General features: G+C 42.9%; 51 protein-coding genes and 1 pseudogene. 44 read left to right on the forward strand and 8 right to left on the reverse strand.

Annotation, left to right across the window (positions count from 1 at the left end):
• The 14 genes and pseudogenes from ACH0BF_RS18250 to paaX form a co-directional block, all read left to right on the forward strand.
• Positions 1–201, forward strand: a pseudogene (locus ACH0BF_RS18250) (ferredoxin--NADP(+) reductase); the annotation flags it as partial.
• A gap of 39 nt (positions 202–240) precedes the next feature.
• Positions 241–480: a ferredoxin gene (locus ACH0BF_RS18255; protein WP_120034952.1), complete on the forward strand. Its 240-nt coding sequence runs from the start codon at positions 241–243 to the stop codon at positions 478–480.
• A 201-nt stretch (positions 481–681) separates the two neighbouring features.
• On the forward strand, positions 682–1,635 hold the full coding sequence (gene paaA / locus ACH0BF_RS18260; RefSeq protein WP_120034950.1) for a 1,2-phenylacetyl-CoA epoxidase subunit PaaA: 954 nt from the start codon (positions 682–684) through the stop codon (positions 1,633–1,635).
• Between the two features lie 25 nt (positions 1,636–1,660).
• Entirely contained in the window at positions 1,661–2,005 is a 345-nt protein-coding gene (gene paaB / locus ACH0BF_RS18265) for a 1,2-phenylacetyl-CoA epoxidase subunit PaaB (RefSeq protein ID WP_120034948.1), read from the forward strand.
• The gene (paaC, locus tag ACH0BF_RS18270; protein WP_120034946.1) at positions 2,002–2,817 is read left to right on the forward strand and encodes a 1,2-phenylacetyl-CoA epoxidase subunit PaaC; all 816 of its coding nucleotides are present in this window, start codon (positions 2,002–2,004) and stop codon (positions 2,815–2,817) included. Before paaB ends, paaC begins: the two co-directional genes overlap by 4 nt.
• A gap of 26 nt (positions 2,818–2,843) precedes the next feature.
• Positions 2,844–3,344, forward strand: coding sequence for a 1,2-phenylacetyl-CoA epoxidase subunit PaaD (paaD, locus tag ACH0BF_RS18275; RefSeq protein WP_340852201.1), 501 nt, complete (start codon positions 2,844–2,846; stop codon positions 3,342–3,344).
• A gap of 17 nt (positions 3,345–3,361) precedes the next feature.
• Positions 3,362–3,670, forward strand: a complete 309-nt coding sequence (locus ACH0BF_RS18280; protein ID WP_120034942.1) for an EthD family reductase — start codon at positions 3,362–3,364, stop codon at positions 3,668–3,670.
• A complete protein-coding gene (locus ACH0BF_RS18285) occupies positions 3,667–4,443 on the forward strand; it encodes an enoyl-CoA hydratase/isomerase family protein (protein ID WP_340852202.1) in 777 nt (258 codons plus the stop codon). The genes ACH0BF_RS18280 and ACH0BF_RS18285 overlap by 4 nt, the downstream gene beginning before the upstream one ends.
• Positions 4,444–4,457: 14 nt before the next feature.
• Positions 4,458–5,231: an enoyl-CoA hydratase-related protein gene (locus ACH0BF_RS18290; protein WP_120034938.1), complete on the forward strand. Its 774-nt coding sequence runs from the start codon at positions 4,458–4,460 to the stop codon at positions 5,229–5,231.
• 14 nt (positions 5,232–5,245) lie between these two features.
• A complete protein-coding gene (locus ACH0BF_RS18295) occupies positions 5,246–6,763 on the forward strand; it encodes an aldehyde dehydrogenase family protein (RefSeq protein ID WP_120034936.1) in 1,518 nt (505 codons plus the stop codon).
• Between the two features lie 70 nt (positions 6,764–6,833).
• Positions 6,834–7,706 carry a 3-hydroxyacyl-CoA dehydrogenase gene (locus ACH0BF_RS18300; protein ID WP_406909970.1) on the forward strand — a complete coding sequence of 291 codons (873 nt, stop codon included), beginning with the start codon at positions 6,834–6,836 and terminating at the stop codon, positions 7,704–7,706.
• Positions 7,703–8,908 carry a 3-oxoadipyl-CoA thiolase gene (gene pcaF / locus ACH0BF_RS18305; protein ID WP_120034934.1) on the forward strand — a complete coding sequence of 402 codons (1,206 nt, stop codon included), beginning with the start codon at positions 7,703–7,705 and terminating at the stop codon, positions 8,906–8,908. The genes ACH0BF_RS18300 and pcaF overlap by 4 nt, the downstream gene beginning before the upstream one ends.
• A 194-nt stretch (positions 8,909–9,102) precedes the next feature.
• Positions 9,103–9,879: an enoyl-CoA hydratase-related protein gene (locus tag ACH0BF_RS18310; RefSeq protein WP_120034932.1), complete on the forward strand. Its 777-nt coding sequence runs from the start codon at positions 9,103–9,105 to the stop codon at positions 9,877–9,879.
• An 82-nt stretch (positions 9,880–9,961) separates the two neighbouring features.
• On the forward strand, positions 9,962–10,840 hold the full coding sequence (paaX, locus tag ACH0BF_RS18315) for a phenylacetic acid degradation operon negative regulatory protein PaaX (RefSeq protein ID WP_120034930.1): 879 nt from the start codon (positions 9,962–9,964) through the stop codon (positions 10,838–10,840).
• A gap of 93 nt (positions 10,841–10,933) precedes the next feature.
• Here the strand turns inward: paaX and ACH0BF_RS18320 are convergent, their stop codons facing one another.
• Complete coding sequence (locus tag ACH0BF_RS18320) at positions 10,934–11,452, reverse strand: gamma carbonic anhydrase family protein (RefSeq protein ID WP_120034928.1); 519 nt, start codon at positions 11,450–11,452, stop codon at positions 10,934–10,936.
• 82 nt (positions 11,453–11,534) lie between these two features.
• On the opposite strand from ACH0BF_RS18320, the gene ACH0BF_RS18325 reads away from it, so the two are divergent.
• The 10 genes from ACH0BF_RS18325 (at position 11,535) to ACH0BF_RS18370 (ending at position 23,071) form a co-directional block, all read left to right on the forward strand.
• Positions 11,535–12,509, forward strand: coding sequence for an NAD(P)H-dependent flavin oxidoreductase (locus ACH0BF_RS18325; protein WP_340852208.1), 975 nt, complete (start codon positions 11,535–11,537; stop codon positions 12,507–12,509).
• Positions 12,510–12,809: 300 nt separating this feature from the next.
• Positions 12,810–14,153 (forward strand): sodium-dependent transporter, encoded by a 1,344-nt coding sequence (locus ACH0BF_RS18330; RefSeq protein WP_340852210.1) that lies wholly within the window; start codon positions 12,810–12,812, stop codon positions 14,151–14,153.
• Between the two features lie 65 nt (positions 14,154–14,218).
• Complete coding sequence (locus tag ACH0BF_RS18335; RefSeq protein ID WP_120034922.1) at positions 14,219–14,674, forward strand: Lrp/AsnC family transcriptional regulator; 456 nt, start codon at positions 14,219–14,221, stop codon at positions 14,672–14,674.
• Positions 14,675–15,039: 365 nt separating this feature from the next.
• Positions 15,040–16,182: a Leu/Phe/Val dehydrogenase gene (locus tag ACH0BF_RS18340; protein WP_340852212.1), complete on the forward strand. Its 1,143-nt coding sequence runs from the start codon at positions 15,040–15,042 to the stop codon at positions 16,180–16,182.
• A gap of 20 nt (positions 16,183–16,202) precedes the next feature.
• Positions 16,203–17,258, forward strand: a complete 1,056-nt coding sequence (pdhA, locus tag ACH0BF_RS18345; RefSeq protein ID WP_340852213.1) for a pyruvate dehydrogenase (acetyl-transferring) E1 component subunit alpha — start codon at positions 16,203–16,205, stop codon at positions 17,256–17,258.
• Between the two features lie 7 nt (positions 17,259–17,265).
• Complete coding sequence (locus ACH0BF_RS18350) at positions 17,266–18,285, forward strand: alpha-ketoacid dehydrogenase subunit beta (protein WP_340856328.1); 1,020 nt, start codon at positions 17,266–17,268, stop codon at positions 18,283–18,285.
• A 312-nt stretch (positions 18,286–18,597) separates the two neighbouring features.
• Positions 18,598–19,812, forward strand: a complete 1,215-nt coding sequence (locus ACH0BF_RS18355; RefSeq protein WP_340852215.1) for a dihydrolipoamide acetyltransferase family protein — start codon at positions 18,598–18,600, stop codon at positions 19,810–19,812.
• Positions 19,813–21,228, forward strand: coding sequence for a dihydrolipoyl dehydrogenase (gene lpdA, locus ACH0BF_RS18360; protein ID WP_406909971.1), 1,416 nt, complete (start codon positions 19,813–19,815; stop codon positions 21,226–21,228).
• Between the two features lie 193 nt (positions 21,229–21,421).
• Entirely contained in the window at positions 21,422–22,273 is an 852-nt protein-coding gene (locus tag ACH0BF_RS18365; protein ID WP_340852218.1) for a DegV family protein, read from the forward strand.
• A 171-nt stretch (positions 22,274–22,444) separates the two neighbouring features.
• Entirely contained in the window at positions 22,445–23,071 is a 627-nt protein-coding gene (locus tag ACH0BF_RS18370) for a LysE family translocator (RefSeq protein ID WP_340852220.1), read from the forward strand.
• Positions 23,072–23,119: 48 nt separating this feature from the next.
• Here the strand turns inward: ACH0BF_RS18370 and ACH0BF_RS18375 are convergent, their stop codons facing one another.
• Positions 23,120–25,411 (reverse strand): S-layer homology domain-containing protein, encoded by a 2,292-nt coding sequence (locus ACH0BF_RS18375; RefSeq protein WP_120034908.1) that lies wholly within the window; start codon positions 25,409–25,411, stop codon positions 23,120–23,122.
• A gap of 192 nt (positions 25,412–25,603) precedes the next feature.
• Here ACH0BF_RS18375 and ACH0BF_RS18380 point away from each other — a divergent pair, with 192 nt between their 5' ends.
• The 12 genes from ACH0BF_RS18380 (at position 25,604) to ACH0BF_RS18435 (ending at position 34,853) form a co-directional block, all read left to right on the forward strand.
• Positions 25,604–26,974, forward strand: coding sequence for an ATP-dependent helicase ComFA (locus tag ACH0BF_RS18380; RefSeq protein ID WP_406909972.1), 1,371 nt, complete (start codon positions 25,604–25,606; stop codon positions 26,972–26,974).
• On the forward strand, positions 26,971–27,684 hold the full coding sequence (locus ACH0BF_RS18385) for a ComF family protein (RefSeq protein ID WP_406909973.1): 714 nt from the start codon (positions 26,971–26,973) through the stop codon (positions 27,682–27,684). Before ACH0BF_RS18380 ends, ACH0BF_RS18385 begins: the two co-directional genes overlap by 4 nt.
• Before the next feature lie 23 nt (positions 27,685–27,707).
• Entirely contained in the window at positions 27,708–28,127 is a 420-nt protein-coding gene (locus ACH0BF_RS18390) for a TIGR03826 family flagellar region protein (protein WP_406909974.1), read from the forward strand.
• A 171-nt stretch (positions 28,128–28,298) separates the two neighbouring features.
• On the forward strand, positions 28,299–28,562 hold the full coding sequence (flgM, locus tag ACH0BF_RS18395; RefSeq protein ID WP_120034901.1) for a flagellar biosynthesis anti-sigma factor FlgM: 264 nt from the start codon (positions 28,299–28,301) through the stop codon (positions 28,560–28,562).
• Between the two features lie 48 nt (positions 28,563–28,610).
• Positions 28,611–29,087, forward strand: coding sequence for a flagellar protein FlgN (locus tag ACH0BF_RS18400; protein ID WP_406909975.1), 477 nt, complete (start codon positions 28,611–28,613; stop codon positions 29,085–29,087).
• A 149-nt stretch (positions 29,088–29,236) separates the two neighbouring features.
• Positions 29,237–30,859, forward strand: coding sequence for a flagellar hook-associated protein FlgK (flgK, locus tag ACH0BF_RS18405; RefSeq protein ID WP_406909976.1), 1,623 nt, complete (start codon positions 29,237–29,239; stop codon positions 30,857–30,859).
• 16 nt (positions 30,860–30,875) lie between these two features.
• Positions 30,876–31,787: a flagellar hook-associated protein FlgL gene (gene flgL / locus ACH0BF_RS18410; protein ID WP_406909977.1), complete on the forward strand. Its 912-nt coding sequence runs from the start codon at positions 30,876–30,878 to the stop codon at positions 31,785–31,787.
• A gap of 94 nt (positions 31,788–31,881) precedes the next feature.
• Complete coding sequence (locus tag ACH0BF_RS18415) at positions 31,882–32,472, forward strand: DUF6470 family protein (protein ID WP_406909978.1); 591 nt, start codon at positions 31,882–31,884, stop codon at positions 32,470–32,472.
• Between the two features lie 19 nt (positions 32,473–32,491).
• Positions 32,492–32,932 (forward strand): flagellar assembly protein FliW, encoded by a 441-nt coding sequence (gene fliW / locus ACH0BF_RS18420; protein WP_406909979.1) that lies wholly within the window; start codon positions 32,492–32,494, stop codon positions 32,930–32,932.
• Positions 32,933–32,939: 7 nt separating this feature from the next.
• The gene (csrA, locus tag ACH0BF_RS18425) at positions 32,940–33,167 is read left to right on the forward strand and encodes a carbon storage regulator CsrA (protein ID WP_406909980.1); all 228 of its coding nucleotides are present in this window, start codon (positions 32,940–32,942) and stop codon (positions 33,165–33,167) included.
• Between the two features lie 227 nt (positions 33,168–33,394).
• Positions 33,395–34,576 carry a flagellin N-terminal helical domain-containing protein gene (locus ACH0BF_RS18430; protein ID WP_406909981.1) on the forward strand — a complete coding sequence of 394 codons (1,182 nt, stop codon included), beginning with the start codon at positions 33,395–33,397 and terminating at the stop codon, positions 34,574–34,576.
• Positions 34,577–34,658: 82 nt separating this feature from the next.
• The gene (locus ACH0BF_RS18435) at positions 34,659–34,853 is read left to right on the forward strand and encodes a hypothetical protein (protein ID WP_406909982.1); all 195 of its coding nucleotides are present in this window, start codon (positions 34,659–34,661) and stop codon (positions 34,851–34,853) included.
• A gap of 362 nt (positions 34,854–35,215) precedes the next feature.
• Here ACH0BF_RS18435 and ACH0BF_RS18440 read toward each other — a convergent pair whose 3' ends face one another.
• Positions 35,216–36,028: a flagellin gene (locus tag ACH0BF_RS18440; RefSeq protein WP_406909983.1), complete on the reverse strand. Its 813-nt coding sequence runs from the start codon at positions 36,026–36,028 to the stop codon at positions 35,216–35,218.
• A gap of 128 nt (positions 36,029–36,156) precedes the next feature.
• Between ACH0BF_RS18440 and fliS the strand changes: the two genes are divergently transcribed.
• Entirely contained in the window at positions 36,157–36,555 is a 399-nt protein-coding gene (fliS, locus tag ACH0BF_RS18445; RefSeq protein WP_406909984.1) for a flagellar export chaperone FliS, read from the forward strand.
• 39 nt (positions 36,556–36,594) lie between these two features.
• Here fliS and ACH0BF_RS18450 read toward each other — a convergent pair whose 3' ends face one another.
• Entirely contained in the window at positions 36,595–36,774 is a 180-nt protein-coding gene (locus ACH0BF_RS18450) for a hypothetical protein (protein WP_406909985.1), read from the reverse strand.
• Positions 36,775–37,619: 845 nt separating this feature from the next.
• Between ACH0BF_RS18450 and ACH0BF_RS18455 the strand changes: the two genes are divergently transcribed.
• From ACH0BF_RS18455 to ACH0BF_RS18465, 3 genes are all read left to right on the forward strand, one after another.
• Positions 37,620–41,093 (forward strand): flagellin N-terminal helical domain-containing protein, encoded by a 3,474-nt coding sequence (locus ACH0BF_RS18455; protein WP_406909986.1) that lies wholly within the window; start codon positions 37,620–37,622, stop codon positions 41,091–41,093.
• Between the two features lie 378 nt (positions 41,094–41,471).
• Positions 41,472–43,550: a flagellar filament capping protein FliD gene (fliD, locus tag ACH0BF_RS18460; RefSeq protein WP_406909987.1), complete on the forward strand. Its 2,079-nt coding sequence runs from the start codon at positions 41,472–41,474 to the stop codon at positions 43,548–43,550.
• An 824-nt stretch (positions 43,551–44,374) separates the two neighbouring features.
• Positions 44,375–45,136 carry an IclR family transcriptional regulator gene (locus ACH0BF_RS18465; RefSeq protein ID WP_406909988.1) on the forward strand — a complete coding sequence of 254 codons (762 nt, stop codon included), beginning with the start codon at positions 44,375–44,377 and terminating at the stop codon, positions 45,134–45,136.
• 44 nt (positions 45,137–45,180) lie between these two features.
• On the opposite strand, the gene ACH0BF_RS18470 is transcribed toward ACH0BF_RS18465, so the two are convergent.
• The 3 genes from ACH0BF_RS18470 to ACH0BF_RS18480 form a co-directional block, all read right to left on the reverse strand.
• Positions 45,181–46,455 (reverse strand): dicarboxylate/amino acid:cation symporter, encoded by a 1,275-nt coding sequence (locus ACH0BF_RS18470; protein ID WP_406909989.1) that lies wholly within the window; start codon positions 46,453–46,455, stop codon positions 45,181–45,183.
• 326 nt (positions 46,456–46,781) lie between these two features.
• The gene (locus ACH0BF_RS18475) at positions 46,782–48,464 is read right to left on the reverse strand and encodes a thiamine pyrophosphate-dependent enzyme (RefSeq protein WP_406909990.1); all 1,683 of its coding nucleotides are present in this window, start codon (positions 48,462–48,464) and stop codon (positions 46,782–46,784) included.
• The gene (locus tag ACH0BF_RS18480) at positions 48,464–49,636 is read right to left on the reverse strand and encodes an LL-diaminopimelate aminotransferase (RefSeq protein ID WP_406909991.1); all 1,173 of its coding nucleotides are present in this window, start codon (positions 49,634–49,636) and stop codon (positions 48,464–48,466) included. The genes ACH0BF_RS18475 and ACH0BF_RS18480 overlap by 1 nt, the downstream gene beginning before the upstream one ends.
• 485 nt (positions 49,637–50,121) lie before the next feature.
• On the opposite strand from ACH0BF_RS18480, the gene ACH0BF_RS18485 reads away from it, so the two are divergent.
• The 3 genes from ACH0BF_RS18485 (at position 50,122) to ACH0BF_RS18495 (ending at position 53,061) form a co-directional block, all read left to right on the forward strand.
• Complete coding sequence (locus ACH0BF_RS18485) at positions 50,122–51,306, forward strand: S-layer homology domain-containing protein (protein WP_406909992.1); 1,185 nt, start codon at positions 50,122–50,124, stop codon at positions 51,304–51,306.
• 415 nt (positions 51,307–51,721) lie between these two features.
• On the forward strand, positions 51,722–51,922 hold the full coding sequence (locus ACH0BF_RS18490; protein ID WP_406909993.1) for a YjfB family protein: 201 nt from the start codon (positions 51,722–51,724) through the stop codon (positions 51,920–51,922).
• A 518-nt stretch (positions 51,923–52,440) separates the two neighbouring features.
• Positions 52,441–53,061, forward strand: a complete 621-nt coding sequence (locus tag ACH0BF_RS18495; RefSeq protein WP_406909994.1) for a DUF3298 and DUF4163 domain-containing protein — start codon at positions 52,441–52,443, stop codon at positions 53,059–53,061.
• A gap of 314 nt (positions 53,062–53,375) precedes the next feature.
• Here ACH0BF_RS18495 and ACH0BF_RS18500 read toward each other — a convergent pair whose 3' ends face one another.
• Positions 53,376–54,323, reverse strand: a complete 948-nt coding sequence (locus ACH0BF_RS18500; RefSeq protein WP_340852267.1) for a hypothetical protein — start codon at positions 54,321–54,323, stop codon at positions 53,376–53,378.
• A gap of 121 nt (positions 54,324–54,444) precedes the next feature.
• Between ACH0BF_RS18500 and ACH0BF_RS18505 the strand changes: the two genes are divergently transcribed.
• Positions 54,445–54,657: a hypothetical protein gene (locus tag ACH0BF_RS18505; protein WP_120034850.1), complete on the forward strand. Its 213-nt coding sequence runs from the start codon at positions 54,445–54,447 to the stop codon at positions 54,655–54,657.
• Positions 54,658–54,814: the final 157 nt, after the last annotated feature.

Consider the following 54,814-nt stretch of genomic DNA (forward strand, 5'->3'; position numbering starts at 1 on the left):
GTTGTCAATTCTCGGATGGAAACGAACATCCCGGGGATTTACGCAGCGGGAGATATTTGTACGTATGAAGGAAAGGTAAAGCTGATTGCGAGCGGCTTCGGTGAAGCGCCGACGGCTGTCAGCAACGCGAAAGTATACATTGATCCAAAAGCGAAAGTACAGCCGTTACATAGTACGTCTGTAATGGGAGATGCAAAATAATCGAGAGATTGCTTATCAACAAAGGAGGAACACTACATCATGCCGACATATACTATTGTCGATAAAGACACTTGTATAGCCTGCGGAGCTTGCGGAGCGAGCGCGCCGGATATCTTTGACTATGATGACGAGGGGATTTCCTACGTTATTTTGGATGACAACGAAGGAACAGCTGAAGTGCCAGATGATTTGTTGGATGATTTAGAGGATGCAGCAGAGGGCTGTCCGACAGAATCTATTAAAATCGCTGGTCAGCCATTTTGTGCAGAAAGAGTCTAAAGTCAATATTCCTTTCATAAGATATACATAGAAACGCCGGTCTATAAGACCGGCGTTTCTATGTATATGGGCAATTAAGAAAATTTCATTAAAAATTATCAGAATATATTTGCATTGTGTATAACAATAATTTATAATTACGTTATAAAAATGTTATATATAAGTTTTAGGACTGCGATAGAATTAAAGGAGGAGCAGACAATGTCTAATCTGACAATGATGACAGAAGAAGAAAAGTTAGCACAATTTATGCAGCGGATTGAAGCCGGGGATAAAATTGAAGCGGATGACTGGATGCCTGAAGAATACCGCATGGCGCTTGTTAAGTTAATTTCTATGCATGGGATCAGCGAAATAATGGGAGCGCTTCCAGAGAAAGAGTGGGTGCCGAAAGCTCCTTCCCTTCATAGAAAGCTCGGCATTATGGCGAAAGTGCAGGATGAAATGGGACACGGACAGCTTCTTCTTCGCGTAGCAGAAGACTTGTTGAAACCATACGGCAAAAACCGCGGTGACTTAATGCAGGATTTATTCAACGGTGACTTGAAGTTCCATAACGTTTTTCACATGGATACAAGAACATGGGGAGATGCAGGGTTAATCGGATGGCTTGTTGACGGTGCAGCGATTATTACGCAAACAAATATGCTTGGTTCTTCCTACGGACCGTATGCAAGAGCACTGCAGCGCATTTGTGCAGAGGAAGTGTTTCATGCACAGCACGGTGAAGCGATCATCATGGCGCTTGCAGAAGGAACAGAAGAACAAAGAGCGATGATCCAGGACGCATTAAATCGCTGGTGGGATGCACTGCTTATGTTCTTCGGGCCAGCAAGTAAAGACACAACTGGTTCTTCTAAACAGGACGTGACCATTAAATATAAGATCCGCACAAAAACAAACGAGCAATTGAGACAGGATTTCTTTGATAAATATATTCCGCGCATTCTATCACTGGGATTAAAGCTTCCAGACTCCACTATGCATTATGACGAGGAAAATAAAGTGTGGGTTTACCAGCAGCCAGATTGGTCAGAATTCAAGAAAATTATTAAAAATCAAGGTCCGCGTTCTCAAGCACGCTTGAACTTGCGCAGAACTTCTTATGAAAATAATGCCTGGGTGCGCGATGCCCTTGCAGCTACAGTAAGCTAAGCGAATCGAGAGGAGCAGAAGGAAAATGGCAGAAAAAACATTTTACCAAGAATATGAAGTATTCAGCAAGCGGACGCCGAGCTCTGCATTTCAGCATCAGTTCAGCCTGCTTGCCCCGAACGAAGACATGGCGCTTATCATGGCTCAAGAGAACTTTATGCGTCGCGAGCCGGTTGCCGACATTTGGATCGTCAATAGAAAACATATTCGGTCAATGGATGCAGAGGAAAAATTAACACTTGGCCGGTTAGATAATAAGCAGTACCGCACGACAAAAGGGTATGGTTACTTAAAGAAAAAGTGGCGTCATTATGAACAGCAAATGCTTGATGAAAAAGAAATCTTGTCATGGGGAGGAGACGGCAAATGAGCAGCACAGAAAACAACGTATTAAGCCCGGAATATAAAGAAGCAGTAACGAATCTGTTATTTCAACTGGCAGATGACGACTTCTTAATTTCCTTCCGCGGCTCTGAATGGCTCGGGCTCGCTCCTCATATCGAGGAAGACGTTGCTTCCTCATCTATCAGCCAAGATACAATGGGGCATGCGGCAATGTATTACTCTCTCCTTGAGGAACTAGAGGCAGGAAAAGCGGATGACCTTGCTCATCTGCGTCCGGCTCAGGAAAGAAAAAACAGCGTGCTTGCTGAACGTGTGAACGGTGAAGGTTATTACATGGAGACACCTCAGTACGATTGGGCGTATGCTGTCGTTAGAAATTTCTTTTATGCTCAAGCAAAAAAAGTGAAAATTGACTCTTTGCGTCAAAGCTCTTACCAACCGCTTGCGGAAACAGCCGTGAAAGTGAACATGGAACTTTACTATCACTTGCTGCACTGGAAAACATGGTTTGTTCAATTGTTAAGCTCAACGGATGAAGCGAAACAAAAAATGAACGACGCTATTGAAATGGTAATGAAGGATTTTGGAGATGTTTTCTCGTATGGTAATAAGAAAGCGGCTATTGAAAGCAACAATCTGATGGCTAGCGAAGAAGAATTGAAAGATAAATGGAAAGCGAACATGGCACCAGTCTTTGAATCTCTTGGAATGGCAGTGCCTGTAATTCCTGAAACACCAGCTAAAAATGGCCGGAATGGCGAACATACAGAAGACTTAACAGCAGCACTGGCGACTCTTTCTGAAGTATACAGACTAGACCCTGCAGCTGCTTGGTAATTTAATACCGAAAAGAGGTGGCCTTAATGAATACACCTATAGAATCTGCTGATCAGCAAGTATATGAGGCACTAACAAATGTGAAAGATCCAGAGATCGACACAGTTAGCATTATTGATCTCGGTATGGTAAAGGAAGTCAGCGCTGAAGGAAGTCACGTAAAAGTGGTTCTTCTACCAACATTCTTAGGATGTCCAGCACTTGAAATTATTAAAAAGAACACAGTCAGCGCTGTGAAAGAACTTTCTTTCGTTGAAGAAGTAGACGTAGAATTTGTTTTTCATCCGCCATGGACGTCGGATCGTATTACAGAAGAAGGTCATAAAGGCCTGCGTGCGTTCGGGATTGCCCCGCCGCCCAAGCACTTTGAAGAAGATGGTTCGTGGCATGTAGATTGCCCGTATTGCGGGTCTACTTATGTCACAATGGAGAACATTTTCGGACCGACGGCCTGCAGAAGCATCTTATATTGTAAGAGCTGTAAAAATCCGTTTGAGGCAATGAAGCCTGTTTCAACAATGATGTAAAAGTGGAGGGATGCACAGTGGCAAAAGTAGTAGCTTTATATAAGCAACCAAAAGATAAAGAAACATTCGACGAGCATTATTTTAATGTTCATGGACCGATTACAGCAAAAATTCCGGGCCTTCGTGAAATGAAAGTAACAAAATTTAATAAATCCGTTATGACAGGCGGAGAAGCAGAATATTATCTGATGTGCGAAATGATTTACGATAGCATGGAAGATTTAAAGAATGGCATGCGCTCAGATGAAGGAAAAGCTTCTGGAAAAGATTTAATGGGATTTGCAGGTGATCTCGTTACATTAATGATCGGTGAGGAAGTAGAATGAGCCGTTTTGAATTCATCGAAACATCTGTAAAGGGCGGCACGGCGGTTATTGAATTAAACCGCCCCCGCCAACTGAATGCGCTGAATCGTAAAATGGTCGGTGAGATCGTAGAAGCGATCGAGACATTCGACCGTGACGAAGAAGTTCTTGCCATCTTGTTGACGGGAAAAGGACATTCTTTCTCAGCTGGTGCGGACATTGATGAAATGGCAGAAGATGATCCGATCCGCCTTGAGCTTTTAAATCAGTTTGCCGATTGGGACAGGCTATCATTAGTGAAAAAGCCGATTATCGGCGCTGTTAAAGGGTTTGTCTTTGGCGGCGGATTCGAGCTAGCGCTCAGCTGTGACATATTGATCGCGGCAGCCGGCACGGAGTTTTCCTTTCCTGAAGTGTCGATCGGTGTCATGCCGGGGGCAGGCGGTACACAAAGACTGACAAAGCTCGTTGGCCGCACGAAAGCGCTGGAATGGCTATGGACAGGTGAACGGATTCCAGCAGAGGCTGCTCTTGCTCACGGGGTCATTAATAAAATTGTCGCGCCGGAGCTACTAATGGAAGAAGCGATGAAGTTTGCAGGCAGAATTGCGAAACAGCCGCCTCTTTCCGTACGGCTCATCAAAGATTCGGTCAATAAGGCAGTCGATTACTCGCTGTATGAAGGCATGCAGTATGAACGAAAAAATTTCTATTTGTTGTTTGCCTCGCAGGATCAAAAAGAAGGCATGAATGCGTTTGTCGAAAAAAGGAAACCGAATTATAGAGGAAGGTAAGGGGGCTTTGTCGAATGTTTGAAACGATCCGTTATGACGTGAAAGACGGAGTCGCCTGGCTCTTTTTAAACAGGCCTGACAAGCTGAATGCGTTTACAGCGCAAATGAACCGCGAGATTAAAGACGCAGTCAAAGCTGCCTCACAGGATGATGAGGTGCGCTGTATCGTGATTACAGGAGAAGGACGGGCATTTTGCTCCGGCCAGGACTTGTCGGAAGTGGATGAAAATATGGACCATGGTGACATTTTAAGAAAACATTATGGGCCAATGGTTAAACAAATCAGACAATGTGAAAAGCCGATTGTGGCTGCTGTTAATGGGGTAGCTGCCGGTGCAGGATTTTCCTTGGCGCTGGCTTGTGATTTCAGACTGGTTTCGGAGAAAGCTAGCTTTGTCAATGCCTTTGTTCATGTAGGACTCATTCCTGACTCAGGCAATCTTTATTTCCTCACGCAGCTTGTCGGCCAGGCAAAAGCAGCAGAATTATCGATTTTGGGAGAGAAAGTGCCAGCAGAAAAAGCGGTGGCGCTCGGCCTTGCCAACCAGATGATTTCCGCAGAAACATTCACAGACGAAGTGAGCGCATTTGCGGCTCGCCTTGCCGCTATGCCAACAAAAGCAATTGGCTTAATTAAACGCTCATTGAAAGCCGCTTCTGTGCTTTCTTTTGAAGACTACCTTGAGCAAGAAGCACAAGGACAGCGGACAGCAGGATTAACGGCTGATCACCGCGAGGGTGTCGAAGCATTCATGCAAAAAAGAAAACCTGTTTTCTCAGGGAAATAAAGGGAGTGGAACCTATGTCAACAACTCAAGAAACAAAAGTAGAACAAGAAGCAATTAAACGCGATTTTTATCATTTAATCATCAATGGCGAGAAAGTAAAAAGCAGCACAGGTGAAACGATCAAGACATACAATCCGGCAACGGGTGAGCTGGTGGCTGAAGTAGCAAAGGCATCAAAGGAAGATACAGAAAAAGCAGTTGCAGCAGCACGTGAAGCATTCGATAATGGTAAATGGAAGAAGTATCCTGTAGGTCGTCGTGCACAGGTGCTAAATAAAATTGCTGCGATTATGCGTTCTCGTTTTAATGAACTTGTTGAGCTTGAAATTCTTGACACAGGCAAGACGATCCACGCTGCTCAAGGACAGATCACGCAAGCGATTGAAGACTTTGAATTTTATGCTGGAGCGATCGTGGGTCACCGCGGCACAGTTAACAATGTTCCTGGACAATTCCATAACTATACTGAAAAAGAACCGGTTGGTGTTTGTGCGCAAATTACTCCATGGAACTATCCAATGATGATGGCTGCTTGGAAAATTGCCCCTGCTATTGCTGTTGGCTGTTCTGTTATTGTTAAGCCGGCATCCCTTACTCCGCTGACAACGATTGTCCTCGGTGAAATCTGTCAGGAAGCAGGCGTTCCAGCAGGCGTTGTAAATATCGTTCCGGGATCAGGAGCGGAAGTAGGCGATTATTTAGTAGGACACCCACAAGTAGACAAAGTAGCCTTCACTGGCTCTACACCAATTGGGAAAGACATTATGGCCAAAGCTTCTCAAACATTAAAACGCGTAACACTTGAACTTGGCGGTAAATCTCCTAATCTTGTATTTGCCGATGCGGACATTGATGCAGCAGTAGATGGTTCATTATTCGGGATCTTCTATAATAGCGGACAATCTTGTGAAGCACGTTCTCGCCTGTATGTTCATGAAGATATCTATGATGAGTTCGTTAGCAAATTTGTTGAAAAAGCAAAAAGTATTAAACTCGGTGATCCATTTGATAAAGGAACACACATGGGTGCCATCATTGACCAAGGTCAGCTTGACACAATTGACGGCTATGTGAAGTCTGCGATCGAAGACGGCGCTGAAATTCTTGCCGGCGGAAATGTAGCACAGCCTGAAGGCTATGAGAATGGCTTCTGGTATGAGCCGACTGTCATTGCAAATGTGAACCATGACATGAAAGTCGTTAAAGAAGAAATCTTTGGTCCAGTTGTTGTCGTAATGAAATTCAAGGATGAAAAAGAAGCGATCAGACTGGCGAATGATACAGAGTTCGGCCTTGGCTCTGCAATCTGGACAAAAGACGGTGCCCGTGCAACTCGGGTAGCCAATCAAATCCAAGCAGGAATCGTTATGGTCAACTGTCCATTCTCTGCATTCCCGGGCACACCATTCGGCGGATACAAACAATCCGGCTTTGGCCGTGAGCTAAGCATTGAGTCACTGGATCTCTACACAGAAACGAAGAGCATCCTGTCTTACTATGGCAGCCGTCCGATCAATCCATTAGGAGTTTAATTTATTGATGAAGACGGACAGGTGGCATTCAGGCCTCTTGTCCGTTTTCACGCATAAGGGGGAGAACAACATGATCAACCGCATTGGAGTCGTCGGTTCCGGTGTGATGGGCAGAGGAATTGCCTATGTGGGAGCCGTTGGCGGTTACTCAGTGACAGTAGTAGATATTAATGAAGCGGCCTTGCAAAATGCGAAACAGGAGATTGATTCGATTTTTGAAAAAGGCCTATCGCGCGGCAAGATTACAGCAGAAGCCGCTGAGCAAGCGCGCAAGAATTTAAGCTATGAAAGCGACCTGGCACAAGTGGCAGCTGCCGCTGACTTAATTATCGAAGCTGTTCCTGAAAAAGCGGAAATTAAGAAGCAAGTGTTTGAGACGATTGAAGAGCATGCTCCGGAGCATTGCTTCTTTGCAACGAATACTTCTACAATGAGCCCGACAGAGATTGCTTCATACGCGAAGCGCCCGGAAAAAACTATCGCGATGCATTTTTTTAATCCGGTACATAAAATGCCTCTCGTTGAAATTATCCGCGGCTTGGAAACAAGTGATGAAACAGCAGCCGTGATTAGAGAAGTAGCCGAGAAAATGGGCAAGGAAACAGTCGTTATTAACGAGTTTCCTGGATTCGTAACCAGTCGGATCAGTGCTTTAGTCGGCAACGAGGCGTTTTACATGCTACAGGAAGGCCTCGGTACCCCGGAAGAGATCGACAAAGCGATCAAGCTCGGCTTAAATTATCCAATGGGTCCATTTGAATTGGTTGACCTTGTTGGTTTGGATGCCCGCTTGAACAACTTAAAATATTTGCATGAAAAGCTTGGCGAGAAGTACCGTCCGGCACCGCTTCTTGAACAATATGTGAAAGCGGGAAGACTTGGCCGTAAAAGTGGAAAAGGCGTTTACGATTATACGAACAAGGAAGAGTTGGTAAAAAAATGAGAGAAGTAGTCATTGTTGATGCAGTCCGCACACCGATTGGTAGATATAAAGGAGCTTTAAAAGACGTTAGACCGGATGATCTTGGCGCCGTTGTTATTAAAGCGCTGCTTGAAAGAAATCCGAGTCTTCCGCCTGAACAAATTGAAGAAGTCATTTTTGGCAATGCCAATCAGGCGGGTGAAGACAACCGTAACGTAGCGAGAATGTCCGCTTTGCTTGCGGGACTTCCAGTGGAAGTCGGCGGCACGACAGTGAACCGTCTGTGCGGTTCAGGGCTTGATGCTGTGATGTATGCAGCGAGAGCGATTGCCGTTGGCGAAGGGGACATCTTTATTGCCGGGGGAACAGAAAGCATGACACGCGCACCGCTCGTTATGGCAAAGCCGGATAAGGACTTCCCGCGTGGAAACATGGAATTGCAAGATACGACGATTGGCTGGCGCTTTACGAATCCAAAGCTTCACGAAATGTACGGAACAGATTCTATGCCGCAAACGGCAGAAAATGTAGCGCAGCGTTATAACATTTCCCGTGAGGATCAGGACAAATTTGCGTTTGAAAGCCAGCAGCGCGCAAAAAAAGCCATGGAAGAAAACCGTTTTGCGGAAGAGATTGTGCCAGTCGTATATAAAGACCGCAAAGGGAATGAAATTGTCATCGATACGGATGAGCATCCGCGACCAGATACAACTATTGAAAAGCTTGGCAAGCTAAGACCACTGTTTGCAGATGGAACAGTGACAGCTGGAAATGCCTCAGGTGTAAATGATGGAGCTTCTGCTTTGCTAATTATGAGCGCCGAAAAAGCGAAGGAATTGGACTTGAAGCCGCTTGCCAAATACGTTACAGGAGCGACAGCGGGACTAGAGCCTGCTGTAATGGGGCTTGGACCGATCTACGCATCAAGAAAAGCACTCGGACGCGCTGGCTTGACAGTGGACGACCTGGGACTTATTGAGTTGAATGAAGCGTTTGCTTCTCAATCGCTTGAATGTATCCGCCAGTTAGAGCTGGACCAAAGCAAAGTAAATGTCAACGGCGGGGCGATTGCTTTTGGCCATCCGCTTGGCGCAAGCGGCGCTCGTATTTTAACAACGCTTCTTTATGAAATGAAAAAACGCGATGAAAAATATGGATTGGCAACGATGTGTATTGGCGTCGGCCAAGGGATTGCTGCAATCGTAGAAAATATAAACGAATAATAAAGATTGTAGGAAAAGTCGATTTTCTAAGCTTTTAGGCTGATTGAAATCGTTTCGTTTGTCTACGATCTGGGATAAATAGGATCACTCGATAAACAGGCTGTCCTTCAGGCGCCAGAGCTCTTTTCTGCTAAGGGAAAGGAAGAGCAGCGGCAGGCGTTGGACAGCTTTTTTGATAGAAAGGGAGAAGAAACATGTCGACTGTTTTATATACAAAGGAAAACAACATTGCCTATGTAACGATTAACCGTGAAAAAGCTCTCAACTGTTTTAACTACGAGACACTTAAACGCCTGCAAGAAGTAACCGATGAAATCTCCATTGACCCGGAAGTAAAGGTCGTAATTTTTACCGGTGCCGGTGAAAAAGCATTCAGTGCCGGTGCGGATTTAAAAGAGCGTAAAACATTGACAGAAACAGAAGTCCGCCGAAATGTTAAAGCGATTCGTGATGTTTTTAACAGCATTGCTGCCCTTCCACAGCCGACAATTGCTGCTGTAAATGGCTACGCGCTTGGTGGCGGGTTTGAATTGATGATCGCCTGCGACTTCCCAATCGCGGCAGCGGGGGTCCAGATGGGGCTTACAGAAACAAGCTGGGCGATCATCCCGGGAGCTGGCGGCACACAGCGTTTGCCAAGATTGGTAGGAGAAATGAAAGCGAAAGAACTTATTTTTACCGCCAAGAAATTTACGGCTGAAGAAGGCTTAGCACTCGGTGTAGTATTAAAAGTTGTGCAGAAGGAAGAATTAATGACTGCCTGTGAACAGCTTGCCGCCGATATGATGAAAAATGGACCTGTTGCCTTAAAGCAAGCCAAATATGCCATTATCCAAGGAATGAATACCGATTTGCAAACAGGACTTGCTATTGAGTCGAAAGCGTACGAACTCACGATTCCGACAGAAGATCGCTTAGAGGCGCTTCAGGCATTCAGTGAAAAAAGAGCACCAAAATTTATTGGAAAGTAAGTAATTTTTCCAATATCACGTTATAATAAGAGAATCAAAGGAAAGTGATGCAACGACGATCAAAGAAGAAAGAGTGGGAGAGATGGCGAATACACAATCAATGATCTTCACGATTTATGGCGATTACATTCGCCATTACGGCAATAAGATATGGATCGGCAGCTTAATCCGTGTATTGAAAGAATTTGGCCATAATGAGCAGTCCGTTCGTGTGGCCGTTTCACGAATGGTGAAGCAGGGGTGGATCCAATCGGAGAAGAAAGGAAATAAAAGCTATTATTTTCTGACACCACGTGGAGAAGTGCGCATGGAAGAAGCCGCCCGCCGGATTTTTAAATTAAAGGCGCACGAGTGGGATGGCAAATGGCGCATGCTGATGTATACCATTCCTGAGGAGAAGCGGCAAATTCGCGATGAATTGCGCAAAGAGCTCTTGTGGAGCGGTTTCGGCAGCTTTTCCAACGGATGTTGGATTTCACCAAATGACCTTGAAAAAGAAGTGAAAATGCTTGTAGAGAAATACGATATTAGTTCCTATGTCGATTTCTTTGTCGCAGATTATAAAGGACCGCAGGAAGACCGTGCGCTTGTTGAAAAAAGCTGGCCGCTTGATGAAATTGAAGGTAAGTATGAAGAATTTATTTCTACATACAGCAAAAGATATATTGTTCATCAAAGTGCCATGGCAAGTGGACAAATGACCGATGCTGAGTGTTTTGTTGAGCGGACGAATCTTGTGCATGAATACCGCAAGTTTCTTTTTACCGATCCTGGGCTTCCGAAAGAACTGCTGCCGTCTATGTGGAATGGCGATCATGCGGCTCTTTTATTCGCTCAGTATTATAAATTGCTTGCTGAACCAGCCAGCCGGTTTTTCGAGGAAGTATTCCGTGAAGACAATGATATGCGCCGCAAGGACAAGTCGTATGACGCTGCTGATCATCCATATATCGTGAATTAAATGAAAAAGAAAGGTGCAGAGCACCTTTCTTTTTTACGGATAAAATGTCAGAAAAGATGCTTTTAATGATGTCTCGGCGCGTGAGAAGATCCATTACTTTTCTTTAAAAGTTTCTCGGAATTCATAGCCTTTTTGGACGTAAGTATCAATGGATAGCTGAATGAGCTCGAAATCCTTGTCGCTTAGTTCGCGAACGACCTTTCCGGGTGAACCGACGACGAGCGAGCGGGGAGGAATCTTTTTGCCACTTGGAACTAAAGTGTTGGCGCCAATGATGCACTCTTCTCCAATTTCTGCATGGTCAAGAATGGTTGAGCCCATGCCGACAATGGAGCGTTTTCCTATCTTGCAGCCGTGTAAAATAACATTATGGCCGACCGTTACTTCATCCTCAACGACTACCGGCGCTCCTTCATACAAGTGAATCGTTGAGTTATCCTGAACGCTGCACCGCTTGCCGATCGTGATGGTGCCCTCATCCCCCCGCAGTACAGCATTAAACCAAATGGTTGATTCCGAACCGATATGCACATCTCCGATAAGATAAGCACCAGGTGCAATAAATACGTTTTCTTCGAGCTGCGGATTTTTTCCGTTATATGTAACAATCATGGCATACCCTCCAAATATGAATTTACGCAATTGTTTTTCTTTTTTATTTATTATAACATTTCTTTTAAGAGGAGGAGAAAAAATGATAGACGTTTGTGAATTGCTCCAGATTGACTATCCCATTATTCAAGGGGGAATGGGCAATATTAGCAATGCTCAGTTGACGGCTGCTGTCTCAGAAGCGGGCGGGCTGGGCACGATTGGCTGTGGTACAATGCCCCCTGACGAAGTGGAAAAAATTATTCTAGAAACAAAGCAGCGCACGAATAAAAATTTTGCGGTGAATATCGCGATTAGCGTGTCGCCTTATACAAAGGAACTGATTGACCTGGTTATCCAGCATAACGTACCCGTTGTATCGTTGTCAGCTGGCAATCCGGCTCCGCTTATCCCGGTGCTGCATGACCATGGGATAAAAGTGATTGCGCTTGTTGCATCTGTGAAGCATGCGCAAAAAGCAGAAGCGGCGGGAGCGGACATTCTTGTGGCAGAAGGCTTTGAAGCGGCAGGAATCAACTCTAGCCTCGAATTGACAACCTTTGCGCTCATTCCGCAAATTGTGAAGCATGTGAACGTGCCGGTGCTTGCGGCAGGAGGAATTGGCGACGGCAAAGGATTGGCGGCGGCTCTTATGCTTGGCGCGAGTGGTGTGCAAATGGGGACACGGCTTATTGCAACGAAGGAAGCGCCCTTTCATGAAGTATACAAGAACAATCTGGTGCAAGCAGGCGATACAGAGACAACGATTTTTGGACGCAGCGTAGGGCGGGTAAGACGGATTTTGAAAACACCTTATGCCAAGCAATTAACTGATCAGGAGCAGGCGGGAATGACGCTTGAACAATACGCGGAATGGACGTCTGAAGAAAAGCATGTCAAAGGGGCGATGGAAGGCGATATGGAAAACGGCTTTATTAATAGCGGCCAAATTGCAGGTCTGATTGAAGATGTTCCGACTGTAAAAGAATTGCTTGAAAGAATGGTGGAAGAGGCGGATGAACAGTTGAATCGCTCGGCGCAGGAACTAAGAGAAGTGAGGTCACGAGCGGGAAAATAAACAGCACCTCCTATTGCCGGCAAGGGTCATCCGTGGTAATATGTTCAGGTGCACGACTGTGAGAAGTGAAATCATTTTCTTAAAAAAGCTTTTCATTGGAGAGGGGATTAGCCGCTCTCTTTTTTTATCGAGAAAATGCTGTAATTTTGGAAGAGAAAGACTTTTCTAAAAACATTGTTGACTCATCTATTACCGATTGGTAAAATGACGTTGGAATAACGTTATACATAAAAAGGGTAATATTAAAGAAAAAATAATGTAAGCGTTTTCTGATTTCAACAACTTTTATGGGGTGAAAAAATGGAACAAAAAGAACAATGGTCGTCTAAGCTAGGGTTCATTTTGGCAGCCGCAGGTTCAGCTATTGGGCTTGGTGCCATCTGGAAATTCCCTTATGTAGCTGGAACGAGTGGGGGAGGAATTTTTCTTTTAATTTTTATCCTCTTTACGCTTCTTGTCGGACTGCCGCTTTTAATCGGGGAATTTATTGTCGGTAGAAGTACGCAAAAAGATGCAATTGAATCATATAAGGAGCTGGCGCCGAATTCGTCCTGGCATTTTATTGGCAGACTCGGCATCTTCACATGCTTCGTTTTATTATCGTTTTATAGCGTGGTAGGCGGCTGGATATTAATTTATATTTTTAAAGGATTGACTGGAGATTTAAGTGGATTGACAGAAGCCCAGTATGGTTCTTTATTTGGAGAAACGATTTCCAGTCCATTCTTGTCTGTCTTTGCTCAGTTTCTCTTTATGGTCATTACCATTTATGTTGTCTCTAAAGGAGTAACAGCAGGAATTGAAAAGGCCAGCCAGTTTATGATGCCTGCTTTATTTATTTTATTCTTGCTTATCATTATACGCTCTGTCACACTAGACGGATCGATGGAAGGCATTGAGTTTTTCTTGAAGCCTGATCTATCAAAGATTACATCGGAAACGATTTTGTTTGCGATGGGACAGTCTTTCTTTGCGCTAAGTGTTGGGGTATCAGTCATGGTCACATACAGCTCCTACTTATCTAAAAAAGAAAGCATCCCGCAGTCGGCTATTTCCATCGTTGTATTGAACCTGCTCGTCGCTATTTTAGCGGGACTGGCTATTTTCCCAGCTGTTTTCTCATTCGGATTAAAGCCGGATGCAGGTCCAGTTTTACTGTTTAACGTATTGCCGACGGTCTTTAACCAAATTCCATTTGGCGTAGTCTTTCTAATTGCCTTTTTAGTTCTATTTTTATTTGCAACATTAACATCGGCCTTTTCCATGCTGGAAATTATCGTCGCTGTGTTGGCAAAAGGGAATGACAGCAAGCGTATGAAATTTTCTTGGATTATTGGAATGCTTATTTTTATCGTCGGTGTTCCGTCCGCTTTGTCTTTTGGCGTGTGGAGTGATGTATTAATTTTTAATAAATCAATTTTTGATGCAGCCGACTTTCTCGTCAGCAACTTGCTAATGCCGCTCGGCGCTTTGTTAATTGCTATTTTTGTTCCGTTAAAGATTCCGAAGCAAAGATTGTTGGAAGAGATTTCTTCGGGGTCATCTATCGGAAAGAAGATTTTCTCAGCTTGGTTCTTATTAATTAAATATTTAGCGCCAATTGCTATTATCATTGTTTACTTGGATGTGCTCGGCATCATTTAATATAAGCAGTAAAGGCCGGAAAAAGCAGAAGAATAGAGTGAAATCAAACGTTTGAAGGTGAAAGCATGGATGAGACAGATATTCAACTTTTGAAAATTCTTCAAGAGGACGGAAGAATTACATTAAGCGATCTATCGAAGAAGTTATCCCTTAGTCGGCCAAGCGTAGCCGAACGATTTACGAGGCTAATGGAAAAAGGGGTGATAGACAAGATAAGCGCAAGAGTATCTCCCAATGCTGTCGGCCGCAACATTCTTTTATTTATCCAGGTGAGTGAGGTAAGAGTTCCTTATGATGAATTTGAACAAATGACGCTTGAACACCCGGACATTATCGAGTGTCACCGTTTGACCGGCACAGTCAATTACTTATTAAAAGCAGCGGTCAACGATATGGAGCATTTGAATAAGCTGATTGATTATTTAATCCGATACGGCATTATTCATACGTCCATCGTACTGAAGTCCCCGGTTCCTGAAAAGATTATTTTGCCCTCGGACGACGAACAGGAATGGCCGTAAATAAGACTGTGGATAAACTAGCAGGTAAGAAGTAAAAAGTTGTTTGCGTGTTGAAGCCTCTTTCATATACAGAAAGAGGTTTTTTTATAGCTGTCATTTCTGGAAATGAAAGCGTTTTACAAAATGAATAGGAATAATAAAAAATACATTCGAAAAGTAAATGAAGGTCTGAAAATTCAATCACATTGATATATATATATGTAATTTAACCTTTTATAATTAAAGTAAATAATATGTTTATAAATCAGCTGTTTGACGCCTTTGTGAAAGGGCTTACAAAAAATAAAAAATGACAACGAGGCTAGCGTTTTTTTCGCGGCCGCATAAGAAGATGTAACTATTCATAATGAAAGCAGGGATTGAATATGAGTCTAGTAAAAAAAACCTCCATTACAGAAGATTTCACACTTTTTGACAAAATGTCTGAGCACGAACAAGTTGTTTTCTGCAACGACCCGGCAACAGGGTTAAAGGCCATTATCGCGATTCACGACACGACACTCGGGCCGGCGCTTGGCGGTTGCCGCATGCAGCCGTACAACAGTGTAGAGGATGCTCTGGAAGATGCTCTTCGTCTCTCCAAAGGAATGAGTTATAAATGTGCGGCTTCTGATGTAGATTTCGGCGGAGGAAAAGCAGTGATTATCGGCGATCCGCAAAAGGATAAATCCCCTGAATTATTCCGGGCTTTTGGACAGTTCGTCGATTCTCTTGGCGGCCGCTTTTACACAGGAACGGATATGGGAACGAACATGGAGGACTTCATTCACGCGATGAAAGAAACCAATTGCATCGTCGGTGTGCCGGAAGCTTATGGCGGTGGCGGCGATTCTTCGATTCCAACGGCGATGGGTGTTCTGTACGGAATTAAAGCAACGAACAAAATGCTGTTTGGCAAAGATGATCTCGGTGGCATCACTTATGCCATTCAAGGGCTTGGCAAAGTGGGCTACAAAGTAGCAGAAGGCTTGCTGGAGGAAGGGGCTGATTTGTTTGTGACAGACATTAATGAACAAAGCCTGCGGGCGATCCAGGAAAAAGCAAAATCAACACCGGGTTCTGTCACTGTAGTAGCCAGCGATGACATTTACTCTCAGGAAGCGGATGTGTTTGTTCCTTGTGCTTTTGGTGGAGTCGTCAATGATGAAACGATGAAGCAGTTCAAAGTGAAAGCCATCGCTGGTTCAGCTAACAATCAATTGCTGACGGAAGATCATGGCAGACAGCTTGCAGACAAAGGGATCCTTTACGCTCCAGACTACATCATTAACTCCGGCGGTCTTATTCAAGTAGCAGATGAATTATATGGGGTGAATAAAGAGCGTGTACTTGCTAAAACGAAGCACATTTATGATGCCATTCTAGAAGTATATCAGCAAGCTGAACTAGATCGGGTAACAACAATGGAAGCCGCCAACAGAATGTGTGAGCAGAGAATGGCAGCAAGAGGCAGACGAAACAGCTTTTTCACTTCTTCTGTTAAGCCAAAATGGGATATTCGCAACTAATATTGTTCGGGGAGGCTATCATGGAGACTCAATATCCAATCAAAAGAATCATTGATGATGAAGGAAATTTGGTAGATGCTTCTTATCAGGAGCAACTGGATGAGCAGCTCGTAAAGCAGCTTTATTACCATATGCATAGAATTAGAACGTTTGATAGAAAAGCGATTAGCTTACAGCGTCAGGGGCGCCTCGGCACTTATGCACCATTTGAAGGACAGGAAGCTTCTCAGGTTGGCAGTGCGCTGGCACTTGGCGAAGACGACTGGATGTTTCCAACTTATCGTGACCATGGAGCAAAGCTTACTTTTGGCGCTGATATGGCTAAAACTTATCTTTATTGGAATGGACGGGTAGAAGGCTGCGTGCCGCCGGAAGGGAAAAACATTTTTCCACCGGCTGTACCGATTGCGACACAGCTGCCGCATGCAACAGGCGCGGCTTGGGCTGAAAAGCGCAAAGGAACGAAAAATGCAGCTATCGCCTACTTTGGTGACGGAGCTACGTCAGAGGGAGATTTCCATGAAGGGCTGAATTTTGCCAGCGTCTTTAAAGTGCCGGTTATCTTTTTTAACCAAAACAACCGTTATGCGATCTCTGTGCCAATTGAAAAGCAGATGAATTCCGAAACGATCGCTCAAAAAGCCGTCGCATATGGAATGCCGGGGGTACGCATTGATGGCAATGACTGTTTCTCTGTTTACTTTGAAGTGAAGAAGGCACTCGATCATGCCCGTAGCGGCAACGGCCCGACATTAATTGAAGCGGTAACTTGGCGCACAGGCGCGCACACCACGGCTGATGACCCGACAAAATACCGTCCGGAAGACCAGGGCAAGCATATCGTAGAACCGCTCTTACGCATGGAGCGCTTCATGAAAAATCACGGTTACTGGGATGAAGCATGGATCGCTGAAATAGACGAAAAGATTAAAGCAGAAGTAGAAGCGGCTGTTGAAGCAATGGAGAGTTATCCGAAGGCCAATGTCGAAGATTTGTTTGATCATGTATATGCGGAAATGCCAGCTCAGCTCGCTGACCAGAAAGAATCCTATCTCGCGCATTTGAGGAGGGGGTAAAATGGCAATGGAAATGGAAGTAAGAGATATACCGCAAAAGAAAGAGACTACTCAGTTTTTGACCATCGTGCAGGCTGTAAATGATGGCATGAACACATTGCTTGAAACAGATGACAGCGTCATGATTCTTGGGGAAGATATCGGGAAAAACGGCGGAGTATTCCGGGCGACAGAAGGACTTCAGGAAAAATTCGGTGCTGATCGTGTGATTGATACACCGCTGGCAGAAGCGGGTATTATCGGAACGTCCATTGGTCTCGCGGTAAATGGATTTAAACCAATCGCTGAAATTCAGTTTCTCGGCTTTATTTATCCGGCTTACGAACAAATTATGACACATGTATCCCGGATTCGAATGAGAACGATGGGCCACTTTACCGTGCCAATGGTCATTCGTGCGCCATATGGAGCCGGCATCCGCTCGCCGGAGATCCATTCTGATAGCACAGAAACACTGTTTACCCATATGCCGGGAATTAAAGTTGTTTGTCCGTCCACTCCTTACGATGCAAAAGGATTGCTCATCGCAGCGATGGAAGATCCGGACCCTGTGCTCATGCTGGAGCCGATGAAGAGCTATCGTGCTAAGAGGGAAGAAGTGCCGACTGGCAAATACACAGTTGAAATCGGCAAAGGGAAAAAGGTAAAAGAAGGAACAGATGTAACATTAATTGCTTGGGGAGCGATGATGACAGTCGTCGAAAAAGCAGCTGAACAAGCAGAGAAAAAAGGCATCAGCTGTGAAATCATTGACTTGCGTACACTCTATCCAATCGACAGTGACATTATTGCCGAGTCTGTACAAAAAACAGGCAGGGCCGTGATCGTACATGAAGCTCACTCAACAGGCGGGCTGGGCAATGACATTGCTTCCATTATTAATGATACCTCTTTCTTATATCTACGGGCACCGATTGAGCGTGTTACTGGCTTTGATGTGCCTGTTCCATTCTTCGCTCTTGAAGAGGATTTTCTTCCAACGCCGGCACGTGTCTTGGAAGGTATTGAAAAAGTTGTTCATTTTTAATTGTCCGGCTTAAGGCGCCACGAACCGGGCGCCTTCTGTTTTTCTATTATTTAACTTCAGGCGTCAGCGGCTCGAGGTCATAAGCCAATCTGTTCAGAAGGCAAAAAAGCAGCCTTCCAGTCAGCTTGCTTTGTGCTTGTCGGGCCAATACAGGCGCTCACACTTTTATAACTATCCAGCTTCAGGCGTCAGCGGCTCGAGGTCATAAGCCAATCTGTCCAGAAGGCAAAAAAGCAGCCTTCTAGCCAGCTTGTCTTATGCTTGTCGCCGCTAAGCGGACGCCTTACACTTTTAAATAAAGGGGGAAACGATGTGTTAGAGGTGAAACTTCATGATATTGGAGAAGGGATGACAGAAGGCGAAATTCTTCATTATCTTGTCAAACCAGGAGATCGGGTAACGGCTGACCAGCCGCTTGTTGAAGTGCAGACTGATAAGATGGTGGCGGAATTGCCGTCGCCGGGGGCCGGTACAGTGAAAGAAATCGTTATTGATACAGGAACAACGGTCCAGGTTGGCACGACGCTACTTTATATTGAAGGAGAGGGCAGCCCGGCAGCTGCTGCTGAAGCAAAGCCAGCAGAAAAAGCAGAAATGCAAGCTGAAAAGAAGCAAGAGAAAAAGACATTTATTGCTTCTTTTAACCGTGTACTAGCCACTCCTTATACACGTAAAATTGCTCGCGATCACAATATTAATATTGAGGATGTGACACCATCTGATCCGTCGGGCCGGGTAACAGAGGAAGATGTATACCGGTTCATAAAAGGAGAACAGCAGCCACAGCAAGAAGCCGCTTCGACAAATGAACCACCTGTCTCCGCACAACAAACAACGCCTGATGAAATTCCATTCCGGGGCATGCGCAAGCAAATTGCGAAAAAGATGACAAAATCACTTTTCACTATTCCGCACGTCACGCACTTCGATGAAGTGAATATGACAAACCTGCTTAAGCTGCGCGAGGAATTAAAAGAGGCAGGTGTATCGGTATCGGTGCCCGCATTTTTCATAAAAGCCCTAGTGATCGCTTTAAAAGACTTCCCGATATTCAATGCAGAACTTGATGAAGAAAATGAAAAGATTTTGTTGAAGAAAAATTATCACATCGGTATGGCTGTAGATACAAAAGATGGCTTAATTGTTCCTGTTGTTCACGATGCCGATAAAAAATCAATCAAAACGATTCATGATGATATTAAGCGCTTGAATGAGAAAGCACGAGACGGAAAATTAGCACCGGCGGACATTCAAAATAGCACATTTACTGTCAGCAATGTTGGACCGCTTGGCAGTATCGGTGCGACGCCGATTATCAACTATCCAGAAACAGCATTAATTGCTTTCCATAAGACGAAAAAAGTACCGATTGTGAACGAAAAGGATGAAATCGTGATTGGTCACATGATGACATTATCCATGTCATTTGACCATCGCGTCGCTGATGGAGCAACCGCTGTTGCGTTCACGAACCGGTTTGCCAGCTTAATTGAGCAGCCGAACAAATTGATGCTGGAGATGATATAAATGGTTGTTGGGGAAATCAGTCAGGAAAGAGATCTTATTATTATCGGCGGCGGCCCGGGCGGCTATAGTGCAGCGATCCGGGCTGCACAGCTCGGCTTGCCAGTGACATTAATTGAGCAAGCTGATCTCGGCGGTGTTTGCTTAAATAAAGGGTGCATTCCTTCTAAGGTATTTACATATGCTGCGAAAAAGCAGGCGGAAACGGCTCATATGAAAGAGCTTGGACTCCCGACAGGAGACGGCACGTTTGATTTAGAAAAGCTGGTCTCTTACAAGTCGAAAGTGACTGAACAATTGAGAAAAGGTGTGGAAGCTCTTTGTAAAGCCAATAAGGTTGAAGTGCTAAAAGGAAAAGCAGGTTTGATTGCAGAAGACCGTGTCGGTGTCGAAAATGGCCACCAGTTTGATATTTATGTGTTCAAACAAGCGATTATCGCCACAGGAAGTACGCCAGTTTTACCCCAAGGTCTACCAAAAAATAGCGAGCGCATTTTGCTTTCTCATGAAATGTTTGATTTACAAGAGCTGCCTGAGCATTTGATCGTCTATGGCAACGACTATATTTCTTTAGAAGTAGCGACGAGTTTTCACGCTTTAGGAGCTAAGGTGACCATCCTTTTGGAACAGGCAGCTGCTTTTCCATTTGATGAGTCCATCACTAAAGAATTGAACCGATTGTTGAAGAAAAAGAAAATCAAAGCGATCAAAGAAGCAGTGATTCAGTCGGCAGAAGAAACAGAAGACGGCGTACGCGTAATGTTTACTGCCGGCGAGAAAGAAGAAGAAGTAACAGGCTCTCATTTATTTGTGGCCGGCAGCCGCCAGCCAAACGTTCAGGACTTAGGGATCAACCGCTTTGGTGTTGAGCAAACGTCTGAAGGATTTGTGAAGGTGAATGGAAACATGCAGTCTTCGGTTCCTTCCATCTATGCGATTGGCGACGTTACTGAGGGGCCGCTTTTAGCGGTGAAAGCGATCAAGCAAGGAAAGGCGGCAGTGGAAGCAATTGCTGGCGGCAAGCCGGAAGTCGATTTGACGTTTCTTCCAACGATCGTTCATTCCGTTCCGCCGATTGCCTCAGCTGGCTTAACTGAACAGCAGGCACGCGAACTCGGAATAGATATTCGTGTGGGCCAGTTTGCCCTTGGTGGCAATGGCTATGCAATGATTACTGGTAAAAAAGATGGCTTTGTTAAGGTGATTTCTGATGTTTCTAATGAAATCGTCCTTGGAATTCACATGATCGGCGAAGGAGCAGTTGAGCTATCCAGCACGTTTGTCCAATTGCTTGAAATGGCTGCCAAAGAGGAAGATGTGAAATTTCCGGCCTACGCGCACCCAAGCTTCAATGAAGGATTGCTTGAAGCGGCTGAAGGCCTTATTGGCCAGGCGATTCACATGGTGCCAAAAAAATAAAAACTGCTTAATAAGCGGCTGTTCCAATTTAGGGAATAGCCGTTTTTGGTTTTTACTGAAAAGAGATGCAAATCCACTGTATATCTAATAGAATAGAAGAAAAGCTTATTGCAAGCTACAAGCTGATAGAATGGAAAATAGACTTCGTCTACACTCTGAAGCTTTAATATTATGAACAAGGCAGGTGAACTTTATGAAAACGGCAATTGTAACGGACAGCACCAGCTATCTTTCGAAAGAGTTGCGTGACCAGTTGCATATACATATGATCCCATTAAGTGTGGTTATTGGGCAGGAGACTTATAGAGAAGAAGTAGATATTCAAGCAGGGGACTTTTATGAAGTCGTCCGCACGCAAGAAAAGCTGCCGACAACGACACAGCCGCCTATTGGCGAGTTTGTTAAATTGTATGAACAGCTGCTAGAGCAAGGGTATGAGGCAGTGGTAGGTGTTTATTTATCAAGCGGGATTAGTGGTACTTACCAGACATCCCTCGCAGCGGCCGATCTGGTGGAGGGGCTAACGGTTCGCTCTTTTGATTCAGAAATTAGTTGCGGCCCCCAAGGATTTTATGTACTTCGAGCCGTAGAACTCGCCCGTGAAGGGAAAGGGCCGGATGATATTATTCAAGAGCTGGAAAAAATGCGGTCGTCCGTTAAAGCATATTTCGTTGTAGACGACTTGAACCATTTGAAGCGCGGCGGCCGTCTAAGCAGTGCGCAAGCTTTGATCGGCGGGCTCTTACAGGTTAAGCCGTTGCTTCAGTTCGTGGACAAAGTTATTGTTCCGTTTGAAAAAATCCGCACGAGCAAAAAAGCACTGAAGCGGGTGGCGGACCTATTTGAAGAAGACTACGAAAAAGGTGAGCCGCTGGAAGCCGTCATTATTCATGCTAACAGAGAAACGGAAGCTCGCCGCTGGATCGGAGAGCTGGAGGAGCGTTTTCCTAATGCCTCATTTTCCATCAGTTACTTCGGGCCTGTTATCGGCACTCATCTTGGCGAAGGCGCCCTTGGATTTGGCTGGACGAAGAAGCGAGATTAATTTGTTTGGCTAATAAAAGCGTGGATTCAGACGATAAAATGAATCTTTGGAGAATAAGCCTTCCTTTTTGATCTTAAATAAAACTTCTTGTTTCATAAACTTTATTGTTCCGGTAAAACAAACAAGCAGCTAACAGGTTTGTGATCTATGAAAAATAGAGGGGGGAGTTTTATGTTTGACATTTCAACTCTGAGTACATTTGTAGTGGTCGTTATCGGTCTCTTTTTAATCCCGGGGCCCGCTGTTTTTCTTACAATTACCCGAACAGCGCAGGGAGGCCAAAAAGCAGGCATTATGGCAGGGGCAGGCATTGCCACTGGTGATTTTATTCATACGGTGTGCGCAGCTGTAGGGCTGTCTGCTATCCTGATGACGTCTGCGCTCGCTTTTAATATCGTTAAACTAGCAGGAGCCGCTTATTTGCTCTACATGGGAATTAAAGCCATATTGGAAAAATCAGCTGATGCAGCGGCACCTGCAGCGACTCCTGTTTCAACGCTGAGTGTATACAGTCAAGCTATCGTCGCTGAAGTGCTCAATCCTAAAACAGCTCTTTTCTTCTTAGCGTTCTTGCCGCAGTTTGTCCATCCTGAACAGGGAACACCGATCATCCAGTTTTTAGTTCTCGGTTTAATCTTTGTGCTGATGAGCATTACCTATACCACGCTGATTGCTGTAGGCATACGGCCGCTCGGAAAATTGATCAAACGGATTTCCTGGATAGGCCGTTGGAGCGGAAAAATTGTTGGAACGATTTACATTGCACTCGGTTTAAAGGTTGCTTTTCAAAGCCGATAACGCAGCAATGAAAAAAGCTCTCCCTTCTCTTAAGGGAGAGCTTTTTGCTTACTCAGCAAGCAAATCTAATTCATCTTTTGGCAATTCATTAAGATCGAGCTTTGCCTTCTTTTCTTTTGAGCTTGCAGAAATAGGTTTAACGATATCACCAAATCCTTGCTGTTCGAGAAGCATGATAATTTGCGACTTAATAGGGATATTATTATCAACCAGATATTGAGCTTTAGAGCGGATCATCGCATCGAAAATCGTACTGCGCCCTATGCCGTTTTCCTCAAAAGCTGTTTGTGAAAGCAGCAAGTCCATTAATGTCAGCCAATCATAGTCATTGCCAGTAAATTGCAGCTTGCCGTTTACTTGATACCATAAATCGCCGTTGGAGCGGATCCATCGTGGATAAAGGTTTTCAATCCCCGCTTTTAACTCACGGGCTGTTTTTAAATACGTCGGATCTTTCGTCTGTTTATATGTTTCTAGTAGAAATCTCATTTCGCCTAAAGCATGGTTAAGCGATACGTGTGTTTTTTGACTGCCTTTTGCATAATAGTCGGCAATTAAATGACTAGATGATGTGACTTGAATAACATTGCCGATTTCCTTTTGCTTCACGAGAAAATCCGCATAGCGAAGATTCGCTTCAGACAGTTGCGGAATATTCAGGCTTTCTGCGGCGTTTTTCAAGAATAGCGCAGCATTTTCATTATGGCGCGTATCCACATAAGGAGCGGTCGTTCCATAAGCATTTTTAAGCCAGGTGCTCGTATACTCCGTTTTGAAAATCGGTGTCTTGCCTGCAGAGATTATTCCGCCAGAGAAAACATCAAGATCGGCAATAGCATTTACTACAAGGTCTTCAAAGTAACGTTCTTTGTTCCCTTCGTAAGCTGTTAAATAAATGCCTCCCTGCAATCGGCCGATATTACGTCCGTATCCCATTTTGTAACCAGGTTCAATCGACCATGGCAGCTTTGTATAAGCTCCATCCGCCGTTAACCAGTTATTAATCGACGTATACTCTTTAATCGATCGCTTAAACCACTCATCTCGATTGTTGTTATCGGCAAACAGTCGTTTGTCGGAAAGCAATACCCAATTTTCAGAAATCGCTTTTCCTTTAACAGACATATTTACATGGGTAGTGACAAGGTTTCGCTCAGTATCCGTGTATACTTGATGGCTTTCATATTCATTGAGCAGCTCACGGAGAACAGAGCGCTGTCCATTGGCATAATTCGTTTGGCGATCAAGAGAAATGTAGTTTTTGCCGATCATCATTTCATTGACCACCGTATTGCCTTTTTTCACTGATAAAATGCCGACTGGATGCGACGTTTTATCAACGCCGAACGTATCGTCATGCTTTTGATCTACCTGGCCGAACGTATTATATTTAGCCAGTGAATAGCTATTCGACTGCTGGAATGGCACAATGACCGAGGCAGAGTACGTGTTGTCGCCGTTATGGATGAATTTTGTAAAGACGAATACATCGCCATTCTCCAGCTTCCTCAGCGTCACTCTCAAGGAGCCAAGCGGCTTAGAGGCGTTCCCCATATGATAGTAATAATGATAGTCTGTCGAGCGAATGTGCACATCTGTCGTACGCTTATTGTATGTAAGAGGCACACCGCGTGTATTCATTCTTACTTTAATATATTGGTAGTCATTGACTGGAACGACAACCTCTGAGGAATCGATCGGCTTAGGAATCGTAATCGGATCTTTGCTTCCAGAGAATAAATCAAGCTTTTCCATCAATCGATACACAAACACGGCTGATTCACCGCGTGTAGCAATTTTCTTCGGTAAAAAATAATTATCTGCTGTTCCTTTAATGAGTCCGTAATGAGTCATGCGCTGTACAGATTCATAGGCGTACCGGGTAATATCTGCTGCATCCTTATACGTGAGTGCAGCTTTTGTTGGGTACTCTCCTTTTAGCTGCATGGCCCGATCAAGCATAACAGCTACATCCGAACGTGTGACCGGATCATTGGCGAGCGCATAGCCCTCGGCATTTCCTAAAAGTAGCCCCGCTTTTTTCGCTGCTGCAATGTCTTTATATAAATTGCTGCCGGAAGGAACATCCTTGAAAGCAGAATCCCCGGGTGGCAGATCCAAGGCCCGAACCAAAAATGCAATAAACTGTCCTCTTGTTACTTGAGCATCTGGCCGGAATGTTCCATCATGATAGCCGTTAATGACACCGGCATCGACAAGCGTCTGGATTTCTTTCGCAGCCCAATGATTCTTGGCATCATTGAATACTTGAGCAGACGCTTGAACCGTTAACGTAAAAAACAAAACGATCACGGTCAGGCTCGCTAGTAATTTTTTCATAATTTCCCCTTTCCCGATGGAATTTTTAACCCTTGACATTATATCATATTAGCAATTCCTTATCATAGGAAGCTAATGGAAAAGATCAACTTACATGACAGTATAAGTATGTACTTGTTTAAAAGGGAAAAAAGCCCCCTTTAAATAAGAAGTCATGTATAATAGAAGAAACTCTACCAATAAGGAGATGAAATGATGAGTTCCTCAAATATATCCTCTTCGCTGGTTTCCTTTCTTTCCGGCCGCCTCCTCCTTGAAGAAGAAGTTCCTTTCCTTCTGCCAGTTTCTTCGCATATTCAGAAGCTTCCCGGCATTTCAAAAAAACATCAATATTTTTACTGTGAACGCTGCGGGAATAATAAAAAAGAGCGGTTTGCCGTTTTTCCCTGTGCCCGCTGCCGAACAATTTGTCCGTATTGCCGACACTGTCTCATGATGGGACGTGTTGCTGGCTGCTCTCGGCTCATTTATTGGACAGGTCCTGAGCCGCCGTACGAAGGCGACGGCGTTCTTCAGTGGATAGGCCAGCTGTCAGAGGGACAGTCCGCTGCCTCGCAGGCAGTCATTCAGGCAATTCAGGATGATGAAGAACAGCTGATTTGGGCGGTGTGTGGAGCTGGAAAAACAGAAGTGCTGTTTGCTGGGATTGAGTCAGCGCTGCTTGCGGGCAAGCGAGTGTGCATCGCCACACCGCGGACGGATGTTGTTCTTGAGCTTGCCCCGCGCCTGCAAAAAGTGTTTCCAAATGTTTCTGTTGCCGCTTTGTACGGCGGCAGCTCCGATCGCCACTTGCACAGCCCGCTCGTTGTTTCTACTACTCACCAATTGCTTCGTTTTTTCAAGGCATTCGACGTCATGATTGTTGATGAAGTGGATGCGTTTCCCTACTCTTATGACCCCTCCTTGCAACGGGCTGTACAAAAGGCTCGGAAATCTCCTTCTTCCCTCATCTATTTAACTGCCACTCCTTATGAAACATGGCAAAAAGACTGTCTAAAGGGAAAAAGGCCATTCGTGAAAATCCCTGCCCGCTTTCACAGACAGCCGCTGCCAGTCCCTGTACTTACCTGGAGCGGAAACTGGAAAAAAGCCATCAAAAAGGGGAAACTGCCTATCCAAGTGAAGGAATGGGCGAGGAAACGCCTGCAAGCGAAGAAACAGGCGCTCCTCTTTTTTCCGCATATTGACTCCATGCAACAGGCCCTCCCGTTATTTCAACAGCTCGATCCCTCGATTGACGCCGTTCATGCAGAAGACCCTGACAGGAAGGAAAAGGTTAATTCCATGCGTGAACAAAAGCTGCCTCTCTTGCTGTCAACGACAATTTTAGAGAGAGGGGTAACGTTTCCCAATATTGATGTGGCTGTCATCGGCTCAGAAGATGACATATTTACCGAAAGTGCGCTCGTACAAATTGCGGGCCGTGCTGGCAGGAGCGCCGACTTTCCGGAGGGAGAAGTTCGCTTTTTCCACTATGGGAAAACAAAAGCCATCGTTCAAGCAGTCGGTCACATTCGCCAAATGAATAAAGAAGGATTAGAGAAGGGGTGGCTGGACAGGTGAACATTTGTCTCTTATGTGCTGAAGAAATGAGTAGAAGTTTAGGGTGGCGCCAGTTTTTCTGGCTGGAAGAGCCGCCTGTCGTTTGTAAAGAATGCCGGCAGACTTTTGAAAAAATAGCAGGTGAAAGCTGCCGGAGCTGCTCTCGTCCGCTAGCCATGCTTGATCCAGCTTTTGTTATGGACGGTGTTTGTCTCGATTGTCTCCGCTGGGAAGAAGATCCGCTTTATCAGAATACATTGGCCAGTAATTATTCACTCTATACGTATAACGATGCGATGAAGGAATTTATTGCCCGTTTTAAATACCGTGGAGACTATATACTCGCTAAAGTATTTGCGAATGAAATAAAAAAAGCGGCAGAAAATATCGTGCATGATCTTGTGATTGGCGTGCCGCTCAGTAAAGAGAGACTTTATGAACGAGGCTTTAATCAGGCGGAGGCTCTGGCCCGAGAAGCAGGGCTCGAAACCCTCCATATTCTTGAGCGCTTTCACTCTGAGAAGCAGTCAAAAAAGTCACGCAGGGAACGCCTTCGGTCTTCACAAGTTTTTCAGATTAGAGAAAAATCATCCATTTGTCATAAAAAAATTCTTATTATCGACGATATATATACTACAGGCTCTACTCTCAGGCAAGCTGCCTTTCTATTAAAGCAGGCGGGGGCAGCGGAAGTACGGGCACTCACGCTGGCCAGAGGGCAGGGGATCTGAGAGATCGTTGGAGGTATCGAGATATGGGAGAAATCGTTAACTGTTCGCGTTGCGGCGAGCTTTATATGGAAAATACTTTTCGTGATGTCTGTCCAAAATGTGCAAAAGAAGAAGAGCAAATGTATGAGATCGTATATAAATTTTTACGCCAGCGGGAAAATCGGGCAGCTACGATTGAACGGGTTGTGGAAGTGACAGGAGTAAGTGAATCACTTATCCATAAATGGATGAAAAAAGGCCGACTCCATGCAGCCCATTTTCCGAACCTCGGCTATCCATGCGACCGTTGCGGAGCTATTATTAATAAAGGTAAAATATGTCGAAAGTGCACGGACGACATTGAAAGCGAGTTAGAGCAAATCCAGCGTCAGGAAGCATTTGAAGCGAAAAAGCAAGAGCATGATAAGCAAACGACATATTATGCGGCGAATAAAAGAAATTAAAAAGAGTATAGTATATAAGACCTAGAAAACTTTTTTAGCCGGCAAAAGACATGTGAATAAAATTGATAAAAACCGCCTATGAATCCGCTGTTAACTTTTTTTCTGAAAAACCGATATAATGGATAATCAAATGAGAAATTCGGAAAAAAAGAAAGCGAGGGATCAACAGACGTGAAAATTAACCAATCTGGCGTATCGGGCATCAACCCATACCAAAAGCAGCTGAACAAAGTGCAAGGGACGAAACAAGCGGCTAAGGCGCCAAAGGATAAACTGGAAATCTCTGCAGCGGCGAAAGGCATGCAGGAAGTGTCTAAAATGACAAAAGAACGAATGGAAAAAATCGCAAGCCTGAAACAACAGGTGGCGAAAGGTGAGTACCAGCCGCAACCGGAGAAAATCGCTGAAGGCATCGTGAAGTTTTATAAGAAATAATGAGAGCGGGGCGGCAAAGGCACCGCAGGAAAGCAGAGGGAAATCAACATGTCTGCAGGAAAATTAATTGATGTATTGGATAAAATGGACCGCCTGCATGAAATGCTGCTGGCGCTCTGTGAGAAAAAAGCGGATATTATTAAACAAAATGACATGGACGGATTAGATCAACTGCTCAAGGACGAGCAAAAGTATACAGCGGCTATTCAGACAATGGAAGCGGAACGGCAAAGAGAAGCCGAGAGAATGGCTGGAAAGGCAGAAGCAACTATTGCTGAATGCATTCAGTCGGCAACAGGAGCAGATAAGGAGCGGCTAGCGGAATTGCAGGCCAGCCTGCTTAACCGGCTGGAACAGCTAAAAGAAATCAACGACTTGAATCAAAAGCTGATTTACCAGTCGCTGCAGTTTGTCAGCATGAGCATGAGTATGCTGCAGCCGCAGCCTGCACAGGCGACCTACACGCATCCGGCTAAAGGAAGCGGACAACAGGTTAAACGGTCTATGTTTGACTCACAAGTATAGTAGTAGGGCATCGTTCCTTTTGAGAATGTAGACAGCGTCTAGTGAGACATTCTCAGGCTGATTGAAAATGTTTTTCGCCAGCCTGAAGGGACCTTGCCCTCTTTTTTTGGCAAATGGAAGAGTAAAGAGAAAGAAATGGGGGAAGATTGATGGGCTCCACTTTTCATGGATTAGAAGTCGCCAAGCGCGGCATGTTCACACAGCAAACTGCTATTAGTGTAACTGGGCATAACATTTCCAATGCGAATACACCAGGCTACACGCGCCAGCGCGTGAACTTTCAACAAACCGAACCATATCCTGCACCGGGAATGAACCGCCCGCAAATTCCGGGACAAATGGGAACGGGTGTCGAAGCCGGCTCCATTCAACGTGTGCGGGAAGGCTTTTTAGACACGCAGTACCGTGGGGAAAACAATAAGCTCGGCTACTGGCAGTCAAAGACAGAAGCGTTAAGCAAAATGGAAGATATTTTAAACGAACCGAGCACGAATGGATTATCTGCTGTGATGGGGCAATTTTGGCAATCGCTTCAGGATTTAAGCGTGAATCCGGAGAATGAAGGGGCGCGCTCCGTTGTCTTACAGCGTGGCCAGGCGGTCGCGGACACGTTCCACTACCTGAGTAGTTCCATTTCAGCCATTAAAAATGACATAGGCAACCAGATCAGTGTAACTGTTAAAGAAGTGAATTCCATTCTTGAACAAATCGCCAGTCTCAACAAACAAATCAGCGAAATTGAACCACATGGTTATTTGCCGAATGATCTATATGATGAGCGTGATAGATTAGTGGATCAGTTGTCTCAGCATATGAATATTAAAGTGGAAAAAGTTCCAACCGGCGGAAATGCGCTGAAGATTGCCGAAGGGACTTACAAGATTTCGTTAGTAAATACGAATGGTGATGATGTATCACTGATCGATGGCAGTAAGTTTAACCAAATCGGTGTAGAAGGCGGCACTGATAGTGACGGTGATGGCATTCTGGATCAGCCAGGCGGTCCTTTGACTAATTTCGAGGTTTTGGAGCCTGTAGAGGGTGCCCCTAAGACATTTACAACTGTTAAATCAATTAGCATTACTGATTTTTCTCAAGGAAAACTAAAGGCTCTATCTGAATCATACGGCTATGAAGATGGCGGTGTGGTGAAAGGACTTTATCCAGATATGCTTGATAATCTGGATAAGATGGCGTATACATTCGGAAAATTATTTAATGAAGTTCATGGCCAGGGCTATACGCTAGCAGGCAAAGCGCCAGAGGCTGATAAAAAGGATTTCTTTACACTTGACGGCGATTATAAAGGTGCGGCTGCGAAAATCAAATTAAACGAAAATATTACTTCCAAAGACATTTTAGCCTCCAGTGTAGAAGGCAATGCCGGCGATGGCAAAAATGCTATTAATCTGGCAAACCTTAAAAGCTTTATTCTCTCAGAATCTGAAATAAAACTAGAAGGCGGCGGAACAATTAAGCCTGGAGAATTGGGTTTGGAGATAACTAGCGGCACCATTCAATCGTTTTATGAAGGCATCATTGGCCGTTTAGGTGTTGACGCCCAGCAAGCTATCCGCATGACGAAAAACAGTGCTGTACTTGCCCAGTCAGTCGAAACGAACCGTCAATCGATCAGTTCGGTTTCACTGGACGAGGAAATGACCGATTTAATTAAGTTTCAGCACGCTTACAATGCGGCGGCAAGAAATATTACCGTTGTCGATGAGATGCTGGATAAGATTATAAATGGAATGGGAACGGTAGGAAGATAAGAAAGGGGGATAAATAATGCGCGTCACACAATCGATGCTTTCTAATAACATGCTGACAAGCTTGTCGAGCAGTTATGATCGCTTAGGGAAACTGCAAGATCAGATGACGACACAAAAGAAAATTACGCGGCCGTCTGATGATCCCGTGGTAGCGATGAAAGGAATGACATACCGGACAACGGTGTTAGAAGTGGAGCAATATCAACGTAATTTCTCTGAGGCCTATAACTGGGCAGAGAATTCAGATGCCGCGCTAGCAAATGCGACATCCGCTTTGCAACGTATCCGCGAACTCACTGTACAGATAAGCAATGATACGTACGAAGAAGGACAGCGGGAAACAGCTATGCAGGAAATAAAACAGTTAAAAGACCATCTTTTTGACATTGTGAATACAAAGTTTGGTGATAAGTATTTGTTTAACGGAACAAATACAACTGTTGCGCCTGCTCAAAAGGATGCTAGCGGTAAAGTAACAATTGCTAATAACAACCAGCCGGTAGAGATTGAATTATCTAAAGGGATTAAAATGCAAGTGAACGTGAATCCTAATCAGGCATTTTCTTTATCCAGTCCAGGAACTCCTGGGGAGGGGCTGTTTGCAAAACTTGATGAACTCATTGCTAAATTGGATGATGATAGTTCATCGGGCGACGATATTAACGGCTTCCTTGCGGATATTGATACCCATATGAGCAATATTACGAATGCTCGTGCGGATCTCGGTGCCCGTTTGAACCGGATCGAATTAATGGAAGATCGTGTCGGGGAACAGGAAGTCATTGCGAAGCGGGTTATGTCTGAGAACGAAGATATAGATGTTGAAAAAGTAATTACTGAGCTGAAAACACAAGAAGCTGTCCATCGTGCTGCTCTTAGTATCGGTGCTCGCATTATCCAACCGACATTGATGGACTTTTTAAGATAGAATGATCCCACAACTGCCAGGTTTCTCCCTGATCTTTTTATATTGTATCAGTTGGAGATACCTGGCATTTTTACTGAAATGAGGTGAAGAAACGATGCAATTGCCGCAAATTCGGATGACATCCCAAACAGCGAAAATTGAATTGACTACTCAACAGCCAGTACAATCGATTGAGCAGCCGCCCGCTGAGCTTGATTTGCAGCAGCCGCCCGCTGAACTGACCATCGAGCGTACACCGGCTCAGCTGACGATTGACCAAACAAAGGCACGGGAGGATATGGATTTAAAGCATATTTCCAAGCGCATTGAAGAAGCGGCTCAGCAGGGATATGAGGATTGGCTCAGTGGCCTGGCGAGAGTAGCCGCGGATGGGGATGAGCTTATGATGATTGAAAACGGCGGCGATCCGATTCCAGAACAGGCAAAGCGAAACAGCGAAGGACCGGAACTTGAATTTAATATTGGCTGGATTCCTTCCGCCGGCAGCGTTAAGATCGACTATGTTCCGGGTAAAGTAGATATTAACGTGAAAACAAATCCGGTCATCAACAATACACGCCCGCAAAAACCAATTCACAACTATCAGCCTGGTAAAGTGAATATCTCTTTGAAACAACAGCCATCATTAACTATTGATTTTGTGAACTTAAAATATAAAGGCATTAATTACGAACAGGAAATTTAAGTAAAGGAATGTGGAAAAGATGATCATCGAAACAAAATATCATGGCCAATTAGAAGTAATGGAAGAGGACATATGGACGTTCAACCAGGGGATTCCAGGATTTGTAGATGAAAAAAGCTTCACTTTGCTCGCTTTTCCCGACAATGACTTATTTTTCGTTCTTCAATCAACTAATACGCCAGCTCTCGGTTTCATCGTTGCCAGCCCGTTTGTCTTTTTCCCGGAATATGATATTCAGCTTGGCGATTCTACGATTGAAACACTTCAATTGGAAAAAGCGGAAGAAGCAGCCGTGTATACGATCTTAACAGTAAGGGAACCCTTTAACGAAACTACGGCCAACCTGCAGGCGCCTATCATCCTGAACACGAAAAATAAACGAGCAAAGCAGGTGATTCTGAACGACAGCCGCTATCAAACACGCCATCTCATCATGCCTGTCGGCGCAGCAAAGGAGTGAGCGAAACATGTTAGTCTTAACGAGAAAAATAGGAGAGGTCATCCAAATTGGCGATGACATCGAAATCACGGTTGTCAGTGTCAAAGGCGATCAAATTAAACTCGGCATTAATGCGCCAAAGCATGTTGATATTCATCGGAAAGAAGTGTACCTGACAATCCAGGAAGAAAACAAAAAGGCATCAGCGGGCGTGAAGGATATCTTTAGTTTGTTAGGAAAAGTAAATAAATCATAATGGAGAGGGCTTCTTTGAAAGAGGCTCTTTTTCTATTTCAACAATGGATTCACAATTTCTCCACAAACAGAAAAAATCTAAAAAAATCTTTTTCAAACTATTAAATTTACCCGACCGCCTCCGATATTAAACATGTAGCGGGGAACAAGGGCGGCCGACCTCGACGACCCGCTGCAAAACAACAAGTTCACATGGACGTGAACGACACATTCAAGGAGGAAATAACAATGAGAATTAATCACAATATTGCGGCGCTTAACACTTATCGTCAGTTGGGTAGTGCTAATAGTGCACAACAAAGTTCAATGGAGAAATTATCTTCAGGTCTTCGTATCAATCGTGCTGGCGATGATGCTGCAGGCTTAGCAATCTCTGAAAAAATGCGTGGACAAATTCGCGGTCTAGATATGGCTGCTAAAAATGCACAGGATGGCATTTCTTTACTTCAAACTGCTGAAGGTGCGTTGAATGAAACACACAGCATTTTACAACGTATGAGAGAGTTAGCTGTACAATCTTCTAATGATACTAACACAGAATCTGATCGTAAAGAGATTCAAAAAGAGGTTGAACAGCTTACAAGCGAAATCGATCGTATTGGAAACACTACTGAGTTCAATACACAGAAGCTATTGAATGGTGATAAAGAAGGTTTGAAAGCAGCAGCAGCAGGGGAATATACTATTCAAAATAATAGTAAAGCTGATATCAAACTAACTTTGGCAGGAACAGATGATTTTAATGTAACTGGTACTATTACAATTACTCGTATAAATAATGAAGATGGTAAAACTCAATTTAAAGTAAGTGACCCAGCAGGAACAAGTGTTACTTTAGATGCTTTAGATGAAAATGCAGCTAATTTAACAGGAGCAGCTGTGCAAAAAGCAGACGGGACAACAGCTAGTAGTGTTGGTATTACAGGTCTTACTGATATGGCAGTTGGTGAAAGCATCACTATCAGTTTTAAGGCAGCTGAAGCTGCTCAAACTGAGGCTTCTAACTCACTTTCTTTCCAAATTGGTGCCAACAGTGGGCAAAATATTTTAATTGGCATTGACGATATGAGAGCAGATGCACTTGGTTTGCGTGACGCTGGTGGTAATGCACTAGATTTAACAAGTGCTGAATCAGCTAGTACTGCAATCACTACAATTAATAATGCTATTGAAAAAGTTTCAGCAGAACGTTCTAAACTCGGTGCATTCCAAAATCGTTTAGATCACACAATTAACAACTTAGGAACATCTTCTGAAAACTTAACTGCTGCGGAATCTCGTATCCGTGACGTTGACATGGCGAAAGAAATGATGAACCAAACTAAGAACTCTATTCTTTCTCAAGCAGCTCAAGCTATGTTGGCTCAAGCTAACCAACAGCCACAAGGAGTTCTACAACTTCTTCGTTAATTTTAATATATTTGAAAGAGACTCTAGTTATGCTAGGGTCTCTTTTTACATAGGAGACAGTAAAAGATAGTTTTATGGAGAGATGACTAATAGAAAGAATAATCAACAAATGAATGAAATAGATGGATATATTCATAAACATGAACTAATTTCAACAGAAATTGATGAGTTGAGTGATCAATTGACTGAATCAAAGCAAAGTTCATTTTTGGAAGAAGCAATTATATTCGGTTGTCCTTTAGAAATAGAGAGCGCTGTAATCCTTCAGAACAGTTAAGGAGTATGAAGGGATATATTCCATAGGAAGAGAGAATCGTTTCAGGTTTTTCTTTTTATTAAAAATTTGCTCTAATTCTATCTCGGCAGTTACCATTCATAAAAATCGTAAATAAAATAACAAGCAGCCAGTGAATATTTTCTAATGAACTGAAAGTAGTTGGAAGTCTATTCTAATAGAATTGGAGTAATAGTTACTGATTACAAAAGGGTCTTAATTAATGAGTGTTTTCTGTATACTGAAAATTACCGAAAGTTCTTTCGAAGTGGTAACAATCTCACTACTAATCTAGCTATATTCGATTTTCAAAAGAAATGATAATTAGCCTGAGAGGCCGCTTCTGCAAGCAGAAGCGGCTACTCTTATTTGCCGAACAGGCTCAAAATCTCATGGGCTGATTGATTAACATGGGAAACGATAATCTTGTCGCTATTCTGGCGGATAGACAGGCTAGCGCTGTTCATGATTTCTTTGGCCATATTAGTATCTACTAATTTGGATAGCGAAGTAGTTAAATTGGTCTCATAGACTAAAGTATTCTTCATATGGTGTTCAACAGCTTCATAATAAGAGCCAATTTTTGTTAAGTTGCCTGCTGTTTTCTCGATGGCGGCATCAAATTTTGTAATGAGTTCTCCGGCACTTTCGGTTGTTAGTAAAGAGATATTATCCAAGTTTAAAGCTTTTGTGCTTGTATCCATCAGGTCGATGCTGATTTGTTGCCCTGGATTGGCACCGACCATCAAGAGCAATGGGGCATTCTCGCCTAATATCTTCTTCGTGTTGAATTCAAGCTTAGTGGCTGTGTCATCAATTGCATCCATCAGCTTTTCGAGCTCTATTTGGCTTGCCTGGCGGTCTTCAGCGTTTAAGGTTTCATTGGCGCTCATTACGGACAGCTCCCGGCCGCGCTGCAGCAAAGCATTTACGTTATTGAGCCCTTCATCGGCCGCCTGTAAAACGGAAATGCCATCCTGCATATTACGCTGGGCCTGTGACAAGCCTCTTACTTGAGCGCGTACAGTTTCAGAAACAACTAATCCGGAGGCGTTATCACTTGCCTGTCTAATCGCCAAGCCGGTGGCCAATTTGCTAATCGACTGATCCATTAGCTTTTCATTTTTTTGATAACGATTAACAGAGAAAGCAATCGCAGCCTGATTATGAATTTTCATGTCTTCACCTCTTTTCAATAAAATAGATTTCTGTTAATATATCGGCTTTTTTCGTTGTTTCTTGACTAACCTAGCTTAAGTTTTCTGGAAAAAACCGATATAAATGGAAGAGAGGCAGGGGGAAAGAAATGAAAGAAAAGAGGAACGTTCAGAAGCTTTACGAGCAAATGAGTATTTTAACGGCTCCTTCAGAAAAGCTTATTCTTGGTCTGTTAAATGGAGCCCTGGCTGCCCTTGATGAGGCAAAGACGGCTATCGCTAGGAAAGAATGGGCCCTGCAAAATGAAAGCCTGCAAAAAGCCCAGGACTGCTTGCTTCAACTGATTATGTTTTTCAATACAGCGGAAGAAGAGGGAAGAAGGCTTATTGCGTTGTATGACTTTTTAAACAGGAAGTTGATAAGAGCGAATATGGATAACGATTCACAGCTTCTTGAAGAAGTGGCTGTTTTTCTACATAGGCAGAAGGAGGACTGGCAGACGGCTTTAAATAACCGTAGAAAAAGGTATACGGGCAATCAAGCATAACATAACATAACACAGCCGCAATTTACGGCTGTGCTATGTCTATACCCTTATATCGATAAATTGGGAGAAAGGAGAAGGCTGCTGCAATTCACGTACTCTTTTAGCCGGATCTTGCACGACTTCTTGAATTTGTTCCCTTACCGCTTTTTCGGCAATCTGTTTGCTAATCATAACGAATTGTGACACTGGGCCTTCTCCTACACCGCCAACTACGCCCATAATAATCCCTCCTACTAGTAGTAACGTTATATAATATTCTATATTTGGATCTTTTTTCCTGCTTATTTTGAAATAAAACAGCTGTGATTAATCCTCATTAATATAAAACTAAAAAATCTGGCTTGAGTTATGTCTGTAGAATTATTCAATTGTATGAACATCTTCCTTGTTTTTACTGTATTATCGTAATTAGGTAGCTTCAAGATTTTTGAGAAGAGGGCAGAGGGGAATATTTGTTTTCTAGTTGAGAAGTAGTTAAATAGTGCGACTAAGTAAATGATGGAGAAGATAAAATCACAGTTTTTTGATCGCTTGTTTTATTTTCGCAATACATAAAAAATTAACAAATTATTCGATCAAAAACCGATATAAAAGTGGGAATAAAGTAATAGAAGGAGAAAAGGATATGATTATCCGGCCTGCGTATTAACCGGGCCGGGGGCTGGTCTTGCTATTTCTGAAAAGATGCGGGTCCAGATACGTGTTCTTGCCTAAGGGAAAAAGAATGAATATGCAAGACGGATTTTCGCTATTGCAAACGGCTGAAGAAGGCCTTTCAGCGGTTCATGAGTTTACTTAGCGTAGTCGCTAATTATCGGTACAGGCGACTAATGATATAAATACAGGAAGTGACCGGCAGCTGCAGAGAGTCCTTCAATTGTGGCATTAATATAATGAAAATTTAACCTAAGGTTTATCTTTTATCTATGCATTAACCATTTATCCTTAATTTGTATAAAAATACACCGATATATAATTAAGAAAAACTTAAGTAGTTTACAGAACAATCTAACGATTTCTGACATATTTGATTATAGATTTCTTTACAGAACGAAGGTGCAGCTATGTTTATAAAACGCGGCGGTTTGCCAATAGCGTTAAATAACCAAATGAAGCGGACACAAACAAAGCTTCAAAAGACAATAGAAAAACTGGCAACTGGTCAAAGTATTAATGCAGCAGCGGATGATGCTTCGGGACTGGCAATCAGTCAAAAATTGCGGGCACTGCAGATGGGGAACCATCAGGCGATCCGAAATGTACAAGATGCCCACTCGCTTGTGCAAGTGGCAGACGGAGCTATGCAAGAAATGACGGGCATTTTACATAGAATTCGTGAGCTAACTGTTCAAGCAATGAATGGAACGAACACTGACTTGAATTCTTCCTCAAACTCAGCAGGAGCTCTGTCCGGTGCAGATACAATTATTTTGCAAAATGAAATTGACGATTTAAAGAAAAGTTTAAATAATATCGTACAAAATACAGAGTTCAATCAGAAGAAGCTGTTAACAAATAAAACGCCTGGAGAATATATATACGAAGATCGTTCGGCTGCTAAAACGATTCAGTTGTCGAATACTATACAAACAGAATGGATTACTAAAAATGTAAATTTAACAGATTATGAGTCTGAGTATGCAGCTTCTGTTGTTCATGCTCCCAGCTACACTTATCCCGTCAGCAGTGTAACGGCAACTGTTAATCCCGAGATCGAAGCTCGGTCTACAGTAATTGATTACCGGCCAAGATGGTCGTCTGATGGCAGCTCTATTATCTTCGAGTCGAGCCGTAATAACCAGCAGTACATCGTCCCGGCAGATGGCAGTTTAAATCCTACAGTAAATAATGGAGGCAGCAGTCTGCCCGCTAAAGTAGTTACTGATAATGGTAACTTCAGGCTGAGAAATGTTGGATCATACTTATACTTAGAGAAGAAAGATGCTGGTTATTATAACAGCTGGTCCGCGATTCAGTCCTTTAGTTATAGCACCGCTGACGGGTCTGCCGGCTACAGTTTTGCACCAACTGCTGATGCGGGCGGAAATACAGCTTTTATTTATTCGGATGCACAAGGCAATATCAAAAAAGTGAATCTGAATATAAATACCGGCGCTGTGAGTAGTCCGGCTGATGTAATTTCAACGACAGATACGCTTAATCTTCCTCCTGTCAGCAATGTCCTAACCTTAAACTATGCTCCCGATCTTTACAGAATGAATGGATCAAGTGCTTCGTTAAAAGTGTATAAAGTAAACGACAATGGATCAAAAGAGTTGCGTTACTGGGATGGCACAGGTAATGCGCCGGCTGGCGGATATTACACGGTTTCGAATAATAGAATCCAATTTTATGATGAAGCAATTATCGGTAAGGAACCTGTGGATGATGCACAGGATTATTATACTTTTTCTTATGTGAAAGATAGTTCACCTGACAATACATATACACAGGATATTCCGGCCGGAGCGCAAATCTATAATATGCATGGAGAAGAGGGCCCGCGCTCGTTAGATATCCGTGTGGGAAGCAGAACAGTTACACAGGTCCAATTGTTATCCGCTAGACCTGCTGACCCCGATGGAACGACTGGCGTGTATGTGAATGAAGCAACGAATAAGCTTGAATTTTATGGTGATCTTCGACCGGCTCACAATGAGACTGTAACGGTTGAGTATATGTCTGATACGGATGCAAATAGGCAGGTTCAGACATTTAAGATCCCGACTTCTATTGATACGTATAATCTTATGAATCCGGATTTGTCTGCTAACCGTTCGCTGCGTGTTTATGTGGACGGGACGGAAATTTCATACGATCAATCGAAAACAAATGGCTTTATGTATGACCCTTCTACTGGCAATCTAAGCCTATATGGCAATGCCCGTTCAGACGTTTCCGGCAATCCTCGTGTGGAGATTAAATATATTGCTGATTCATCAGGCACATCAGGCGAAATATATGGGATTCGGTTAGGTAGCAGCCAACCGGAGGTGTTTAATTTGGGAAGCAGTTCCTCTCCTAATTCTATACGAATATACCGGGGAACAGAGGAGATTGCTTACTCCAATCAGAATGGCTTTCAATACAATCAATCGACTAATACGATTGAATTATACGGGTCTGGCCGGCCAAATATTGGGGACACGTATACTGTCCGGATGGTTCTGCCTACAGATGATTATGCAAAGACGGATGATAAGATTGAGGTGAAATTATCCTCTTACCCTGAAACCTACGGTGTACAAACCCCAGATATCCCGTCTACTTTCCGTGTACAGGTGAATGGGCAGGATATTCAATACGATGAAACGAAACAGAACGGTTTTTATTATAACAGCAGCACGAATCGGATCGAGATATATGGAGATGCGCGGCCTGACGCGGGCAACCTTTATAATCCAGATATTCAAGTGTCTTACGTGATTGAAAATTCTGTTGCTCTTGTCGGCAATAACACATATGATTTTCAGCTAGCCTCCACTACTCTTGATTATGGGCTGACAGATAGCGAAGGGCCGAAAGCTATACGCGTTTATCACGGGGGAGCAGAAATTCCTTATAACAGCGAGGAAGGATATACTTACGATCCAGTGAGCCAAAGACTCTCTCTTCACGGCTCTTACCGGCCGGTCGGAAGTGATATTCAGGGTGAATACGAAGTGTACTCCATTAATCCGAATGATTTGCAAAAAACAGTTCCTTCAGGGGTTTACATTTATAGAGTAGAAATGAACGGACAGGAGATTCAAAAGGCGAATTCAAGTGATGGCAGTGGCTACATTTATAATGGTCATATAATCGAAATTGTTGGAGATGCCAGACCGGACGTTACCCGCACAACATCATCTATCCAATTGAATGTTTCCTATTTTGATTCACTGGAGGTTTCGCTGAATGACAGTGCTCCAGGAGGTTTCTTTAATCATTATTGCGAACATGAAGTAGGAGAAGGCATACTGAAATCTGAAGTTGATCCCGAGCATCTTCGTATTGAATTGGATGGAACTCTCCTTACTTCTGATCAATACCGGTTAAGTGGAGATAAGATTGTATTAAACCAAGACAAGTTAACCCTTGATTTAGGAAATCACCAACTAAAAGTAGATTACAGAGTACGCCACGCGCTTGGCTATGAACCTAACGACTTTACCTTCCAAGTAGGGGCCAATGCGGGGAACACGAAGAGGGTGGAGATCGCCTCGTTTGATAATATGCTAAAAGATACGAATGTTATATGCGTGCGAACCTTTGAAGATGCTAAAAAGGGATTAGCGGTGATTGATAAAGCGATGAACTTTGTTCTTGGAGAACTGGGGAATATTGGGGCTGTTGAAAATAGTCTGGATTCTATTGCCTCTAACTTATCTACAATGGAGCAGGCAGCAATAGAGGCAAGAAGCCGAATCCAAGATAGCGATATCGCAAAAGAGACTTTAAATCTCACCCGTCTGCAAATCTTGTCAGAAGCACAAAAAGCCATGTCATCACATATTAAACAGTCTCAGGAACAGGTTCTGCAGCTATTGAAGCAATAAAAAGAAAAAAGGTTGTAAGTCTGGATACTACATTATGTTAGGGATAAATGTCTATCTAATAGGCGGACTACTAGCCATATATGAATAAAAATATTTATTAAGTATTGTAAAATGAGTAACTGGGGCAGCCGATTTTAGGCTGCTTTTTTTAATCAAACTGTAAATCTTTATAGACATTCATGGGTGTTTAATAAATAAAAGCCGTGAATTATTTTATGGATTCAGTTGTTAGATGACAACTAAGCGAGTTGCCTGCCATTGGGAATTATTCCTTTTTGCTGTTAAACTCTCTGTAAGTGCGCCGATATAAATAATGGAGAAAAGATCGTTACATATCATATAAACTAACAAATTAAAAATAATGGGAGTTGGATACGAATGGTTCGAATCGGGGGATTAGCGAGCGGGATGGATATTGACTCACTCGTAAAGGATTTAATGAAAGCGGAACGGATGCCGCTTGATAAGTTAAAACAAAAAAAGCAAGTATTGGAGTGGCAGCGGGATGACTACCGGGCGATGAATACGCTGCTTTTAGACTTTCGTTCAGAATTGACGCAAATGAAACTGACAACAAAATACCGAGCAAGAACAACAGCGTCTACCAATGAAGCGCGAGTAACAGCGACAGCGAGCAGCGCGGCTGCCCAGGCTTCTTATTCGATTAGTAAGGTAGAACAGTTAGCGACTGCGGAAACAAGAGTAAACGCAGGCTCTATTTTTAAAAGTGGAAGTCAATTTGATGAAACAAAAGGCCTGTACTCACAAGACAGCAAATTTGAGAAGCAAAAGGCAGAAGTATGGAAAACCGGGGCTTTGCAGACTGAAACAATCAGCGTCACTGCTTCTGGAAGAGAGTTTAAAATCAGCGGGACTACGGGCAATATTAAAGCAGATGAGTTGACCAATTGGAGCGTTAAAGTAAATGGGGTAGGATTTAACGCTATTACTGAGGCGGAACTAGGCACGGGTACTTTAACCGAAAATCAAGTACTCGTAAAAGCTGACGGATCTTTACAATTTGGCAAAGACATTGCCAAAGACAGTTCTATCCGTGTGGAGTATGTGACTGATAAAAAAACAGAGACATTATCCATTGGAAGCAGTACAAACTCGTTACGGCTTGCTCAAGGAACAATTGACCAAGTTACCCTAAAGCTCGTTACGGACGGAAAAGCCCAGGATCTCACGATCGATACTAATGGGAGAATAACTAATTCATCAAATGTGGAAGTAGGCGTTCTTAATAAGGAAACAGGAGAAATTATCTTTAATAGCCAAATGCCTCGCCCTGCTAAAGACTCTAAGACTAAAATAAGTTTAGAAGTGCAATATGATCATAAATACACTTCTTTCTCGGTGGGAGCCCATACGTCTAAGGGAGAGCGCCATGAATCATTTTTAATTTCCGGCTCAGAATCTTTAAATTCAGTCGTTAATGAAGTGAACAGTTCAAGTGCGGGCGTCAACATGTTCTTTGATAAACAAACAGGAAAAATGTCACTCACACGTACCGAGACGGGAGACTTCAATTCAAATGGAGATGAAATTAGCACATCCGGCGATTTTATCCAAACAGTTTTACGTTTAGGAACAGATACTTCCGTTGGTGCAAAAGTGGAGGTTCAGGCGGCAAATGCCAAGTTTGTCATTAATGGTCTAGAAACTAATCGTTCTTCCAACACGTTTGAAATGAACGGTGTCACGTTTACACTTAAGCAAACATTTACAGATAATCAGCCTGTCAGCGTCTCTATCAACAATGACAGCAGCAAGGTCTTTGACAACATTAAAGAATTCGTTACGAAATATAATGAGATGATTGATAAAATCCAAAAGAAAACGAGTGAGGAGAAATATCGGAGCTATACGCCACTGACGGATGATCAGCGTGAACAGCTGTCGGATAAGCAGCAGGAGATGTGGGAGGAAAAAGCGAAAAGCGGATTGCTGCGGCGGGATCCTTTGCTGGCAAGTGTCCTAAGCAATATGCGTATGGATTTTTCCCAGCCTGTCGGGAACGACCAAGTATCTGGCATGTTTAATCAGCTTGCTAAGCTTGGTATTACGACGACGGCAAATTATTTGGAAGGCGGCAAGCTGGAGATTAATGAAGCGAAGCTTAAGAAGGCCATTGAAGAAGATCCAGAATCTGTAGAGAACTTTTTCCGCGGAGATGGAACGACAGACGGCCAAAAAGGAGTTATCCAGCGTCTGTATGATACAGTGAGCAGAACAATGGATCAGCTAAAAGAAAAAGCAGGGAACTCTTTCTCTACACAACAGCAGTTTGCAATCGGTCGGACCCTTAAAGGGCTGGATAGCAGAATCGACAGCTTTGAAAACCGGCTTACCCAGATTGAAGACCGCTATTGGCGTCAATTCACAGCGATGGAAAAAGCAATTCAGCGCTCGAATTCACAATCAACGTTCTTGATGAATCAGTTTAGCAGTTGATGAGTTTATAAACTAGTAGAATACAAGCAATTATAAAAATACGATAAAGGCTGCCCAGGGGCAGCCTTTCGTTGTAGGCAACAAGGAATTTTTAACTATTATAATTGTATTTTTAGAAATTTATTGAAAGTCCTTTTATGTGAATATTAACGGGGAAAACTATATGGTTTCTTCATATGAAGTGAAGAAAACAGACTAGACTTTAGCATCTTTTATACCTGGATTGAAAATATAGCAGCTGTTTTAGATGAAGCCGCAGCAGGTATTGAGCAAATGGCTGCTACTGCACAACAATCAAGCAATCCAAAAGATGAAGTATCTGAGAATACAAAATCACTGGAAAAGAGTGCAGCTAATTTAACTAATCTTATCCAACGGTTCACAATAAAATAAAGCGTATAGGATTGAGCTATAGTCAACTAAAAGAAAAAAACAAACAGACAAGTGAGCGTTTGAAAAAGTAGTACCAACACGAATGATGATGGTGATTACTTGTTCATGGGACAAGGTATCATATAAATCATTTTTTAAGCCCCTTCAGTTTTAAAGGTGTTTTTTTATGTTCAATTACACGCATTTGTGGTCACCTTTTTGGACGAATGTCTGCGTGTTAACGGTTCATGTACGAAAGCCCTGAATTTGATAAAACGAATGATGACTTTTAGAAAGGTAGTTTCATTACTTAGCAAGGATCAGGTGCTAGCAAAACGGTATGGTTGCTCCTTCAATTTAAAGTTATTAACCATATAAACACTATCCTGCATGGTATAATAGGGATAACAGCATAGGTGATGCTCAACGGAGTAAATGGAAGGAGGGACATAATGAACCAGAGCGTAGTGAAGGCTTTGAAGCTGCTGGATCTTTTTTTAGATGGTCAGACTGAATTGACGCTGAGTGAAATAGCTGAGAAAGCCGCCATGCCCAAACCAACGGCTTTTCGCTTTCTCGCTTCTTTGGAAATATCCGGCATGTTAGTGAAATCGAAAAACACAGGTCAGGATGTACGTTATCGTTTAGGGTTGAAACTGTTGGAATTAGGTAATATTGTAGCGGAGCAATTGGAAATTCGAACGATTGCCAAACCGTGGATGAAAGAGCTGTGTGAGGAGCTAAATGAAGATGTTCATTTAGTTATACTGGACGGTGATGAGGCGGTTTATATCGAAAAAATTGAAAGTAATCAAAAGGTTCGATTGCATACTCGTGTAGGAAAGCGTTCAAGTATTTACATAGGATCCGGGCCGAAGTTATTGTTAGCTTTTCTGCCACCAGAGCAACAAAGCAGTCTCATTTCCCGTATAAAGTTAGAGGATAATGCGGATAGTCTAATTCAATCGGAGGAAGCTTTGTACAAGCATCTTGAACAAATTAAGGACCAGGGGTATTCGATTAGTTTAGGGGAACAGGAGCGGGAAACGATTGGTATTTCCTATCCTATTCATGACTATTCGAAAGAAGTCATTGCCGCTTTGAGCGTAAGCGGCCCTGTCAGCAGAATTGACAAGGAGCTTCAAAAGGAAATTCAGGAAAAGACGAAAAAAACGGCCCTGAATATCTCCAGGGCGTTAGGCTATATTGAATAATAAATGGCCAGCGGCGAATTAGCCGCTGGCCATTTATATATTCATTACTTGCTTATCGTTTTGATTGTCATGTCGGCTACTGGTTCGTTATAGTCACTGTGCTTTTGTTCACTTTTATCAACCACGGCAGCTCCAACGATGTCGCCGGTTACATTACAGGTAGTAAAAACCATATCCGTGATGACGTTGACTCCGGCTGTCAGGCCGACGATCTCGATAGGGAGGCCGGCTTGTGTGAACACAATCGACATACCGATCAATCCGGCTCCAGGCACGCCAGCTGTTCCGACTGCTGCTAATGTTCCTGTTAAAATAATGCCGATGATGGTGCCGATGCTTAAATCATAGCCAACGATTTCAGCAGCGAATATTACGCCCACACCGAAGTGAATGGCCGATCCGTTCATGTTCACGGTAGCTCCAACAGGTAAGGTGAAGTCTGCTACACGGTCACTAATGCCGGCTTTTTTGGCGGCTTTAAGAGTAACAGGAAGAGTGCCAAGGCTGCTGCATGTTACGAAAGCGGTTAACAAGGCTTCACGAACATTTTTGAAAAATTTCAGCACCGGTACTCTAAAGAGTAAGAGGATCAATGGAAAGATAATAAACATTTGTACGCCGACACCGACATAAGAAGCAAGAACATATTTTCCAAGAGATTGTAACGTATCAAACCCTTGATTCCCTATTGAATTAGCTGTAATGCCGAGTACTCCAATAGGAGCGTATTGGAGCACTCCGTTCAGGATTCGAAAAGTCACTTCACTGCCAGCTTCAGAAAGATTTAATAATAAGTTTCCTTGATCTCTCATTTTTTGATCTTTAGAGTGGCGCATGAATGAAACAGCAAAACCAACAACCAATGCAAGGAATACGACACTCAAGATATCGCCGTTAGCGAGCGACTGAAAAATATTAGTCGGAACGATATTAAGGAAAACCTCAATTGCCGATGGAGCTTCAGGAACTTCGAAATTTTCGCTTCCCGGCATGCTGAGCCCAATGCCCGGATTAATCAGTTTAGCAATCCAAATACCTAGCAATAAGGAAACGGCAGTTGTAATCAAATAGTAGGGAAAGATTTTTATGCCGATCCTTCCTAATTCTTTCGGATTAGAATTGTTAACAGATACGATCAAAGTTAACAAAATGAGTGGAACAACGACCATTTTAAGAAGGTTAAGAAAGAGTGTTCCCAATGGTGCCAGCGTACTAGCTGATGGACCGAATATTAATCCGACGATGATACCAAGAATAAAGCCAGTCGTGATTTTTAAAATAAAGGATTTCTTTTTATACCAATTCCAAAGTTGGATCACATTATATTCCTCCTAAATTACTTTATTAGATGACTGCGGGTTATTCTGTGAGCTTTATAGCAGAGAGGAGAAAGCGAAGGGCTTTCTTGTATGCGCTTACAAGAGGGACGTTAAAATAAGAAACCACCGTAAGCTTTACCTATACAAAAATTCATTTCAATATATGAAACAGCATTTCTTTATTTGTTGTAATAAATTTACCACACTGGTAAAACTTTAGCAACGACTTTTTGACAATTCTCAATATTTATTATTTTAGTGAAAAACAAAAGGATTTAAAAAAAGTAAAGAATCACTCCCTCGTGGAATGATTCTTTAAAATGCACTTATTTACGGCTGTCTCTTAGTTCTGTGATGGTCTTTGAAACAGATATTTGTTCAGGGTCCATTCTTAATTCGAGAAGAGTAGGGACCTTGCTTTTTACTGCTTTTTGCAGCGCTTGTTTAAATTGATCTGCTGTTTCAATCAATTCACCTGCCGCTCCCATTGAATGGGCAAGAAGAACAAAGTTAACATTGCCAAGATCCGTTCCCACTACTTTTTCAGGATAATGGATTTCCTGATGCATCCGAATAGTTCCATACATTTGATTGTTATAAACAATGCAAATAACAGGGATTTCATACCGGACAGCTGTTTCCAATTCTTGAATGGTCATCATGGCACCGCCATCTCCTGACAAAGATACGACAGGAGCAGAGGGATTAGCTAACTTGGCCCCAATGGCTGCGGGAATTCCGTAGCCCATAGCGCCTGAAGTAGGACCGATATAGGTGTTAGGTGTAGTAAATATAAAGTAGTTATGAAGCCAAGTAGCAAAGTTTCCGGCATCGTTCGTAAAAATGGTTTCCGAAGGGAGTTCACTCTGTAACAGTTTAATCGTTTGCTGGTAGGAAATCGCCGCTTCGTTTTCTTCCTCCACCTTTAATGAAGAATACTCTTCAAAAATCTCACGGCGTTCTTCTGCCCATTCTTCTGCCTCCGCCTGCAGCGTTACATTTAATGTTATCAATGCAGATAAAGCTTCTTTCGCATCAGATAAAACGCCTACGGCTGGAGCGAACACCTTACCGATCGTATCTTCACTTATATCAATATGAACTAGCTTTTGCTCTTTGTTAAATAACGAATAATCTTGAGAGGTAATTTCAGAGAGCCTCGATCCCAACGCTAAAATAACATCCGCTTGTTTGGCTGTTTCTAATATCGGAGCTGGTGTTCCTAACCCTAAGTGTCCCGCATAAAGGCGATGATCGTTCGGGAACACATCATGACGCCGGAAAGAAGCCATAACCGTGATACCAGTAGACTCAGCAAAAGTGATTAATTCTTTCTCAGCGTTTGAACGCACCACTCCGCCTCCAGCGATAATGATAGGTTTCTTTGCCTCACTTAATAAAGAGCTTATTTTTTCTAGTTCTGAGCTAGAAGGAGCAGGCTTTGGCCGTTCGAGTGACGGAGCAAAGGCCATATCCGTAATATCTCTAAGCATATCCTCCGGCAGAGAGACAACTACTGGACCAGGACGGCCGGATCTTGCCATTTTAAAGGCACGGCTGACTAATTCAGGAACTCGTGCAGCATCTCGAATTTCAACGGTCCACTTCGCTATATGGCTAAAAAACTGATCCAATTCTACTTCCTGAAAGCCTTCACGCCCTCGAAAAGCTGTATGGACTTGTCCTAAAAAAACGACCATAGGGGTAGAGTCTTGATAAGCAGTATGAATGCCGATCGCTAAGTTTGCCCCTCCAACGGCTCTTGTTGCCATCACTACGCCAGGTTCTCCAGTAGCTTTCGCATACCCTTCCGCCATAAAGGAAGCCCCTCCCTCATGACGGCAGGAAATGAGTTCAATAGAAGGTTCGTCATAGATGGCGTCCATGACTGGCAAGTAACTTTCTCCAGGAACACAAAATACTTTGGACACGCCTTCCTGCTTTAAAGAGGCGACCACGCCTTGACCACCAGATAACTTTTCCATTTTAACAGATTGAGTGTTTAACATTACTTTACCCTCGCTTTCAAATTGGCTATTCTTTTAATCGCTTCATCTAATCGGTCATTGGAGACAGACATGGATAATCTGAAAAAACCTTCTCCAGACGGGCCGAATAAATTACCGGGTGTGATGATAACCCCTGTTTCTATTAATACCTTTTCTGCAAAGGCGGCTGAGGAATACCCGTTAGGGACAGGAGCCCATATAAAAAAGGAGCCTTTCGGAAGTTCAACGTCAATGCCAATGGTTCTAAGCGCGTCAACCATTTTTTTCATTCTTTTATAATAGATTTCATTATTTTCTCTCACACTTGCATGGTCGCTCGTTAAAGCGGCAGATGCTGCTTTCTGAATGGCCATGAACTGACTCGTATCAATGTTGCTCTTTAAATTGGCAAGGGCTTTAATCATTTCTTTATTGCCGACCGCATAGCCAATTCTCCAGCCTGTCATATTATAGCTTTTTGACAGAGAGCCCATTTCAATAGCTATGTCTTTAGCTCCGGGCACTTCTAATATACTTGGAGCTTTATAGTCTTCATAGGTGACTAAAGAATAAGCAGAGTCATGAACAACGGCAATTTGATTTTCTCTGCAGAATGAAACAGCATGTTCGAACGTGCTTACATCAACCGTAGCGGAAGTAGGATTTCCCGGATAATTTAGAAACAACAGCTTGGCCTGCTCAATATTTTCTTGGCTTAATTTTGTAAAATCTGGCGCGTATTGATTTTTACGATCAAGAGGCAAGTTGATCGTATGGACGCCGGTTAAATAGGCGGCCGTTCGATATACAGGATAACCGGGATCAGGTACTAAGATAGATTCTCCCGGATTTACTACTGCCGGAATGATGTTGGCAATCCCTTCTTTGGAACCGATAAGTGCCAGTACCTCTGTATCAGGGTCAAGGGTAACTCCATATGTTTTTAAATAGAAGGAGGCAACCGCCTCCCGATATTCTGGGATTCCAGAATAGGGAGAGTACTTTGCGTTTTTCGGATTATCTAGCTCCTCTTTTAACGTTTCAATAACAAAAGAAGGAGTCGGAAGATCGGGAGCCCCAATGCCTAAATCAATAACATCAATGCCTTGAGACGATAGTTCCTTTTTCTTTTTATCAATTGAAGAAAAAAAGTAGGGAGGTAACTGTTGAATTTTATTAGATGTAAAAGTCATAGCAAGTCCTTCCTTAATAAAGTATTTAACAAATAAAGATCGTTTCATTATTAGAAATTAAGTTTTGTATAATGAAATTATAAAACTTAATTTTAAAATTTTCAATCAATTAATGAATTAATTTTTTGTAAGTAACGTTAGGACAATTTCTTGCTTCGTTAACTAGTAAAAGGATGTAAAAAGGAAATGCGCCTACTATCTAACTGTCTAAGAGTCTACTTTACCTTCACGTTCTTAAATTTTGTGCTGGTTCAATAGCTTGAATAAATATAAAGAAATGAAGTTAGTTCATTTCGACAAGATCGGACAGAATGCTTGATACGGCTCATTTATAATAATAAGATCCATGAAACTATTTATTTGAACAGGTGTAGGAATGAGCAGAAGACGAAAAGGCAGAGAGCGTTATAATGTGCAACAGCAACTGGAATTCTTTTTTGTTAGAGTTTAGTCATTATAAAATTCAGGAGAGAGGCGGGGGAAAGATGACTTTTAGAAAAAGAGTACAGGCTGCTTTTATGGCCGTTTTGCTTCTAGGTTGTATCCCAACTTTGAGCACGAAGGCTGCTAGTTATTCAGATGTGCCGGCTACCCACTGGAGTGCGAAGGAAGTGGATTACTTAAGTGACTTAGGCATATTAAAAGGCGGCTCCAACGGCAAGTTTAATAAAGATGCGCCTGTCACGCGAGCACAGGCGGCCGCTATTTTAGTTCGCGCAAAGAAGCTTCCATTAGTAAATGTGCCAAATCCAGGTTTTAAGGATGTGCCTGCTTCTCATCCGTTTTATAAAGAGATTGCCGCGGCCGTCCATGCTGGCTGGTTTTCGAAAGCTGTGAATTTTAACCCGAATGGAAAATTGAAGCGTGTAGAAATGGCGAAAATCACGACGGATGCTTTTTCTCTAAAAGGATCGTTGCCGGTGGAATGGGAAGATATGACGAGAGCGTATTGGGGGACTCCGTATGTTACGCCGCTCGTAGCGAATGGGATTACTTCCGGTTATACTGCTACGAAATATAATCCGTCAGGGGTCGTTACACGTGCACAGTTCGCGGTGTTCATTGCCCGGGCGTTGAACGAGAAATTTAGAATTAGCGTGGTGTCTTACCCGAAAAAGGCGGCGCAAGGGATATTCTATCCGCAATTTAAAGGTACGGCAGGTGTTCATGATTTTAGCTTTTTAAACAATGAATATGCAAAAATAGGAAGAAATCTCGTAAGTATTCGCAAAGAAATCATGGATCTTGCCCGAGAAGATCATTCGCTGGGGAAATATTATGAATACGTGGTGTCTTATAAGGTGGCTCGCGCCGATGCCAATTATACAAGTGTTGTATTCGAAAGCTATGAATATGCAGGAGGCGCACATGGGTATGAACAGCTCTTCTCTTACAATTATGATGTGAAGAATAGCCGTTTTATATCACTTGATCATCTTGCGAAAAAATCAAATTATGAACGTGCGGTGATTGACCGGATCAATGCCCAAGCCTATGCGTTACACAATCAGGGACGCATTTACTGGGAGGGACTTGACAGTTTAACAGAGCATAAAAATCAATTTTACATGACCACTGCAGGGTTTGTCGTCTACTTTAACCCTTATGAATATGGCCCGTATTCAAATGGCATTAGAGAATTTACCTTGCCGTATTCTTTAATCCGCTGATTGGCTGGAAAGTGCTTCTGTTTAGCCCGCCTTTGATAATGGCGGGTTATTTTATTGGGGATGATACACTTCTCGGTCTTTTAAAGGTAAAATAATAAAAAGCAGCTGAATTTCTTAGCCTATTCAGCTGCTTTGTAAACAAATTTTCTATATAGTTAAAGAGACAAAGCAACGGTTGGAATCTTAGCAGCAGAATCAGCAAAGAACTATTATGCGAAGAGTAGAGAGCTTCCTAAAAGAATAGTCGAATACGCTCGTGTTCATAAGTTTTCTCTATTAGGAATGGATCGGCTAAATGAACTGAAATAAAAACTTTATTTATTGGCTCTGTTATACTTGATTGTTGATTGCCACTGCAATCAACGATTGAAAAAATAACATAGAGCTTATTTATTAGAAAAAGGGAGGTGTTTTTATGGACATAGCATTGATGTCAATGGCATTGAATCAAGGAAAAGTTCAGCAGCAGGCTTCCATAGCGGTGATGAAGATGGCAATGGGAGGGGCAAAGCAGCAGGGAGAAGCCCTTCAAAAATTAATGGAGACGGCTGATGTGGCGGCTATTCAACATGCTGCTCAGCTGCATTTAGGAGGCAGCATCGATTTAAAAGGATAAGATGAGCTGAATACTCATAAGCAAAAAGCCGTTGAATGGAAGGATTCAATGGCTTTTTGTTTAATTTCCCCAAAAAAGTTGGTCTATTCTTTGTGCGGTGATCAACACATCCGTACATTGTCAATTGTGGATATTCAGTCTATTATTCCCAAGAGACAACCCTGAGAAAGAAAAGCCTTTCTTCGGACGGATTCTTACATATTTTCAAAATAAGTGAAAACGAACGCTCATGATGCCTGGAATCACTTCCGCGAAATTCATAGAATTCCTTGTTTCTTTTAACCATACATGATCGTTTAAAAAATTTAGTGATTTTAAGGGCTTTAGTAAAAATACACAATATACCCAAAATTGCCGGTGTAAGAAGAAGATTCATTCGATAAATAGGAGGAATATATGATGGGGACTAGCTGAAACTGATCGGGTGAATGACAGAGTTAATCGGAACGTCTTTGTCTGCACACTCTTTCTCCTTTTCAAGAATACTATGCATTAAAACGAGAGAAGGATGAGGAACCTTGCCTACTGCATTACCAGTTGCTGTCCAAACCGTTAAGCTAAGTAGCGGGCCACAGAAAACAGTCTTTTATCCCCAAGTTACCGGCATGCGAAATAAAGAGGTTCAAAAAGCAATGAATCGTGCCATTGCTTATCAAACCCAGCAGCTTATCAACCTGCAAGTTGGAAATATGCCGACAACGGTTGAAGAGATGGAGGGCTCCTATGAAATCAAAAACAACCAACGAGAAGTGCTGAGTGTATCGCTTTCTAATTATACGTATCACTTTCATGCAGCTCATGGAATGACATTTATTAAATCATTGACATTTGATTGGCAAAAAGGAAAGCTTTATCAACTTAAAGATTTGTTTAAGCCCGGAAGTGATTATGTGAAAAGGCTGTCTGACTTAATCCGCATACAAATCCAGCAGCGGGATATCCAACTGCTGAATGATTTTACAGCTATTCAGCCGAATCAAGACTTTTACATTGCCGATAAAGCGCTTGTCATTTATTTTCAGCTTTACGAAATCACCCCATATGTTTTCGGCTTCCCGATGTTCCCGATTTCTGTGTATAGCTTACAGGATATTATTGATGAAAATGGACCGCTCGCACGGATGGCTGTGAATAATTAGCTGGAAAATAAATATTGTCTTTAGCTTGTTTTGCAGCTGTATGATTTTCTTCTGGCGAAATATTTACATGAGCCTCTCCTAAAAAATAGCTGTCTATATAAAATAGACAGCTATTTTTATTGAATAGAGAGTATCGTTCCGTCACAGTAAACAATCCAGCCAAGTTTTCAATAACCAAGTCTGGTTTACTATTCGTTTGTTCGATATCTCTTTGGCTAGACATGCCCGTTAATACGAGGCAGGTGCAGATATGGTTGTTCTTTGAGACAGTTTTTCTTCAAGAGTACGAAAGCATAAGGAGTTATCACGAGGATTTACTTTTTTATAAACTTATTACATGCATACAATCCTGTCACACCTGTGATCTCGGCGGCTAAGCTGCGTAAAGCTGATCCGCCAACCCGAAGTTTTTCTTCCCATGAAGTAGCACCAGCAATCAACTTTGCGGTCTCTTTGAAGCCGCCCAATGCTTTAATATATTTCCGAACTTTAATGATTTTTGCAGCTACAAACAGATTTGAACCGACAAACCAAGTTAACGCTGCACTGCAAGCACCAATTGCCACCCAGTCCGGATCGGCAATAACAGGGAAAGCCGTGTTTTCGGTAAAGTTGACAACTTGGATCAGCGTATTGTCGACCACTTTATAATGGGTAGGAACACTCATTCCATTGGCATCTTTTGCCCATGCTGCACCAAAGACACTTTGAATGATATTATTCTCGTCTACAATGAAGACTTCCCCAGTATCTAATTCACTGCCTGGCTCTTCACCGAAATATTCAGAGGAGAGCATCACTTTGTGACCAGCAGGTAAGTCTAAGTCAAACTTATATTCTTTGGGAGCATTGGCATTCTTGATATTCATTAAACTTCGTACGCCATTCTCTGTCGGTTGAACGATTAAATCGACATCGCCATTATTTTTATATTCATAGCTGCCGGAGTCTGTAATTTCAGGAGTGCCCACTTTCATATCATTAGGCACACTGATCTTTAAATCTTCTTTTGCTGTCTCTTTGTTTACTAAAGTAATTTTATTGTCAGATTGGCCAGGGAGGTCAATAACGTTAAAGTTATTTTCAACAGAACCAGCAGTGGTAGGAGTAATCAAATCCTCCGTGCCAGTAATCGCTTCGGTTTTCTCACCAAGTGAAGAGTTGATATCAGCATTAGCGCTTGCTTCAGTTCCTAAAAAAATAGTCGAGCTAGCTAAAATAAAACTGGTAGATAGATAGGTTAATTTTTTTCGTAAATTCATAAAATTTCCCCTTTATTGAAAAAATTATAAAATAATGGTATAACAACTAATATTAAAAGTAAAATAGTTTTTTACAAAAAAATGAATTTATTGAAAATTAATCCATAAGTAGGAGGAGCTTATGAACAAATATGTAAGTGGAATAACCGTTGTCTCCTTGCTGGCGATTATCTTATTGGCTATGGATAAAATATCATTAGAAATGTTTTTAATTATATTTTTGCCGTTGGGAATCATCATGTTATTTGTTGGGGGAATAGAGTTAAAAAACACGCTTAAAGATAAAAAAAGTATTGAAGCAAAAGCAGAGGAGCTTAAAAATAGAAAAAGATAAGAGGTTAAAAGAAGTTCTCTTGCCAGATAGGATGCTTATCTTTATGAGGTTATTTCATTGGTCATTTGCTTTGAGTTTCATGCTGGTTCATCTTTACGGAATTCACAGGGCATAAGGAAAGGAAAACGGGCTGAAGACATTCAGCCCGTTTTCTATT

The organism is Pseudobacillus sp. 179-B 2D1 NHS, from assembly GCF_045370945.1.
Classification (GTDB): Bacteria; Bacillota; Bacilli; order Bacillales; family Domibacillaceae; genus Pseudobacillus.

Coding starts and splice junctions, on each gene's coding strand:
- ACH0BF_RS18255 (WP_120034952.1), top strand. CDS start 241: ATGCCGACATATACTATTGTCGATAAAGACACTTGTATAGCCTGCGGA.
- paaA (WP_120034950.1), top strand. CDS start 682: ATGTCTAATCTGACAATGATGACAGAAGAAGAAAAGTTAGCACAATTT.
- paaB (WP_120034948.1), top strand. CDS start 1,661: ATGGCAGAAAAAACATTTTACCAAGAATATGAAGTATTCAGCAAGCGG.
- paaC (WP_120034946.1), top strand. CDS start 2,002: ATGAGCAGCACAGAAAACAACGTATTAAGCCCGGAATATAAAGAAGCA.
- paaD (WP_340852201.1), top strand. CDS start 2,844: ATGAATACACCTATAGAATCTGCTGATCAGCAAGTATATGAGGCACTA.
- ACH0BF_RS18285 (WP_340852202.1), top strand. CDS start 3,667: ATGAGCCGTTTTGAATTCATCGAAACATCTGTAAAGGGCGGCACGGCG.
- ACH0BF_RS18290 (WP_120034938.1), top strand. CDS start 4,458: ATGTTTGAAACGATCCGTTATGACGTGAAAGACGGAGTCGCCTGGCTC.
- ACH0BF_RS18295 (WP_120034936.1), top strand. CDS start 5,246: ATGTCAACAACTCAAGAAACAAAAGTAGAACAAGAAGCAATTAAACGC.
- ACH0BF_RS18300 (WP_406909970.1), top strand. CDS start 6,834: ATGATCAACCGCATTGGAGTCGTCGGTTCCGGTGTGATGGGCAGAGGA.
- pcaF (WP_120034934.1), top strand. CDS start 7,703: ATGAGAGAAGTAGTCATTGTTGATGCAGTCCGCACACCGATTGGTAGA.
- ACH0BF_RS18310 (WP_120034932.1), top strand. CDS start 9,103: ATGTCGACTGTTTTATATACAAAGGAAAACAACATTGCCTATGTAACG.
- paaX (WP_120034930.1), top strand. CDS start 9,962: ATGGCGAATACACAATCAATGATCTTCACGATTTATGGCGATTACATT.
- ACH0BF_RS18320 (WP_120034928.1), bottom strand. CDS start 11,452: ATGATTGTTACATATAACGGAAAAAATCCGCAGCTCGAAGAAAACGTA.
- ACH0BF_RS18325 (WP_340852208.1), top strand. CDS start 11,535: ATGATAGACGTTTGTGAATTGCTCCAGATTGACTATCCCATTATTCAA.
- ACH0BF_RS18330 (WP_340852210.1), top strand. CDS start 12,810: ATGGAACAAAAAGAACAATGGTCGTCTAAGCTAGGGTTCATTTTGGCA.
- ACH0BF_RS18335 (WP_120034922.1), top strand. CDS start 14,219: ATGGATGAGACAGATATTCAACTTTTGAAAATTCTTCAAGAGGACGGA.
- ACH0BF_RS18340 (WP_340852212.1), top strand. CDS start 15,040: ATGAGTCTAGTAAAAAAAACCTCCATTACAGAAGATTTCACACTTTTT.
- pdhA (WP_340852213.1), top strand. CDS start 16,203: ATGGAGACTCAATATCCAATCAAAAGAATCATTGATGATGAAGGAAAT.
- ACH0BF_RS18350 (WP_340856328.1), top strand. CDS start 17,266: ATGGAAATGGAAGTAAGAGATATACCGCAAAAGAAAGAGACTACTCAG.
- lpdA (WP_406909971.1), top strand. CDS start 19,813: ATGGTTGTTGGGGAAATCAGTCAGGAAAGAGATCTTATTATTATCGGC.
- ACH0BF_RS18365 (WP_340852218.1), top strand. CDS start 21,422: ATGAAAACGGCAATTGTAACGGACAGCACCAGCTATCTTTCGAAAGAG.
- ACH0BF_RS18370 (WP_340852220.1), top strand. CDS start 22,445: ATGTTTGACATTTCAACTCTGAGTACATTTGTAGTGGTCGTTATCGGT.
- ACH0BF_RS18375 (WP_120034908.1), bottom strand. CDS start 25,411: ATGAAAAAATTACTAGCGAGCCTGACCGTGATCGTTTTGTTTTTTACG.
- ACH0BF_RS18380 (WP_406909972.1), top strand. CDS start 25,604: ATGATGAGTTCCTCAAATATATCCTCTTCGCTGGTTTCCTTTCTTTCC.
- ACH0BF_RS18390 (WP_406909974.1), top strand. CDS start 27,708: ATGGGAGAAATCGTTAACTGTTCGCGTTGCGGCGAGCTTTATATGGAA.
- ACH0BF_RS18400 (WP_406909975.1), top strand. CDS start 28,611: ATGTCTGCAGGAAAATTAATTGATGTATTGGATAAAATGGACCGCCTG.
- flgK (WP_406909976.1), top strand. CDS start 29,237: ATGGGCTCCACTTTTCATGGATTAGAAGTCGCCAAGCGCGGCATGTTC.
- flgL (WP_406909977.1), top strand. CDS start 30,876: ATGCGCGTCACACAATCGATGCTTTCTAATAACATGCTGACAAGCTTG.
- ACH0BF_RS18415 (WP_406909978.1), top strand. CDS start 31,882: ATGCAATTGCCGCAAATTCGGATGACATCCCAAACAGCGAAAATTGAA.
- fliW (WP_406909979.1), top strand. CDS start 32,492: ATGATCATCGAAACAAAATATCATGGCCAATTAGAAGTAATGGAAGAG.
- csrA (WP_406909980.1), top strand. CDS start 32,940: ATGTTAGTCTTAACGAGAAAAATAGGAGAGGTCATCCAAATTGGCGAT.
- ACH0BF_RS18430 (WP_406909981.1), top strand. CDS start 33,395: ATGAGAATTAATCACAATATTGCGGCGCTTAACACTTATCGTCAGTTG.
- ACH0BF_RS18435 (WP_406909982.1), top strand. CDS start 34,659: ATGACTAATAGAAAGAATAATCAACAAATGAATGAAATAGATGGATAT.
- ACH0BF_RS18440 (WP_406909983.1), bottom strand. CDS start 36,028: ATGAAAATTCATAATCAGGCTGCGATTGCTTTCTCTGTTAATCGTTAT.
- fliS (WP_406909984.1), top strand. CDS start 36,157: ATGAAAGAAAAGAGGAACGTTCAGAAGCTTTACGAGCAAATGAGTATT.
- ACH0BF_RS18450 (WP_406909985.1), bottom strand. CDS start 36,774: ATGGGCGTAGTTGGCGGTGTAGGAGAAGGCCCAGTGTCACAATTCGTT.
- ACH0BF_RS18455 (WP_406909986.1), top strand. CDS start 37,620: ATGTTTATAAAACGCGGCGGTTTGCCAATAGCGTTAAATAACCAAATG.
- fliD (WP_406909987.1), top strand. CDS start 41,472: ATGGTTCGAATCGGGGGATTAGCGAGCGGGATGGATATTGACTCACTC.
- ACH0BF_RS18465 (WP_406909988.1), top strand. CDS start 44,375: ATGAACCAGAGCGTAGTGAAGGCTTTGAAGCTGCTGGATCTTTTTTTA.
- ACH0BF_RS18475 (WP_406909990.1), bottom strand. CDS start 48,464: ATGTTAAACACTCAATCTGTTAAAATGGAAAAGTTATCTGGTGGTCAA.
- ACH0BF_RS18480 (WP_406909991.1), bottom strand. CDS start 49,636: ATGACTTTTACATCTAATAAAATTCAACAGTTACCTCCCTACTTTTTT.
- ACH0BF_RS18485 (WP_406909992.1), top strand. CDS start 50,122: ATGACTTTTAGAAAAAGAGTACAGGCTGCTTTTATGGCCGTTTTGCTT.
- ACH0BF_RS18490 (WP_406909993.1), top strand. CDS start 51,722: ATGGACATAGCATTGATGTCAATGGCATTGAATCAAGGAAAAGTTCAG.
- ACH0BF_RS18500 (WP_340852267.1), bottom strand. CDS start 54,323: ATGAATTTACGAAAAAAATTAACCTATCTATCTACCAGTTTTATTTTA.
- ACH0BF_RS18505 (WP_120034850.1), top strand. CDS start 54,445: ATGAACAAATATGTAAGTGGAATAACCGTTGTCTCCTTGCTGGCGATT.